Origin of the sequence: Gardnerella bivia (genome assembly GCF_049262715.1) — a bacterium.
Classification (GTDB): domain Bacteria; phylum Actinomycetota; class Actinomycetes; order Actinomycetales; family Bifidobacteriaceae; genus Bifidobacterium; species Bifidobacterium vaginale_A.
Window position 1 is genome coordinate 1,268,773 of sequence record NZ_CP058399.1, and the last position, 57,671, is coordinate 1,326,443.

The 57,671-nt window shown below is 35.5% G+C and carries 52 protein-coding genes and 5 tRNA genes (2 of these 57 only partly in view); 23 read left to right on the forward strand and 34 right to left on the reverse strand.

Features of this window, described 5'->3' with window-relative positions:
* The 7 genes from HXT27_RS04980 to HXT27_RS05010 all read left to right on the forward strand — a co-directional run.
* Nucleotides 1-314, forward strand: partial view of an amino acid ABC transporter permease gene (locus HXT27_RS04980; protein ID WP_075523168.1) — the final stretch only. Its footprint begins 790 nt before the window's first position; only the last 314 of its 1,104 coding nucleotides appear in the window; its start codon lies beyond the left edge, outside the window; its stop codon occupies nucleotides 312-314.
* Nucleotides 315-687: 373 nt separating this feature from the next.
* On the forward strand, nucleotides 688-2,115 hold the full coding sequence (locus HXT27_RS04985) for a UTP--glucose-1-phosphate uridylyltransferase (protein ID WP_103043032.1): 1,428 nt from the start codon (nucleotides 688-690) through the stop codon (nucleotides 2,113-2,115).
* Between the two features lie 435 nt (nucleotides 2,116-2,550).
* A complete protein-coding gene (locus HXT27_RS04990) occupies nucleotides 2,551-4,488 on the forward strand; it encodes a WYL domain-containing protein (protein WP_103043033.1) in 1,938 nt (645 codons plus the stop codon).
* Nucleotides 4,488-4,856: a hypothetical protein gene (locus tag HXT27_RS04995; RefSeq protein ID WP_103043034.1), complete on the forward strand. Its 369-nt coding sequence runs from the start codon at nucleotides 4,488-4,490 to the stop codon at nucleotides 4,854-4,856. Before HXT27_RS04990 ends, HXT27_RS04995 begins: the two co-directional genes overlap by 1 nt.
* Before the next feature lie 6 nt (nucleotides 4,857-4,862).
* Complete coding sequence (locus HXT27_RS05000) at nucleotides 4,863-7,538, forward strand: DEAD/DEAH box helicase (RefSeq protein WP_369803126.1); 2,676 nt, start codon at nucleotides 4,863-4,865, stop codon at nucleotides 7,536-7,538.
* 233 nt (nucleotides 7,539-7,771) lie between these two features.
* Entirely contained in the window at nucleotides 7,772-8,119 is a 348-nt protein-coding gene (locus tag HXT27_RS05005) for an RNA polymerase-binding protein RbpA (RefSeq protein WP_075523163.1), read from the forward strand.
* A gap of 33 nt (nucleotides 8,120-8,152) precedes the next feature.
* Complete coding sequence (locus HXT27_RS05010; protein ID WP_075523276.1) at nucleotides 8,153-8,857, forward strand: HAD hydrolase-like protein; 705 nt, start codon at nucleotides 8,153-8,155, stop codon at nucleotides 8,855-8,857.
* Nucleotides 8,858-8,962: 105 nt separating this feature from the next.
* On the opposite strand, the gene HXT27_RS05015 is transcribed toward HXT27_RS05010, so the two are convergent.
* The 18 genes from HXT27_RS05015 to HXT27_RS05100 all read right to left on the reverse strand — a co-directional run bounded on the left by HXT27_RS05015 (nucleotide 8,963) and on the right by HXT27_RS05100 (nucleotide 24,091).
* The gene (locus HXT27_RS05015; RefSeq protein ID WP_422113101.1) at nucleotides 8,963-9,406 is read right to left on the reverse strand and encodes a hypothetical protein; all 444 of its coding nucleotides are present in this window, start codon (nucleotides 9,404-9,406) and stop codon (nucleotides 8,963-8,965) included.
* Nucleotides 9,407-9,462: 56 nt separating this feature from the next.
* Nucleotides 9,463-9,987 carry a MerR family transcriptional regulator gene (locus HXT27_RS05020; protein ID WP_075523161.1) on the reverse strand — a complete coding sequence of 175 codons (525 nt, stop codon included), beginning with the start codon at nucleotides 9,985-9,987 and terminating at the stop codon, nucleotides 9,463-9,465.
* A 166-nt stretch (nucleotides 9,988-10,153) separates the two neighbouring features.
* Entirely contained in the window at nucleotides 10,154-10,591 is a 438-nt protein-coding gene (locus HXT27_RS05025; protein WP_075523160.1) for an FHA domain-containing protein, read from the reverse strand.
* 18 nt (nucleotides 10,592-10,609) lie between these two features.
* Nucleotides 10,610-11,437, reverse strand: coding sequence for a DUF881 domain-containing protein (locus HXT27_RS05030; protein ID WP_075523159.1), 828 nt, complete (start codon nucleotides 11,435-11,437; stop codon nucleotides 10,610-10,612).
* A 3-nt stretch (nucleotides 11,438-11,440) separates the two neighbouring features.
* Nucleotides 11,441-11,773, reverse strand: a complete 333-nt coding sequence (locus HXT27_RS05035; protein ID WP_075523158.1) for a small basic family protein — start codon at nucleotides 11,771-11,773, stop codon at nucleotides 11,441-11,443.
* A 5-nt stretch (nucleotides 11,774-11,778) separates the two neighbouring features.
* A complete protein-coding gene (locus tag HXT27_RS05040; protein ID WP_075523157.1) occupies nucleotides 11,779-12,810 on the reverse strand; it encodes a DUF881 domain-containing protein in 1,032 nt (343 codons plus the stop codon).
* A gap of 9 nt (nucleotides 12,811-12,819) precedes the next feature.
* Nucleotides 12,820-13,434 (reverse strand): CDP-alcohol phosphatidyltransferase family protein, encoded by a 615-nt coding sequence (locus tag HXT27_RS05045; RefSeq protein ID WP_103043036.1) that lies wholly within the window; start codon nucleotides 13,432-13,434, stop codon nucleotides 12,820-12,822.
* 170 nt (nucleotides 13,435-13,604) lie between these two features.
* Nucleotides 13,605-14,270, reverse strand: coding sequence for a ribulose-phosphate 3-epimerase (gene rpe, locus HXT27_RS05050; protein ID WP_075523155.1), 666 nt, complete (start codon nucleotides 14,268-14,270; stop codon nucleotides 13,605-13,607).
* A 48-nt stretch (nucleotides 14,271-14,318) separates the two neighbouring features.
* On the reverse strand, nucleotides 14,319-15,227 hold the full coding sequence (lgt, locus tag HXT27_RS05055) for a prolipoprotein diacylglyceryl transferase (protein WP_075523154.1): 909 nt from the start codon (nucleotides 15,225-15,227) through the stop codon (nucleotides 14,319-14,321).
* 114 nt (nucleotides 15,228-15,341) lie between these two features.
* Entirely contained in the window at nucleotides 15,342-16,409 is a 1,068-nt protein-coding gene (locus tag HXT27_RS05060) for a phosphatidate cytidylyltransferase (RefSeq protein WP_103043038.1), read from the reverse strand.
* Nucleotides 16,410-16,489: 80 nt separating this feature from the next.
* A complete protein-coding gene (gene frr / locus HXT27_RS05065) occupies nucleotides 16,490-17,044 on the reverse strand; it encodes a ribosome recycling factor (RefSeq protein WP_075523153.1) in 555 nt (184 codons plus the stop codon).
* Between the two features lie 77 nt (nucleotides 17,045-17,121).
* On the reverse strand, nucleotides 17,122-17,871 hold the full coding sequence (pyrH, locus tag HXT27_RS05070) for a UMP kinase (protein ID WP_103043039.1): 750 nt from the start codon (nucleotides 17,869-17,871) through the stop codon (nucleotides 17,122-17,124).
* Between the two features lie 269 nt (nucleotides 17,872-18,140).
* Nucleotides 18,141-18,992: a translation elongation factor Ts gene (gene tsf / locus HXT27_RS05075; RefSeq protein ID WP_103043040.1), complete on the reverse strand. Its 852-nt coding sequence runs from the start codon at nucleotides 18,990-18,992 to the stop codon at nucleotides 18,141-18,143.
* 97 nt (nucleotides 18,993-19,089) lie between these two features.
* On the reverse strand, nucleotides 19,090-19,926 hold the full coding sequence (gene rpsB / locus HXT27_RS05080; protein WP_103043041.1) for a 30S ribosomal protein S2: 837 nt from the start codon (nucleotides 19,924-19,926) through the stop codon (nucleotides 19,090-19,092).
* Nucleotides 19,927-20,164: 238 nt separating this feature from the next.
* Nucleotides 20,165-20,656 (reverse strand): peptide deformylase, encoded by a 492-nt coding sequence (gene def / locus HXT27_RS05085; protein ID WP_103043042.1) that lies wholly within the window; start codon nucleotides 20,654-20,656, stop codon nucleotides 20,165-20,167.
* 79 nt (nucleotides 20,657-20,735) lie between these two features.
* Complete coding sequence (locus tag HXT27_RS05090) at nucleotides 20,736-22,772, reverse strand: AMP-dependent synthetase/ligase (protein ID WP_103043043.1); 2,037 nt, start codon at nucleotides 22,770-22,772, stop codon at nucleotides 20,736-20,738.
* Nucleotides 22,773-22,900: 128 nt separating this feature from the next.
* On the reverse strand, nucleotides 22,901-23,497 hold the full coding sequence (locus HXT27_RS05095) for a hypothetical protein (protein WP_103043044.1): 597 nt from the start codon (nucleotides 23,495-23,497) through the stop codon (nucleotides 22,901-22,903).
* Nucleotides 23,498-24,015: 518 nt separating this feature from the next.
* Nucleotides 24,016-24,091 (reverse strand) — tRNA-Gly (locus HXT27_RS05100).
* A 306-nt stretch (nucleotides 24,092-24,397) separates the two neighbouring features.
* On the opposite strand from HXT27_RS05100, the gene adhP reads away from it, so the two are divergent.
* Nucleotides 24,398-25,408, forward strand: a complete 1,011-nt coding sequence (gene adhP / locus HXT27_RS05105) for an alcohol dehydrogenase AdhP (RefSeq protein ID WP_422113102.1) — start codon at nucleotides 24,398-24,400, stop codon at nucleotides 25,406-25,408.
* Between the two features lie 548 nt (nucleotides 25,409-25,956).
* Here the strand turns inward: adhP and HXT27_RS05110 are convergent.
* From HXT27_RS05110 to HXT27_RS05125, 4 genes are all read right to left on the reverse strand, one after another.
* Nucleotides 25,957-26,029 (reverse strand) — tRNA-Val (locus HXT27_RS05110).
* A gap of 40 nt (nucleotides 26,030-26,069) precedes the next feature.
* Nucleotides 26,070-26,141, reverse strand: a tRNA-Val gene (locus tag HXT27_RS05115).
* 35 nt (nucleotides 26,142-26,176) lie between these two features.
* A tRNA-Cys gene (locus tag HXT27_RS05120) sits at nucleotides 26,177-26,247 on the reverse strand.
* 28 nt (nucleotides 26,248-26,275) lie between these two features.
* Nucleotides 26,276-26,348 (reverse strand) — tRNA-Gly (locus HXT27_RS05125).
* A gap of 361 nt (nucleotides 26,349-26,709) precedes the next feature.
* Here HXT27_RS05125 and HXT27_RS05130 point away from each other — a divergent pair.
* Nucleotides 26,710-26,997 (forward strand): hypothetical protein, encoded by a 288-nt coding sequence (locus HXT27_RS05130; protein ID WP_103043045.1) that lies wholly within the window; start codon nucleotides 26,710-26,712, stop codon nucleotides 26,995-26,997.
* Between the two features lie 298 nt (nucleotides 26,998-27,295).
* Here HXT27_RS05130 and HXT27_RS05135 read toward each other — a convergent pair whose 3' ends face one another.
* From HXT27_RS05135 to HXT27_RS05160, 6 genes are all read right to left on the reverse strand, one after another.
* The gene (locus HXT27_RS05135; RefSeq protein WP_103043046.1) at nucleotides 27,296-29,926 is read right to left on the reverse strand and encodes an ATP-dependent Clp protease ATP-binding subunit; all 2,631 of its coding nucleotides are present in this window, start codon (nucleotides 29,924-29,926) and stop codon (nucleotides 27,296-27,298) included.
* Nucleotides 29,927-30,056: 130 nt separating this feature from the next.
* Entirely contained in the window at nucleotides 30,057-31,148 is a 1,092-nt protein-coding gene (locus HXT27_RS05140; protein ID WP_103043047.1) for a DUF3027 domain-containing protein, read from the reverse strand.
* A 3-nt stretch (nucleotides 31,149-31,151) separates the two neighbouring features.
* Nucleotides 31,152-31,541 (reverse strand): cold-shock protein, encoded by a 390-nt coding sequence (locus tag HXT27_RS05145; protein ID WP_075523142.1) that lies wholly within the window; start codon nucleotides 31,539-31,541, stop codon nucleotides 31,152-31,154.
* Nucleotides 31,542-31,665: 124 nt separating this feature from the next.
* The gene (locus tag HXT27_RS05150) at nucleotides 31,666-33,690 is read right to left on the reverse strand and encodes a sensor histidine kinase (RefSeq protein ID WP_103043048.1); all 2,025 of its coding nucleotides are present in this window, start codon (nucleotides 33,688-33,690) and stop codon (nucleotides 31,666-31,668) included.
* Nucleotides 33,691-33,825: 135 nt separating this feature from the next.
* Entirely contained in the window at nucleotides 33,826-34,563 is a 738-nt protein-coding gene (locus tag HXT27_RS05155) for a response regulator transcription factor (RefSeq protein WP_075523141.1), read from the reverse strand.
* A 169-nt stretch (nucleotides 34,564-34,732) separates the two neighbouring features.
* Complete coding sequence (locus HXT27_RS05160; RefSeq protein WP_103043049.1) at nucleotides 34,733-35,449, reverse strand: TPM domain-containing protein; 717 nt, start codon at nucleotides 35,447-35,449, stop codon at nucleotides 34,733-34,735.
* 199 nt (nucleotides 35,450-35,648) lie between these two features.
* On the opposite strand from HXT27_RS05160, the gene HXT27_RS05165 reads away from it, so the two are divergent.
* Nucleotides 35,649-35,939: a WXG100 family type VII secretion target gene (locus tag HXT27_RS05165; RefSeq protein WP_075523139.1), complete on the forward strand. Its 291-nt coding sequence runs from the start codon at nucleotides 35,649-35,651 to the stop codon at nucleotides 35,937-35,939.
* Nucleotides 35,940-36,261: 322 nt separating this feature from the next.
* Here the strand turns inward: HXT27_RS05165 and groL are convergent, their stop codons facing one another.
* Both groL and HXT27_RS05175 read right to left on the reverse strand, forming a co-directional pair.
* Entirely contained in the window at nucleotides 36,262-37,887 is a 1,626-nt protein-coding gene (gene groL / locus HXT27_RS05170; protein WP_075523138.1) for a chaperonin GroEL, read from the reverse strand.
* A 322-nt stretch (nucleotides 37,888-38,209) separates the two neighbouring features.
* The gene (locus tag HXT27_RS05175) at nucleotides 38,210-38,917 is read right to left on the reverse strand and encodes a LytR C-terminal domain-containing protein (protein ID WP_075523137.1); all 708 of its coding nucleotides are present in this window, start codon (nucleotides 38,915-38,917) and stop codon (nucleotides 38,210-38,212) included.
* A gap of 133 nt (nucleotides 38,918-39,050) precedes the next feature.
* Here HXT27_RS05175 and HXT27_RS05180 point away from each other — a divergent pair, with 133 nt between their 5' ends.
* From HXT27_RS05180 to HXT27_RS05235, 12 genes are all read left to right on the forward strand, one after another.
* Complete coding sequence (locus tag HXT27_RS05180; protein WP_103043050.1) at nucleotides 39,051-39,755, forward strand: uracil-DNA glycosylase; 705 nt, start codon at nucleotides 39,051-39,053, stop codon at nucleotides 39,753-39,755.
* A 138-nt stretch (nucleotides 39,756-39,893) separates the two neighbouring features.
* Complete coding sequence (locus HXT27_RS05185) at nucleotides 39,894-40,994, forward strand: AAA family ATPase (RefSeq protein WP_075523135.1); 1,101 nt, start codon at nucleotides 39,894-39,896, stop codon at nucleotides 40,992-40,994.
* Nucleotides 40,991-41,980: a DUF58 domain-containing protein gene (locus HXT27_RS05190; RefSeq protein ID WP_082266217.1), complete on the forward strand. Its 990-nt coding sequence runs from the start codon at nucleotides 40,991-40,993 to the stop codon at nucleotides 41,978-41,980. The genes HXT27_RS05185 and HXT27_RS05190 overlap by 4 nt, the downstream gene beginning before the upstream one ends.
* Entirely contained in the window at nucleotides 41,977-42,534 is a 558-nt protein-coding gene (locus HXT27_RS05195; protein WP_103043052.1) for a hypothetical protein, read from the forward strand. The genes HXT27_RS05190 and HXT27_RS05195 overlap by 4 nt, the downstream gene beginning before the upstream one ends.
* Nucleotides 42,535-42,616: 82 nt before the next feature.
* On the forward strand, nucleotides 42,617-43,804 hold the full coding sequence (locus HXT27_RS05200) for a VWA domain-containing protein (RefSeq protein ID WP_103043053.1): 1,188 nt from the start codon (nucleotides 42,617-42,619) through the stop codon (nucleotides 43,802-43,804).
* Nucleotides 43,738-45,063 (forward strand): vWA domain-containing protein, encoded by a 1,326-nt coding sequence (locus HXT27_RS05205; RefSeq protein ID WP_233186096.1) that lies wholly within the window; start codon nucleotides 43,738-43,740, stop codon nucleotides 45,061-45,063. The genes HXT27_RS05200 and HXT27_RS05205 overlap by 67 nt, the downstream gene beginning before the upstream one ends.
* On the forward strand, nucleotides 45,060-45,695 hold the full coding sequence (locus tag HXT27_RS05210; RefSeq protein WP_103043054.1) for a DUF6466 family protein: 636 nt from the start codon (nucleotides 45,060-45,062) through the stop codon (nucleotides 45,693-45,695). The genes HXT27_RS05205 and HXT27_RS05210 overlap by 4 nt, the downstream gene beginning before the upstream one ends.
* Nucleotides 45,696-45,778: 83 nt before the next feature.
* Nucleotides 45,779-45,973: a hypothetical protein gene (locus tag HXT27_RS05215; protein ID WP_075523131.1), complete on the forward strand. Its 195-nt coding sequence runs from the start codon at nucleotides 45,779-45,781 to the stop codon at nucleotides 45,971-45,973.
* A complete protein-coding gene (locus tag HXT27_RS05220; RefSeq protein ID WP_369803127.1) occupies nucleotides 45,970-47,565 on the forward strand; it encodes an esterase/lipase family protein in 1,596 nt (531 codons plus the stop codon). The genes HXT27_RS05215 and HXT27_RS05220 overlap by 4 nt, the downstream gene beginning before the upstream one ends.
* A 125-nt stretch (nucleotides 47,566-47,690) precedes the next feature.
* The gene (gene purB / locus HXT27_RS05225) at nucleotides 47,691-49,133 is read left to right on the forward strand and encodes an adenylosuccinate lyase (protein WP_075523324.1); all 1,443 of its coding nucleotides are present in this window, start codon (nucleotides 47,691-47,693) and stop codon (nucleotides 49,131-49,133) included.
* 121 nt (nucleotides 49,134-49,254) lie between these two features.
* Nucleotides 49,255-51,705: a lysylphosphatidylglycerol synthase transmembrane domain-containing protein gene (locus tag HXT27_RS05230; RefSeq protein ID WP_103043055.1), complete on the forward strand. Its 2,451-nt coding sequence runs from the start codon at nucleotides 49,255-49,257 to the stop codon at nucleotides 51,703-51,705.
* Between the two features lie 184 nt (nucleotides 51,706-51,889).
* Complete coding sequence (locus HXT27_RS05235; protein WP_004119480.1) at nucleotides 51,890-52,171, forward strand: HU family DNA-binding protein; 282 nt, start codon at nucleotides 51,890-51,892, stop codon at nucleotides 52,169-52,171.
* An 81-nt stretch (nucleotides 52,172-52,252) separates the two neighbouring features.
* Here HXT27_RS05235 and HXT27_RS05240 read toward each other — a convergent pair whose 3' ends face one another.
* Nucleotides 52,253-53,089, reverse strand: a complete 837-nt coding sequence (locus HXT27_RS05240; RefSeq protein WP_082266235.1) for an inositol monophosphatase family protein — start codon at nucleotides 53,087-53,089, stop codon at nucleotides 52,253-52,255.
* Between the two features lie 293 nt (nucleotides 53,090-53,382).
* On the opposite strand from HXT27_RS05240, the gene serB reads away from it, so the two are divergent.
* Nucleotides 53,383-54,054, forward strand: a complete 672-nt coding sequence (serB, locus tag HXT27_RS05245; protein WP_103043056.1) for a phosphoserine phosphatase SerB — start codon at nucleotides 53,383-53,385, stop codon at nucleotides 54,052-54,054.
* 4 nt (nucleotides 54,055-54,058) lie between these two features.
* Here serB and fmt read toward each other — a convergent pair whose 3' ends face one another.
* From fmt to hrcA, 3 genes are all read right to left on the reverse strand, one after another.
* Nucleotides 54,059-55,039, reverse strand: a complete 981-nt coding sequence (gene fmt / locus HXT27_RS05250; RefSeq protein ID WP_103043057.1) for a methionyl-tRNA formyltransferase — start codon at nucleotides 55,037-55,039, stop codon at nucleotides 54,059-54,061.
* 60 nt (nucleotides 55,040-55,099) lie between these two features.
* Nucleotides 55,100-56,236: a molecular chaperone DnaJ gene (gene dnaJ / locus HXT27_RS05255; RefSeq protein ID WP_103043058.1), complete on the reverse strand. Its 1,137-nt coding sequence runs from the start codon at nucleotides 56,234-56,236 to the stop codon at nucleotides 55,100-55,102.
* 346 nt (nucleotides 56,237-56,582) lie between these two features.
* Nucleotides 56,583-57,671 carry the 3' portion of a heat-inducible transcriptional repressor HrcA gene (gene hrcA / locus HXT27_RS05260; protein ID WP_103043059.1) on the reverse strand. The gene runs 252 nt beyond the window's last position, so the window shows 1,089 of its 1,341 coding nt (coding positions 253-1,341); its start codon lies off the right edge, out of view; the stop codon is at nucleotides 56,583-56,585.

Sequence of the window (57,671 nt, forward strand, 5' to 3'; positions counted from 1 at the left end):
AATGGTTACCATCTCATATTAAGAATAGAACTGCAGCTCCAACTGAAGCAGAGCCTGTTGCTCCTATTGCAATTATGGATCCTTCTAACGTTAATCAGATTGCTGTAGCTGAAGAAGTTGAGGAATTGCCTCATGGTGGAACTCCTAGAAAGTATCACGTGCATCATCGCGGAACTAATGCTTCTATTCATCATTGGCGTCAAACTCGTTATTTGCAAGGATATGACGAGCATCATTATGGCATGAATGATGATAAAGAGGTTGATAAAGATAGTGCTAGAGATACTAATAAAGAGGTTGATAAAGATATGTAGTAGTAAGCACAGATAGATTGGGTGCTAGAGAGATATAAGAAACTAGAGAGATATAAGAAAAAGGTTACTAAATATAGGTATAAGATAGTGATAAAGATAGATAGTATTTAATGCAATATGCATTACGAATTTAACTAGATTAGTTATAGAATAAAACGATTGTGGATGTTAGCTTGTAAAAATTCTGCAATCGTTTTATTTTTGTTTTAATACAAAATGTCGTGTTATTTCCCAAAAAGTTTTTTGTTGTTTTATGCTTTTTAGTTGCAGTTTTAGTTGTTATTTATTGTGTGTTATGTTTTATGTTTGCGTGAGTTTATATAAAAAGATAAACTATTAAAAGTCATATTTGTAAATGGGGAGGCTAGTTGCTATGGATGAAACATTTGAGTTGTCTGCTTCAAAGATGCGCGATGCTGGAATGAGCGATACTGCAATAGCACAGTTTTCACATTTATATGAAGTATGGCGTAATAACGAAAAAGGATCTTTTATTCGCGAACATGATGTTGAGCCGATTAAAACAGTTCCTAGTTTTCACGAGATTTATGAAACTATCGATCACGATAAAGCAGTTAAGGCGTTTGCAAAAACAGCTTTTATAAAGCTGAACGGTGGTTTAGGAACTTCAATGGGGCTTTCTTGTGCGAAATCCTTGCTTCCTGTGCGGCGGCACAAAGCGCGTCAAATGCGTTTTATAGATATTATAATTGGTCAAGTTCTTACAGCTCGTCAACGTTTAGGCGTGGATTTGCCTTTGATTCTTATGAATTCTTTCCGTACTTCTAAAGACACTTTGCAAGTATTGAAAAGAAATCGTAAATTTGTTCAAAACGATATTCCTGTTGAGATTATTCAACATCAAGAACCAAAAATTTTAGCACAAACTGGTGAGCCAGTTTCTTATCCAGAAGATCCGACTTTAGAATGGTGTCCTCCTGGACATGGCGATTTGTATTCAACTATTTGGGAATCAGGCATATTAGACAAATTGTCAGAGTGTGGCTTTTCTTATTTATTCATTTCAAATTCAGACAATTTGGGTGCTCGTCCGTCTAGAACTCTTGCGCAATATTTCGAAAATACTCACGCTCCTTTTATGATTGAAGTTGCTAAACGCACTCAAGCAGATAGAAAAGGCGGACATATTGTTCGAGATATTGAAACTGGACGTATGTTATTACGCGAAATGAGTCAAGTTAATCCTGAAGATAAACGATCTGCTCAAAGTATAAATAAGCATCCGTATTTTAATACAAATAATATTTGGATTCGCATTGATGCGTTGAAGAAAATGTTAAAGAAATATAACGGCGTATTGCCTCTACCTGTTATTTGCAATAATAAAACAGTAGATCCAACTAATCCTGAAAGCGCTAAAGTTGTTCAATTAGAAACAGCTATGGGTGCTGCTGTGTCGCTTTTTGATGATGCAATTTGTGTTGAAGTTGATCGAATGCGTTTTCTGCCTGTAAAGACCACGAATGATTTGTTTATTATGCGATCTGATAGATTCCATTTGACTGATTCATATGAAATGGAGGATGGGAATTACATATTTCCAGATATAGATTTAGATCCGCGTTATTACAGAAATATAGATGATTTTAATGAAAGATTCCCGTATTCTGTTCCTGCTTTAGCTGCTGCGAAGTCTGTTACTATTAAAGGAGATTGGACTTTTGGTAATCAAGTATCTATGTTTGCGGATGCTGTTTTACAAGATTCAGGTGAGCCTAATTATGTTCCTAACGGTGGTTTTGTTGGACCTCAAGGGATTGAGCCGGATTCGTGGGTGTAATTTTTAGTTAGCGTATTTTATTCCCGATTTTTGCTGTTGTTTATTGTGTTTTATTAAATAAATAAGCAATTTTACGTTTGGATTTCAATATTTTATTTGAATAAACTGTTGAAAATAAACGCTAAAAGTCATTTTTATAATAAAATTTATAGTTATTGTTTATTATTTAGGTTTGGGCGTGTCGCAAAAAAAGGGCTTTATATCAACGTTTTTAGCCTGTTTTATTAAAAATATTCAAGAAAAATATAATGATTTTCAAAAATGTCCACACGTATAGAAAAAGACTATTAAAATAGAGAAGGCATGCTTATGAAGAAAAACCATAAAAAGCTAGTGAAGTTCAGTTTTCTTCTTCCGTGTTAGAGCTTTTTATAGTAGTTTTTTGTTAAGCATGTAGAATATAAAAAGATATCAAGCAACGAGACGTGAGGAATAATGGCAGAAGGAACTAACGGAAGGCGACGTTTTTCCGATAAATGGGGTAAGCATGAGTTAGATGTGCTTGCTGTATTATCTTCCGCGTTTCCGCAATGGCTTACTTCAAGGCAAATAGCTCAACGAGTCAAAGCATACGCTGACTCTTATGGAGAGCTTGCAGATCAAGCTGCTAAAGCTGCATTTGCAAAGCAGTTCCAAAGAGATCGCGCTAAGCTTGCTGCAATGGGAATCGCTATTGAATCTCGTCAACCTGAATATTCTTCTAAATCAGAAGGTCAGGATTTTGCTTCATACCGTTTGCAACTCGGTGATGAGCCTCGTGTGCGTCTTCGTTTTAAGCAAGAGGAGCTTCCTGTTCTTGCTGCAGCTAATTATTTAGCTCGCTCAATGTCGATTTCTTCGTCTGAATCTAATCAACACGAGCAGCAACATACTTCTAGAACAGCTCCTAGAGTTCCACAAGCGCCTATTCCTGGATTAGGTTTAGATTCAATTGCACCCGGATTAGGTACTCAAGTTATTCCAGACGATTTAGTTAAAGTTATTGATTCTAGAAGATTTGCTGCAACTGTTGATGTTGATGGTGAGCATTTGAATGTTGCTTATACTGATTCTGATGATTTAGCTATGTTTGTGCTTGAGCATCCTGGATCTTCTGTTGTAAGCCCTCAAGAAGCTGTAGATGCTTTTAATAGACGTCTTCATGCTGCTTTGAAATTCGAGTCATGCGATGATGAATCTGTTGTAGAGCAAGATGAAGAAAGCTCTATGAATAATTGCGAAGATTCATTATCTGAGTGCGAAAACGATAAGCCACGCGCTAAAAAATCCTCTTCTTTCCAAACTGGAAGCGAAGTTGATCGTCGTTTGAGATTGATGTTATTCCTTTCTGCTCATTTAGGCGAAGAATTCCCACTTGATGAGCTTGCTGTTCGTTTTATTGGTAATCCTAAAAATGAAGAAGAGTTACGTCGTTTTGTAGCTATTTTGCAAAAAGATGTGAGCACTCTTCTTACTGTTTCTGACGATGGAGAAATGGCTGGAAGTCAGTTCTTTGAAATTGACTGGTCGCTTTTAGAGGATGAGGGAATAGTTTCTGCAACTAATTCATTGGGACTTGAACGCTTAGCTGGAATATCACAGCAATATATGAGTATGCTTACTGCATCTGTAAATTATCTTGCATATTCTCCATTATTGCCTGATGCTCAAAGAGCTATTGCAGAGTCACTTTATATGCGTTTACGCAAGCACGTTCGTCCTGGTGAAACTCCTTGGTTAAGTCTTACAGGTTATGAGATTGAGCCGCGTAATTGCTCTATTGTTCGTAGCGCTATATCATCTAAATCATTGCTTGATATGGAGTACACTGACGGAGCTGGAAGAATTCGTCGTAAAGTTGTAGCTCCTTCTAAAGTCTTTGTTGATGAAGGTGTTTATTACGTTGCTGTATGGACTGACGTTTTAGAGCAAACTCCTGAAGAAAAGCGTTCTTTGGTTGTTAAAGATACTTCAATTAACAAAGCTAACGGTTTGCCTCGAATTTGGCAAGTTTTGCGTGTAGCTAGAATTGAGCATGCTGAAGTATTGAAGCCGCTTTCTGAAGTTGATATACCTGATGTTCCTGTTAGTGAATTGCGTACTTGGAGCTTTGATAACGGTACTGAAACTTCGTTTATAACTGATGAAACAGAGTTGAACTTTGTTAAAAATCTTTCTGGTGCAAGAGTTGAACAGTATGGCGATGGATTGAAAGTTCATTTGGTAGTTTCATCTGATTCTTGGTTCGTTGCTTTTTGTATTGCTCATGCTCGTCATATTAAGGCTGTTTGCCCTGAAACATTGCGTACTATGATTCTTGCTAGAACTAAGCGCGAACTAAGTATTCAACAGGGTAGTGATGAATCTTTTGAAGAAGGTTCGGAGGTATATTGATGCCTTGGTGGATTTGGCTAATTTTAGCTATATTTTTCGTATCAATGTTTTTAATAGGTTCTGTTTATGCATTCATTAAGTTGAATAAAGGTCTTGTTGTTGTATCTGAAAGTGCAGATAAAATATCGGATATTTACGATAGATTCGATACTTTAGATAATAAAACAGTAGATGATAAGCCGTTATTTACTCAGCCGATTGCTGTTGCTGCTCGTAGGTATGAAGAGGCACATAAACGAGTTATTTTGCGTGATGAGCGTAAAAAAGAAATACACAAATTGGTTTGGCAACATTGGAGCAATAAGTCTTTGCGAGAAGAAGATCTTAATTCTAGCGATTCTTCTAATTTACACGATTTACACGATTGATTTTTAATGAGTAGTGATTCATATAATTTATCTAAGTCTTATAATTCATCTATGACATGTGAAAATAGTCTTTCTCCTTCAGCGCGATATGCATCTTTCCGCAAAAATCAGCAATATAAGAAAACAATGGCATCGAAATTTGAAGAAACATTGCCATTTGAACTTGATGATTTTCAAAAAGAAGCGAATGAAGCATTAGAAAATGGTAATAATGTATTAGTCGCAGCTCCTACAGGTGCAGGTAAAACTGTTATAGCTGATTTTGCTGTTTTTCTTGGTGTTAATAGGGGAGTGAAAACCTTTTATACTACGCCTATTAAAGCTTTAAGCAATCAGAAATATCACGATTTATCTGAAATATATGGTTGTGACAAAGTAGGTTTGCTTACAGGAGATACATCAGTTAATCCTGAAGCAGATATTGTAGTTATGACTACTGAAGTTTTACGCAATATGCTTTATGAGCGTTCTATTACATTACAGTCACTTGGTTATGTAGTTCTTGATGAAATTCATTTCTTAGCAGACAAATTCAGGGGAGCTGTTTGGGAAGAAGTAATAATTCATTTACCTAAATATGTTACTATTATTGGTCTTTCTGCTACTGTTTCTAATGTAGAAGATTTTTCTGCTTGGATTTCTTCTGTGAGAGGAAAAACGCATTTAATTGTAGATGAGCATCGTCCAGTTCCGTTAGAGCGTCATGTAATTATTCAAAAAAACTCTAAAAGTGAACCTGAAATATTTGATCTTTACGATAAGAAAAAATCTGATAACAATCATGTTAATCCTGCTTTGATTCGTGCTATTTGCGATTTGGAAAATCGTGCTAGCAGAGTAAAACTAAAAAGTTCTAAGAATTTTCGTTCGTCTAAAAAAGTAAATAGTCGTTTATTAAAGAGGCAATATCGGACGCGAAAAAATGATGAAGAATCTAAAAGTTTAGCTTTACGTTATACTCCTAAGCGTTGGGCTGTAATTGATGAGTTAGATTATCTTGGAATGCTTCCAGGAATTTATTTTATTTTTTCAAGAGCTGGATGCGATCAAGCTGTGCGTCAATGCATAAACGCTGGTTTAACTCTTACGAGCGACGATGAAATGTATGAAATACGCAAAATAGTTGATCCAATTGTTTCTAATCAATTGAGTAAAGATGATTTGCGCGCGCTTAATTTTGAGTCTTTCAGATATGCATTAGAGCAAGGTTTTGCACCTCATCATGCAGGTATGATTGCATTATTTAGGCATATTGTTGAAACTCTTTTTGAGCGTGGTCTTATTAAAGTTGTTTTTGCGACTGAAACTCTTGCTTTAGGTTTGAATATGCCAGCTAGAAGTGTAGTTGTAGAAAAACTAGTTAAATTTGATGGTACTGGTCATGTTCCTTTAACTCCTGGAGAATTTACTCAATTAACTGGTCGTGCTGGAAGACGTGGAATTGATACGATTGGTCATGCAATTTTAGTAGATTATTCTGATTTTAATCCTTCTAAAGCTGCGTCATTATCAAGTAAGCGTGTCTATCCTTTGCATTCTAGCTTTGTACCTACGTTTAATATGGCTGTTAATTTGTTGAATAATAGTGATGCAGCTACAGCTAGAATAACTTTAGATTCATCATTTGCTCAATGGGAAGCTAATGAGCATGCACAAAGACTTCATTCTAGAATGATTGAATTAACTCAAGCTCTTAAAGCTTATGAAAAGGCTTTTTATTGCTCTCACGGCGATTTTGCAGAATTTATGTCTTTAAGAATGGAACTTAAAAATGCTCAGTTGATTGGGCGTAAAAAGCTTAAGCATACGATTTTTGAAACTGAAAAAGAAAGGTCTTTAGCGTTTCAAAATTTAGATAATACTATTGCTAAATTGCGCGAGAAAGAAAGAGAGCATCCATGCGCTGGTTGTAAAGATATACAAGATCATTTGCGTTGGGGATATCATTGGGCACGAGAGAAAAAAGAATTACAACAAGTTCAACAACGTTATGAGTCTAGAACTGGTTCTGTAGCTCGTTGTTTCGATAATATTTGTGATGTTCTATATGCCTTAGGCTATTTATCTTCTGGTGACAAAACTAAAGAATCATATTTTGCTGTTAATGAAAAGAACATTGAAAATAGTTCAAATACTAGCATTAGTTTAACTAATAAAGGTCAATTATTGCGTAGATTATATAACGAGCGCGATGTTGTTTTTGCTCAAGCTATTTGTGAAGGATTATTTAACAATCTTTCTGCAATAGAATTAGCGTCATGTTTATCTTCATTAGTTTATGAGCCTAGAGGTATTTCTTCTTCAGAGCCTAGAAGATATCCAGGTGGACAAAATGGAGCTGTTTTTAGAACTATTGGAAAACTTAAAGCTTTATTTATGGAAGTAAATAATTTATGTGTTAAGTGTAATTTAGATCCTTTAATGCCTCTTGAATGTGGAGCTTTAGACATGATGTACGATTGGGCGCAAGGTGCAGATTTGTCTATAATTCTGCAAAATTCAGACATTACTGGAGGTGATTTTGTACGTCAAGCTAAGCGTTTAATAGATATTCTTATGCAATTGTATTCTGCTGAAGATTATCTTAACTCTATTGAAAGCGTAGATAAATCACTAGCTAGCAAAGCTCGTCAAGCAGCTGAATTATTAAATAGAGGAGTAGTTGCATATTCTGACTTGTAGATAAGTATCATAAGTGTTATAAGTGTTATATTTATTATATTTATTATATTTATTATATTTATTATATTTATCTTATTTTATGAATTGCAAAAATATGTGCTAATTATATAGAGTTTTTGATAATAAAAAAGTATTGTATATTAGTCTATAGTTGACTTAGATAACTCGTCCGGCGTAACATTACTCTAGTTTGTATCAGAGTAATTTGTAGATTATAGATTATAAGGAGAAAAATGGCAGAGCGCAGTTTAAGAGGCATGAGTATTGGAGCAAAGTCTTTGGAATCAGATGACAATGTTGATTTTGCTGCTCGTGTTGATATTGCATATGTATGCCCTAAAGGTCATAGAACTATTCTTCCTTTTGCTAAAGGAGCTGATGTTCCTGAAGAGTGGGAATGCAGATGTGGAAATATTGCGCATCGCGAGGGTGATGAAGATAATCAAGATGATGAATTTAATAAGCCATCTAGAACACATTGGGATATGCTTTTAGAACGTAGAAGCGAAGAAGAATTGAAGGCTCTTCTTGAGAAGCGTTTGAAGATGCATAAAGAAGGTTGGATTCCAGATTACGAGTGATTGCTTTCGCAATTTGATTTCAAACTATTGATTATGAGAGTAGTATTATTAGATTTAGACGGGACTATTACTCAGTCTCATCAAGGTATTATTGCATGTGCTAAGAAAGCTATGGAAGAGCTTAACATGCCTATTCCAGATGATGCTGAAATGCGAAGATTTATTGGTCCATCGATTCTTGAGTCTTTTCAGCGAAATCATATGCCTGAAGATTTGCAAGATTTAGGAGTTCAGTTATATCGTAAGTATTATTCTCAAGTACCTACTTTTGAAGATCCGAATAATTCAGGTAAGCTTATTACAGGTAATTTTTTAAATCGTCTTTATGATGGAATTGATGAGCAGCTTAATATTCTTCGTGAATCTGGTTTTTATTTGGCGATTGCATCTTGTAAGCCTGAATATCAAATTGAGCCTATAGCTAAGCGTTTTGGTATTGATAAAATGGTTGATGCAATTTACGGTGCTAGTCGTGATATGTCGCGAATTAAAAAAGCTCAAGTTATTCGTTACGCGTTTGAAAATATGAAGTTTGAGCTTAATGAAGATAAAGCTTTGATGGTTGGTGATCGTTGGACTGACGTGGACGGCGCTAAAGAATGCGGAATTGATTGTTTAGGATGCGGATGGGGTTATGCTGAGCAAAATGAGCTTCATTTACATGGAGCATACCGCATTATAAATAATGTGAATGAACTTGCTCATGCAGTTATTGAATATTTTGATGAATGCAAGTAAATATATTGTTATTTGTTTTGCTTGATTCTATTAGATATTTCCGATAATGTACGTTATGTCAAATTGGATTATAAAATAGCTTTTAATTTTTAACTTTAATTTTGTTTATTTGTTTATTCGTTTGTAAATCAGATCCTCTTGCTTTGTAGCAAACGACAAATGGATTATTATAACAGCAATACTAATAATCCATAAAATAATAAAAATGATTACTGAATAAATAAAAATAAATTCTATTGTTTGTGCAATTTTTGAAGGTGCGACAACACAGCTTTGAAGTATTCTATAAACCATCCCATATGCCATTGCAAATGGCAATGCAAAACAATGAGCTATAACACTAGTCCAGCTAAGCTTTTTTACTTTAACGTCTTCTTTAACGTGTACTTTTGTATGTTCATTTATGTTTTCTTTGACGTCTTTATTTGTATATTGCTTAAGATTTTTAATATTGAATAATAAAAATAAAGATTCTAAAGAACTAGCGATAAGCAATACTATAGAAATAAGCCACATTACGCTTGGGATAGCATATAGTAAAACGCTCATATCTTACCTTTATCACCTCTTACCTCTTACCTTTATCTACCTTCTGACGTTAAATTTTACTGATTTAATTCATTAAATGGAGTAAATATTTCAGATTGTAAGTCAGATTCCACGCGTTTACATATCCTACCAACATCAATTGCAAAAACTGCTGAACCAGCTTCAAGCATATCTAAAATATTATTTTTATCACTATCGTATTCTTTTACTGTATTCCCATCGCAAATAATAGTCATTTTATTAAGTGATTCTTCACAATGGCAATAAAGAAAAACAATTGCATTAGTTACATTTTGCAAATTTACGCCAGCATCTAGTAATTTTTTTGCAACTGACATGATTGATATATCTTTGAACGAATACAATCTTCTAGAACCAGATCCATGAGAAGGTGTAATAGAAGGCTCAATAATATGTTTTCTTGCCCAATAATCGAGCTGTCTATACGTTATTCCTGCAATTTTCATAGCAACAGTGCCACGATACCCCCTATCGCTATTTACATTTGTAGAAAAGCTAAATAAAACACCTTGAATAGAAGATTGAGCGGAATATTGTGGATAGTATGTTTCATCTACCATATAATCCCCCAATCGCAAAGATATTTTTACACGAGCGTATATTTTTACACAAGCGTATATTTAAAAATGTAATCTGTTAGCAATAATCATCATGAAGTTTGAATTATGCTTAATATATGAATAAAGAATTCATGCGCTAAATAGAATAATTCAATATTTTCGCTATCTATTTAGAAATAGAATCACTTCCAAAGAAAACTAAACGAAACTTTCCAATCATGATTTCATCACCATTATGTAAGACTGTTTCATCAACACGCTCTCTATTAACATAAGTGCCATTCAAACTACCAGAATCTGCGATAGTAAACACATTTCCATTTCTACGAAAAACAGCATGCGCTCTAGAAACAGTAGAATCATCTAAGAGAATATCTGCTCGAGAATCACGGCCTACAGAAATAACGTCTTCATCTAAAAGGTATCGTGATCCTGAAACTGCTCCCCTAGTAGAAATTAGTAATGCTGTTCCAGGAACTAATTTAGAAATAGTGTCTAAATCATCTTTTCTTAAAGGACGATCTTCAGTTGCAGTAATAGGGATATGAATTGCTGGCATACCAATAATGGTTGTTTCTCCAGCTGTAGGAATCGGTTCTGTCATAATTTTTATTGTACATTGTTACTCGACTTGATGAGCATATTGATATTGTTTTGGTTCGCGTGTCGCTTTAATTTCCACTTCGTCTGGTGTCATAACATGAACAAGAGCACCAAATTTAACTTTCAATCTAGATCCTACGCCACCAGCAATAGTAACAGCATTTTGTAAGTTTTGAGGATCTCCTATTGCTTTAACAATATAAGGCGGATCCATTTCTATACCGTCACAAATTAAGCCATGCTTAGAGTCAGAAATATAACTTGATGTAATAATTCGAATATCGTTAATAGAAATAACTTCAACTCCAGCATTGCGTAATTCTTCAATAAGCCCAAACATTGTGGAGGAATCTATTCGTTCTTTTTCTCCAGCAGTAATATGAATTATTATTCCTTTTCCTATTGCTGGTAGTCTTCCAGATAACAATCCGTTAGTTTCAGCGTTTTGACGAGCGATACGTCTTGCTTCCTCTTGCTTATTAACAGATGCACGCAAAGAGTCTAATTGACCGCTTAATTCACTTTTACGTTGCTCAAGATTTTGTATCTGTGAATTAGTTTCTGTTATAAGTCTAGTTAATTCGTCTTCGCTTAAAGTTTCATATAAAGAAGAGCTGCGATTTACTTGAATCATATAAGCAAATCCCAATAATGCGCACATAAGCATAATAAGAAATCCTGTAAAAATGCGCGCTCTTGTGATTTGAGAGCTTAAAGAATGTTTCGAACGCTTAGGTACAACAGGAAAAGAACCAGTTTGTGTTTGATCGCTTTCGCGATCTTTTGCATGCTGTTGATGTAATTTTCCAATAATATTCTCATCATTTTGCTTATTAGGAAACGCCATAGACTAACTCCTAAATATGAAGCGTCTAATAGCAGACACATTAGAGAATATTCGTATTCCGAGCACTACTATAACTGCAGTTTGAAGTTGAGCACCAACACCAAGCTGATTCCCCAACAAGACTAAAAGAGTAGCTGCTATAACATTAGAGAAGAACGATATAACGAAAACTTTATCCGAAAAGTTTCGTTCAAAATAAGCTCTTGCAGCGCCTAGAAGTGCATCAAGAGCAGCAACAACCATAATAGGAAGATACGGCTGAAGAACTATAGGTATATCTGGATGAACAACAATACCTATTAGCACGCCCAAAATTAAACCGAGAATAGCTGTCATATTTTTTATTCACCTATCTTTCTTCTTTGAGCGAACTGAATATCTCCAGTGCTTGCTACAGATAATTTTAATACATTAGAAGATGAAACTTGCGGATTGATACCAGCGTTTGTAAGAGATGAATACCATGAAGAATATTTTTGATCGGAAATTTTTTTATATAATTTCCCACTATCTCCAATAGCTTCAATAGTATACGGGCTTTGAGTTTGATTTACTCCAATAAGTATTGATTGACCTGCAGTTCTTATAGAAGTTTGAACTCCTAAGCGATGACCATTTACAGCAATAGCTTCAGCTCCACCTTCCCATAAAATTGAAACAAATCGTTGAATATCTCTATCAGTAATTACTCGCATGCGAGCACCAGATGATTCTCTCGGCAGGTTTCCTTCAGAAGAACCGGCTCCTGCAGAAAAAGGATTAGCTAAAGTTATAACTATTCCTGGTCCTTCTACAGGATTGATTCCGTTAGTCATATCATCGTTTTTTGTAACTTGATTTTCTTCAGGAGTTGTAATACGTTTTGATTCGCGATCAACGCTGTTGTGTAATTTTGTTACTTCTTTTAGAAGAGAGTTGAATTTAGTAGTATGACCAGATAATTCATTTGCTAATGACATTCGTATTGTTTTACGCGAGTCAACGTGTAATTTGCGAACAAATTGAGTTCCAATAGTGCCTACAGCTATGCAAACAATAAAAACAACTACTCTAGTAGTCCATAAGCTTAGTGGACTAACTTTTTGAGTATTTAATCTAGAATCCATAAATAAAGGATCAACAGGACGATTGATTAAATCATCAATCAAACGTAGAGAATAATCATCAACATAGCGTCTTCTATCGTGATGTCTAACTAAGCGATTGCGATTATTAGAAGCATGGTGAGAAGCGATATTAAAAATAGATTTAGAGAATGTAGCTCTTCTTCGAATCAATTGAGAACCATCTAAAGCAGGGAAAGATGGCGCTTGATTGATTATACTCTCATCAAGTGCCTTAATATCGTTAGAATCAATCCCGCCACGTGACATGCAAATAACTTATTCTCTCTCGCTAATAACATTACTATTGCTAAGCAACATGCATGCTTGTTTCACATACAAAAAGCCTGCAATCCAATATAGTACTATTCCCCATATTCCACATGCTATTGCGAAAGCATAAATTATTTGAGTATGCATAAAAGATGTGGAATAAATCATTAAAAGTACTATGAAAAGCATCAATAATGCTGTACCAGTTTTACCCATAAAGTTAACAGGTAAAGGCCCGTAATCGTATTGCGCAAGAATAACAATAAGAATAGCCATAATAACATCTCTAGCTAGAACTAGGAATAAAGTCCACCAAGGTATTATTGATGTAAAAGTTAACGCTAGAGTGCTACAAACAATTAACAAACGATCTGCAATAGGATCTAATATTTGTCCGAGTTTGCTGACTTGATTAAATCTACGAGCTATATATCCGTCAACACAATCTGAAAGAGCTGAGATAGCAAGAACTAAAAGAGCTAAAACCATATTATGTTTTGCAATAAGCCAAGCTAAATATGGTATAGAGCAGATGCGAAGAAAACTTATAAGATTAGGTACAGTGAAAACTCGATTAAGCGCAGCAGGACTATATTCCCTACTAGAAGCAAACTTAACCATTTCATACTTCCCTTAATTTTAATAAAAGTTAATAAAATCAAAATTATATTCGCTGTTTTAAAAATATAAATCGCAACCGAGTTAGCATTAAAACTAAAAAATTTACAAGACTATGAGATTGCGAACAATATAATAAATGTGGGGATCAGACCACCACATTTATTAAAATATCAATCTTTCCAAGCAGCTTGTGCTATTTTACGTATTGATTCAATAGCTTCACTTGGGCTTTCTGCTCCATAAACAGCAGAGCCTGCAACTAAAACATCCGCTCCAGCTTCAGAAACTGTAGCTGCTGTAGAAGGACTCACTCCTCCATCTACTTGAATATGCGTTTTTAAGCCACGTCTTGTGATTTCATCTCTTAAGCGACGTACTTTACCCATTTGATTACTTAGGAACTTCTGTCCGCCAAATCCTGGCTCAACTGTCATAATTAAAACCATATCGAATTCATCGAGAATATCAAAAATAGGTTCTACAGGTTCTGCAGGACGTACAGCGAAACAAGCTTTGCAACCCATACTACGAAGCTGACGAGCAAGGCGTACAGGAGCATGTGTTGCTCCCATGTGGAAGCTAACTGAGCAAGCCCCGAGCTTTGCATATTCTGGAGCCCAACGATCAGGATCTTCAATCATTAAATGAACATCTACTGGAAGATTTGTTACTTCACAAATACGCTTAACGATCGGTTCGCCTAAAGTAAGATTAGGAACAAAATGATGATCCATCACATCTACGTGAACAAGATCGGCGTTGGAAATTGCAACAAGATCACGCTCGAGATTGCAAAAATCTGCTGAAAGTATGCTAGGTGCTATCTGTATATTCATGATTCCCATTCTAAGAAAAGCAAAAGACTACTAATTGAAATTGTACTTTTATTTGGATTTTATACTATTCTTCTCATTCTCATAAGACGTAGTATCTAAAAGTTTTTCGCTTAGCGAATCAGTAAAATCACTGTGTCTTTGAAGAAGTATAAAAGCAATCGCAGCGCACATAAATACTCCTATAGAAACCCACACGTTGATTCGAATTCCACAAAAAACATGTGAAAAATCAATACGTAAACATTCAATCCAAGTTCGTCCTAGCGTATACCACATAACATAAATGATAAAAATTGATCCAGCTTTACACTTTTTGAGAATTTTCTTAGAAAGAATAATAATTAAAGCTGCACCAATAAAATTCCATATCATTTCATATAAGAATGTTGGGTGGAATAACGTTCCTTCAGGGCATGAAAGACCATCGTAACAACTCTCTTTATTTCCAATTGCTCCACCCATATTATTTAGTTTAAGACCCCATGGAAGTGTTGTAGGAGCACCGTAAAGTTCTTGGTTAAACCAATTTCCTAATCTGCCAATTCCTTGAGCTATAAGTAAAGCTGGAGCTGCTGCATCTGCAAGTAATGCTGTAGGATAATGACGATGCTTGCATACTGCCCATGCTGCAAGCGATCCTAAAACCACTCCTCCCCATATGCCGAGTCCGCCATTCCATATTCTAAACATCTCGACCCAATCACCTGAGTGTGAGAAGAATTTTTCAGGAGTTGTAATAACGTGATAAAGACGCGCTCCAATAATTCCGCATGGAATGCTTATTAAAGCTATGTCTAATATTTGATCAAAATTTCCGCCTCTACGTTTCCAAGTACGAGTAATCATGTACATTGCTAGTAAGATTCCTATGAGAATGAAAATAGCGTAAAAACGTATAATAAAAGGACCAAATTTGATATAAGAAATAGTTGGTGATGGAATATAAGCTACAGTCATGGGATTGATACTACACTTAGACCATGATTCTTAAGTTTTCAAAGAAGAATAATTCAATGCGCAAATTGTAATTAGGAAATTGTAACTAGAGAATTATAATTAGAAATTTATATGTCAAATTCCCATGAATTTCATAATTGCCATAAGAACTGGTCCACACAATAAGATTGAGTCAACTCTATCCATAATGCCTCCGTGTCCTTTAAGAAGGTGACCCATATCTTTAATTCCAATATCTCGTTTAAGCATTGAAGCACATAAATCTCCAAATGTTCCAACTATTCCAGAAACTATGCCCATAATCGCTGGAAGCCACCAGAAATCAAGAAACTTCATTCCATAGAAACTAATAACAATTATGTATGCTCCAATTACAGCTAAGAGCATTGATCCTATTAAGCCTTCAACGGATTTTTTCGGCGAAATTCTTGGAGATAATTTATGTTTTCCTAGCCATGCTCCAGCGAATAATCCACCAGTATCACTTAAAGCAGGCAAAAATACTAATAGCATAGCGTGAGCAAAAGCATATTTACTTCCTGCTATAGATAGAACAATGCAAGAAGCTAAAAGAGGTATATAAAGTATTACAAACATTGATGCAGCAGTATTAGTAAAAGTACTACTGTTAATTGTTGATTGCGAAGATTTTTGTAATTTCTTTTCAACAGCTTGAAGAGTGCGAGCAGAAATAGTGCTATTAAATGTTGCAAATACAACAGTAAGAATAAGCGATGCTGTGATTCCGCTAGCCATAGCAATAGCATGCCATTTTGAATAATATGTAGCTAAAATTGTTACAACAGAGCATATTGATAGAACTACAAATGGTATTCTTAATCCAATTGTTGCGAAATCAACGTGCAATTCCCATAATGCTCCAACCATAAATAATGCAATCAATATAATAAAAGCATCTCTACTTATTATTAAACATGCAATAATAACAACTACAAGCAAAGCAGCAGTAGCAATAGCTTGTGGCATATTACGTCCTGTGCGTCTGTTTATATCTGTTAAAGTTTCATGCGAGCTATTATTGGAATTATTCTGGGTGTTGCTATTATTATCACAAGAGGATTCATTATTTGACGATGAAGAAGATACTACTTTTTCATCTATACTTCCTTGAGCTATATTGCTTTTAGAAGATTCAACTATCCCATCACTCTGCTGTTCCATGCAACACCCATCTTCAGAATATATCTAAATTATTAGATGAACTCTATAGTTTATTCTTTATTTTATTCTTAGATAAAGAATCAAACCTCCATGATTTCTTTTTGCTTTCCTTCAAGTAAAACATCAAGAGAATCTGTTACTTGCTTTGTAAGTTTATCTAATTCCTTTTGTAAACGATCGCCTTCATCTTCGCCTAATTCACCATCTTTAACTGACTTATCAATGGATTCTTTAGCTTTACGGCGAATGTTACGGACTGCAACTTTTCCTTCTTCTGCTTTTGTTTTAGCAAGTTTGACGTATTCTTTACGGCGTTCCTCAGTAAGTTCAGGCATTGTAACACGAATAACATTACCATCGCGATTAGGGCTTACGCCTAAATCAGAATCACGTATTGCTTTTTCAACAGCATTTGCTTGTGAAGCGTCAAAAGGAGTAACTGCTAAAGTGCGAGGTTCTGGAACGCCAATTGATGCAACAGCTTTAATAGGAGTAGGCGCACCATAATAATCAACCATAATTCCATTTAGTAAAGCAGGGTTTGCTCTTCCTGTTCTAATGCCCATAAAGTTTTCTTTAGTAGCTTCAACAGATTTATTCATTTGCTCTTGAGCTTGATCAATAATTGCAGACATGAATTCTCCTTTGTAAATCTCATGCTAATTGTTTTTTAAAAGTATTTTAACTGTTTAGTAAACATTGTGTTTTAATTTTATTCAGCAAATTTTGCATCTGCGTCAGAAACAAGTGTTCCTATTTCTTCACCAATCAATGCACGTGTCACATTTCCTTTGCCTTCTAAGCCGAAGACTCGGATTTTCTGCTTATTATCTCTAGCCATAGAAAGTGCAGATGCATCCATAACAGCTAGACCATCAACAAGTGCGCGTTGATAACTAAGAGTTATGAATTTTTTGGCATTAGAATCTTTACGAGGATCAGCACTATAAACTCCATCAACACCGTTCTTGCCCATTAACACTTCATCACAATGTATCTCTAATGAACGCTGAATAGACACAGTATCAGTCGAGAAATATGGCATACCTGCACCTGCTCCGAAGATAACAACGCGACCTTTTTCAAGATGTCGGATAGCTTTTAATGGAATATAAGGTTCTGCAACTTGACCCATAGTAATAGCTGTTTGAACACGAGTAGCTTGTCCGGATTGCTCAAGGAAATCTTGAAGAGCTAAGCAATTCATAACAGTACCAAGCATGCCCATGTAATCTCCACGACTACGATCAATGCCAGCTTGTTGAAGTTCAGCTCCTCTAAAGAAGTTTCCTCCTCCAACAACAATTGCGACTTGCACACCACTACGTACTGCAGTCATAATTTCTTCTGCAATCCTACGAATAATGTGAGTATCAATACCAACGGCACCGCCGCCAAATGCTTCGCCTGAAAGTTTCAAGAGAACTCTACGAGCACCATTATTCTCTTGTTTGATAGTCATACTATTCCTCCTGCTCTATCAGCGAATGCAAGCATATCTTTGTCAGTCTATCTATAAATCGCGACACTGAAAAACTTAAGCTTAAATACTTAAATTAAAGTGCATATAATCGCACATATGCGCTATTTATTAAAAAAGTAATATATAACGAAATGTGCAAAGTAGGATTATATAGTTATTTGTATAAAAGTTCGATGATAAAAACAAAATAGGCTGCGCACATTTAAGTACGCAACCTATAAATAATATGATTTTATTGTAAGTAATGCTTATTCAGCTGCACCCTTACCAACTTCAAGACGAGCAAAAGCTAAAGCAGTTCCGCCAACTTCCTTGAATAAGTCACCAACTGTTTTAGAAGGATCTTTCACATATGATTGCTCAAGAAGAACTGTTTCTTTGAAGAAAGCGTTCATACGACCTTCAACAATCTTTGGAACAATCTTCTCTGGCTTTCCTTCGGCTAATGACTTTTCAGTAGCAACACGGCGCTCAGATTCCAAAACTTCTTCTGGAACGTCTTCGCGGCGAAGCCACTGAGCACCCATAGCAGAAATTTGCAAAGCTGCTTCATGAGCAACCTTTGCGCCAGCTTCATCAGTAGCAATCATAGAAACGATGCTTGGAGGCAATTCAACAGACTTCTTATGAGCATAAATTTCAACATGTGGTCCGCTTACAGTTGCAACCTGACCAATTTTTACATGCTCTCCGAACAAAGCTGCTGCTTCTTCAACTGCTTCTTTAACAGTTGCGTCATTAGCTTTAGATGCAAGAACTTCTTCAGTAGTAGATGCTGATGCTTCAATAGCATATCCAAGTACAGTTTCAGAAAACTCAACGAACTTTGGTGTTTTTGCAACAAAGTCTGTTTCAGAATTCAATTCGACTGCGTAGCCAGTTTCGCCTTCGCTAGACTTAACTACCTTAGAAGCAATCGTGCCTTCCTGAGCTTTACGACCTTCACGCTTACCAGCTGCTTGGATACCCTTCGCACGAATAATTTCCTTAGCGCGGGCAACATCGCCTTCAGCCTCAGTAAGAGCTTTTTTAACGTCCATCATGCCGGCGCCAGTTTCTTCGCGCACCTGCTTAATCAACGCTGCAGTAATTGCTGCCATTTTGTTCTCCTCATATTATGTACGGCTTTGTGGTATAAGCAAAAACCTATACCACAAAACGCCTTACTATTAAATTTATAGAGTTAAGCTCTATTTGTCACTCAGACTTTTCAGATTCTTCTGATTCTTCCGCTTTTTCTGCTTCAGCAGATTTATCGGAAGTTTCGCCTTCATTAGTAAGTAATTCCTTTTCCCAAGCTGCCATTGGCTGAGCGTCAGCACCTTCGGACTTAGAATTCTTACCTGCATGCTCAAGCAAACCCTCAGCTACAGCGTCAGCAATCAAGCTTGTAAGCAATTCGACACCGCGGATAGCATCATCGTTTGCTGGGATTGGATACTCGACAGAATCTGGATCTGTATTAGTATCTACGATTGCAACAACTGGAATACCGAGCTTGTGAGCTTCTTCAACAGCGAGAGCTTCTTTGTTTACGTCAACAACGAACATAGCAGAAGGAGTACGATTCATGTTGCGAATACCGCCAAGCTGCTTTGCAAGCTTGTCTTTTTCGCGCTCTAAAAGAAGGAGTTCCTTCTTAGTTAAGCCAGAGCCACGAACATCGCTGAAGTCCATTTCTTCTAGTTCCTTCAAACGCTTAACGCGAGTAGAAACAGTTTGGAAATTGGTCAGCATACCGCCAAGCCAGCGTTCGCAAACATAAGGCATGTTTACGCGAGTAGCTTGATTTTGCACTGCTTCTTGAGCTTGCTTCTTAGTTCCTACGAAAAGAACAGTGCCGTTGTGAGCAACAGTCTGCTTGATGAAATCATAAGCCTTATCGATCATGTCGAGAGACTTGAACAAATTGATGATATGAATACCATTGCGCTGAGTAAGAATGAACTGCTTCATCTTTGGATTCCAGCGACGAGTCTGATGGCCAAAATGTAAGCCAGCCTTCAGCATTTCGCTCATGGTAATTTGCGACATATCTTTTACCTTTCTTGTCGGTTCTTGCCTGGCCATGTCTATTCGCATGCAACTTGAAGATTTTAAAAATCTAAATCAAGCCGACCGACACGAATGGACGCGTACATGGCGCGTATTTGCTTGTCCGGTAGACAATAAAAACGAGCAATCATATAACGCGACATTACTCATGCTCATAATGGACACGCGAAACAGGATTATAACAGAAGAGCGATACTAAATAAAAGAAAAATATAGATTATTTTATGTTTATATTATCTCTAAGTTCTTTTAGTGCTTTCGCGCGAACATCTTTTTCCAAACGATCTAAATAAATGTGTCCGTCTAAATGATCACATTCATGTTGCAACATTCTAGCCATCAAACCTTCACCTTCGAGTACTAAGGTTTTACCATTAAGATCAATACCTTTAACTCGAGCATATTGCGCGCGGCGAGTCTTGTACCATAATCCTGGAACAGATAAACAACCTTCATCGTCGTATTGCTCTCCACGAGTTTCTTCAATAACAGGATTAAGAATGTAACCGATACGACCATTTATATTATATGAGAAAGCTCTAAGACTTACTCCAATCTGATTAGCAGATAATCCAGCTCTACCAGGGTCATTTACTGTTTCCAATAAATCTTCAACAAGATTATGAATTGAAGGTGTAATCTCACGAATTTCATCGCATGGAGTGCGTAAAACAGGATCTGGCACTACACGAATTTTACGAATAGTCACAATTCTCCTTAATTGCTGTTATTTATTCTAATATTTATTACGTTATATATTGTTTTATTGCGTTATATATTGTATGTTTCTACTCTTCGGCAGACGAATTTGAATTAGACTCATCTTGCAAGTTAGCGCGAGTTACATCGTGCTTTTCTAACGAAGATTCATCACCAAAATGCATTATTTGACTAGCTGCTTGATCAATTGCTTGACGAACTCTTGGCGTTACAGCTTCTTGAGCTTGACGCATTGTTTCAGTAGTTCTATCAAGGATTTTTACAGTAGCTGGGAATGGTTTTGTATTTGGTTTAGGAGCATACAATTGGGAGTCTATGATATTTGCATAGCGTTTCAATACTTTTGGGCGCACAACTTTCATACTTGGAGTAAGAGTTCCAGCATCTTGGGTAAATTCGTCCTCTAAGATAACGAATTTACGTACAGATTCAGCTCTTGAAACAGTGCTGTTAGCTTGATCAATGAATTGTTGTACAACAGAACGAACTGCTTCATTGCTTGAAACTTGGCTCATAGGCATATCTTCAGGCAATCCTTGAGTTTTAAGCCACGAGCGGACCATATCAGGTTCAAGTTCTATAAGCGCGGAAATAAATGGCTTACCATCTCCAACTACAACGGCATGAGAAACAAGAGGGCATTTTGCAATAATACCTTCTAATGGAGCTGGGCTTATATTTTTTCCGCCTGCTGTAATAATAATGTCTTTTTTACGACCAGTGATAGATAGGAATCCTTCATCGTCAATTTCGCCAATATCTCCAGAATGAAGCCATCCTTCATCGTCAATTACTTCCGATGTAAGTTCTGGTTTATTGTAATAACCAATAAATACGTTTGGTCCTTTAACAAGAACTTCATTATCTTCAGCAAGGCGAATAGAAATTCCTGGTCCAGGTCTACCTACAGAACCTACTTGATTTGCATGCTCAAAATTAACTACACACGGCGCAGCTGTTTCAGTCATGCCATATCCCTGAATAAAAGTTATGCCATCAAGTCCATTGAAGAAATGAGCTAAATCTGCACTAATAGGAGCACCTCCGCATGCTAACCAAGCGAGATTAGGTCCTAAAGCAGAGCGAATAGATGAACCAACTGTGTTCATATAGAAATTGTGTTGCATTCTAGCAGATAACGAATGAGCCTTCCCATCTACTTCATCACGCGACCACTCAATAAAATGTCTTACTGCTTTAGCAAAAATTCGACCTCGTATACCTGCTCCAGCTTTTTGAGATGCAGCATTATAAACTTTCTCAAATACTCTAGGTACGCCAAGCAAATATGAAGGTTTGAAACTTCGCAAATCAGCCAATAAGTGTTTAGCGTTAGGAACGTATCCAACTACTCCATTAGATCCAATAGCAACGTATTGTATATAACGAGCAAAGCAATGCGCTAATGGCAAGAATAGCAACAGTCTGCTTGGTTGATACAACATCTCGTTCAAGACATCGTATCCTGCAAAAACTATATGTGTAAAGTTGCGATTTGAAAGCATCGCACCTTTAGGTTTTCCAGTAGAACCAGAAGTATATACAATCGTAGCTAGATCATCTGCTTTAACTTTTTTAACGGCTTCATCTAGCTCATTAGTGTCAACAGATTTACCAAAGTCAATAACAGCTCCTAATCCTCCAGCTTTAAAGTTGAATGTCTTGAAAGCTATTTTATTATTATCATTGCGAACTATTTCTAGTTTTTGCGCATGTTCATCGTCACCTGCAAAAGCGATAACAGGTTTTACTTCCGAAATAATATCATTCGCTTGTAGAGCCGAATCTGTTTCATAAATCGGAACAGACACAGCGCCAATTGACGCACATGCAAAGTCAACTATGCCCCATTCGTAGCATGTTGCTGAATAAATAACTACCTTTGAGCCGTGTTTTACACCAAGTGCAAGCAAGCCTTTAGCGGTAGCGCGTACCTTGGAAAGCATGTCGACAGCAGTAACGTCATGCCATTGGCGCGTATCTTCGTCTTGCCATTGAGCAACAACACTTTGAGGTGCGCGCAATGCTCTATTAGCAAGAAGTGAGTAAATTGTGTCACCGTCTTGAGTTGGGTGAATGGCTTCTACAGTAAATTCTCGGAGCATACTTGTAATTGTACTTTATTGTTTCGTTCAACACGAACGAGTTTCCTACAAAAAATATATTTTTATATTGGAAACTTCTACAAAAGAAAATACCACTTACAGAATTTTCGTATGCTCACAGAATTTATTTACCCAATATCAACATATGTGCAAATCCATTTACCGAATTTGTATTTCAAAGTCAACGATGTCCAATATTGCTCAGAGCCAGTATTCATCCTTATAACACATTCTAATTGTGTTGGTTTAACCATAACTCCGTTAACTAGGTGAGGATTCGCTGGAAGTCTGCATATTTCGAAATTGAGTACAGGATTATTTATTGCTTGAAGACGCTCTCCTACCATAACCCACATGTTATGTAATTTATCTATGCATTCTTTTGAAATCATCCTACTAGTCGATGGCAAAATAGGATGACCTCTTGCAACATCTAATGCAGCACAAGCAACTCTGCAAGCATGCATTGCAATATGGAACATTTTCTTATCAGAATTTGGATCTTTATAAACAAGGCTTATACGATAAGGAACTTTTCTATTTGAAGATCCAACTAAAAATACCCCATTGTATACGGATAAATTATCTTGATCCTCGTTTACAGGTGGTGGAGCTGTATTATTTTTAGACGAATCATTGTTTTGTGTGTCATTACAATTCTCGTTAGATTCTACATACTCAGAATCATCGAAAGGATCAGAGTCCGCAAAACAAATTTTATTCATTTTTATTCCTCTCTCTATGTGTTCTTTTTATATTTGTTTATGTTTCTAATTTCATTTTTATTTATAATTCCATATTTATTTTTTGTTATTAAATCATATTAAGTTTTTTGAATAGGTATAGCATACACCTAAATGAACAAATAGTAGAGTAAAAAGTAAAATGTGGATAACTAATTACATAGATTTTGTTTTTCCTTGAAATTTCAACGTTTTAGACAAATCACTTATGCACATTTCTATTTTAGTAGCTAATTTTAATAAAATTTTAGCGAATTTTATGACAATTTTATCTTATAACTGTTTTTTATTTTGTATTATGCACAAAAAATAAATATAATTACTTATAAATCAAATTTTTTTAATTAAAATATTCAGTAAGCATTAAAATATTATAATAATTGGAACATGTAATTATTATATATTTTTTGCTTATTACATGCATTTTTTAAGTCAATTAAACTAATCTGAAAAAAATAATAACAAAATTAAAGTAAAAAACACAAAAATTTCTAAATAAATGGAGCGGACAACGGGACTCGAACCCGCGGTCTCGACCTTGGCAAGGTCGCGCTTTACCAACTAAGCTATGTCCGCAAACAAATGAAAATTATAGCTTTATTTTTACTACTACGCAAGTTTTACGTAAAAATTTTTCAAACTTTTTTAATTTCTGCATCATATGAGCGATTTTACGCCAAACTTGTTGTTGTATTTCTATCAATAATTTATGAATATAATAATTATTATCATTATTATAAACTTTTTTATAAAATTTTTTAAATAAAATATCTAATTTTTAACTAAAAAGAATAAAATCATGTAGAATAAAAAATAGCTTTTGCTCAACGTAGGAGCGAAAGGCACTAAAAACATTGTTAAATATAGAACGAGGAGGTATCTATGAAGGCAATTGTTGCTACTAAAGATAAGAAGGCTCAAGTTATTGAGAAAGAATTACGACCACTAGAGTTTGGTGAAGCACTACTTGATATGGAGTGTTGCGGTGTTTGCCACACTGATTTACATGTAAAGAATCAAGATTTTGGAGATAAAACAGGTGTTATCCTTGGACACGAAGGAATTGGTATTGTTCGCGAAGTAGGTCCAGGCGTAACTACATTAAAGCCTGGAGATCGTGCTTCTGTGGCATGGTTCTTCAAAGGATGCGGACATTGCGAATTCTGCACAACTGGTCGTGAAACTTTGTGCCGTAGCGTTTTAAACGCAGGATATACTGCAGATGGTGGTATGTCTGAGCAGTGCATCGTTGCTGCAGACTATGCTGTAAAAGTTCCAGAAGGCTTAGACCCTGCACCAGCAAGCTCTATCACTTGCGCAGGCGTTACAACATATAAAGCAATTAAAGAGTCTGGCGTACATCCTGGTGAATGGCTCATCCTCTTCGGTCTTGGTGGCTTAGGCAATCTTGCTTTGCAATATGCTAAGAATGTTTTTGGCGCTCACGTTATTGCTGTTGATGTGAACGAAGGACAGCTTGAATTTGCTGAAAAGTATGGCGCGGACTTGTGCGTTAATCCATTAAAAGAAGACGTTGCTGAATTTGCAATGAAGAAGGTTGGCGGTGCCCACGGCGCTGTGGTTACCGCTGTAAATAAAGCAGCATTTAATGCAGCTGTCGATTCTGTTCGTGCTGGCGGAACTATTGCAGCTGTTGGTCTTCCACCAGAGGATATGGAATTAAGCATTCCTCGTTTGGTTCTTGATGGAATTCGATTGGTCGGTTCTCTTGTAGGTACACGCAAAGACTTGGAAGAAGCATTCCAATTTGGTGCTGAAGGAAAGGTTTTGCCACAGTGCCATATGCGCAAAATGGAAGATATTAACGACATCTTCGATGAAATGCTTGCAGGCAAGATTCGTGGACGTATGGTAATAGATCTTTCTCACTGAATAATTTAATATTGCTTGAAATAGTGACCACTTCCCTACTATAAGGATTTGGTCACTATTTTTTTTTAATACTTTTAGAATAAATGTTATTTGAAGGTTATTTCGTAGGATTCTGTACGATTCTGTACGATTCATCAGTAGTTATTTGGGTTATTTACTAAATAAGCGTGAGTAACAAAATAAAGTGTTATTTGAGGGTTAGATGAATGTTATTTGAAGGTTATTTCACAAAATAAACATGAAGACTAGTTCAATATAAGCATTACGATGACTTCTAAATAGATTGAGTGAACGGGTAGCATATCTACACTTTTAACTTTTAGCACTCGCTAAGCCTTGCTACTCAAAGCCTTAAAACTAAAGCAACTAGACTGTACGAATAGTATCGTCATCAAAACGCTATTTTTAAACACTAACGATTTGTAAAGGAGTGCTACTGATTCTGTATGGATAGGAAGCACAATCAAGAATAAAGAAATCACAGAAAGACAAATGAAAAAAGGAATTAAAAAACAAAAAACGCAGAACTGGTGATTCTGCGTAGCGCGTGGGTGATATAGGAATCGAACCTATGACCCCTTCCGTGTGAAGGAAGTGCGCTAGCCGCTGCGCCAATCACCCGAAATTTTTTTAATTATGCGTGAAAGGCAAACCTCTCGAGTGGGCGATACAAGGTTCGAACTTGTGACCCCTTCCGTGTCAGGGAAGTGCGCTACCACTGCGCCAACCGCCCGGTTGTGATGATAGAAGGAAAACCTTCTAACTTCGAGGTGGGTACGAGAGTCGAACTCATCTATACGGCTTTGCAGGCCGCTGCCTAACCGCTTGGCTAACCCACCGTAAGGTCGAATAACTCATCGGACCTAGAGCGGACAACGGGACTCGAACCCGCGGTCTCGACCTTGGCAAGGTCGCGCTTTACCAACTAAGCTATGTCCGCGATGCTTTTTACTGAAAACTCAGCTCACAAGCACGAGTAACTACTATACTCGAAATATTTGCAAATGCAAGTTATTTCATGTTCTGGCGTGTCGCTATATGTATTTTTCTGCTGATATATCCATATCTAGTTTAAGTATTGCAGTTCACTACTTCTTGTGATTACTCCAATATGATTATCATTCACTACTTCCTATGATTACTTATGCACTAATAATTGTTAAAACACTCTAAGAGAAAGACTATAAAAATCATTGTTTTCGGATTTTTAAAGTGAATATAATGATATAGAAACGAAAAAGAAGAAGAGAAAGCCGCGAAAATAAACACTCGTAAATGTTAAGAAGAGAGGATAAAAAATAATGGACATAATGAAACTTTGTTATGAAATGGCTGAGAAACTTCGTCCATATGGTGAGCCATATATGAGTGAATTTTCCAAAGACTTTGTTAATAGTGCTATTCGAGCAGGCGAACCGTCAGTTGCAATTGATGCTTATTTAGTAGAAGCATGGCTACACAAGAGCGCACCTAAAGAGCTGCTAATAGAAGCCTATAACCTGCTAGAGCCTTATGAGTGCGGCGATATACATGACGATATAGCGGACGATTTAGGTGTACCGCGTAAAGTTCATTCCCCAGATGAATAAATAAATTTTGGTCTATAACACAGTAACACTTAAATTTTATATTAAAAATAGGTGATATAGACCAAAATAGGGTTATTTCAGGTTATTCCGGGTTATTTCCCTAGAAAATAGTCTTAAACGAAAATTGCGAGGGACCCCTCGACTAACAATCTGACGTAAACGACAGCTGCGAGGCCCTCGCGTTAATTTTATAATAACTCGTACTATATATAAATAAAAAAATAAAAGATAACTCTTTACATCGAAATTGGATGAATAAAGAGTTATCTTAAATTTTTAATTAAATGAATTTATTTATTTAATCGTTTGATTTATCAGTAGAAGAATCCTCATTACTATAAGATTCTGGATGCGTTTCGCCACTAGACTCACTAGAATCATCAAGTTCACTCGAAGAATCATTAGAGTGAATATCACAATCCTTCTTCACATCATCAAGCTTAGACTCATCGTCGCTGAAAGGCACTCCTTTAAGAGTAAACTCCCCCAGCAATCCTTCACCTTCAGAATCAACCATAATGCGCTCGCCATCAACAAGATTTCCGCGAAGAATCTGTTCGGAAATTGAATCTTCAATTTCTCTTTGAATAACTCTACGCAAAGGACGAGCACCTAAAAGCGGATCAAATCCTTTTTGTGTAAGCAAAGTTTTAGCGTTATCAGTAAGTTCAATCGACATATGATGATCGAATAATCTATCATTGAGATTATTCAAATCCAAATCAACAATTTGTCGCACTTCAGATTCTGTAAGCTGACGGAATACAATAGTATCGTCCAAGCGATTAAGAAACTCTGGACGGAAGTGTTTCTTCAACTCAGAATTAACCTGAAGCTTCATACGTTGATATGTAGAATCATCGTTATTGCCCAAAGTAAAGCCAGTTGTAGCAGCTTTAGCAATATCTCTAGTACCGAGATTTGTTGTTAGGATAATAATCGTATTTTTGAAATCTACTTTACGACCTTGTCCATCAGTTAAATGACCATCGTCTAATACTTGTAACAAAGTATTGAAAATATCCGGATGAGCTTTTTCAATCTCATCAAAAAGTACTACTGAGAACGGCTTCCTACGAACTTTTTCAGTTAATTCTCCACCTTCTTCGTATCCTACGTATCCTGGAGGAGCACCGAAAAGACGTGAAGCTGCGTACTTTTCAGCAAATTCAGACATATCAACACGAATTAAAGCATTCTCATCATCAAACAAGAACTGTGCTAAAGTTTTAGCCAATTCAGTTTTGCCAACACCAGTAGGACCTGCAAAAATAAACGAACCAGCTGGTCGTTGAGGATCTTTCAATCCAACTCGAGCACGTCTAATAGATCGTGATAATGCAGAAATCGCTTCGTCTTGTCCAATAATACGCTTATGAAGTTCATCTTCCATATTAAGCAGTTTCTTAGATTCAGCTTGAGTCAACTTAACAACAGGAATACCAGTTGTACTAGATACAACAGATGCAATAACATCTTCATCAACAACCATATTCACGCGTGATTCACCTTCACGCCAAGCTTTTTCTTTAGACTTTCGATCTTCTTCAAGCTTTTCTTGCTCATCTCGCAAATCAGCAGCATGTTCAAAGTCTTGATTTTTAATTGCTTCATCTTTCTTTTTAGAAAGTTTAGAAATCTTATTATCAAGTTCTTTCAACTCAGGAGGCTCAGTTAAACGCTTAATACGCAAACGTGCTCCAGCTTCATCGATAAGATCAATAGCTTTATCTGGTAGATGACGATCTTGAATATATCGTGCAGACATTTCTGCTGCAGATTGCAAAGCATTATCAGTAATAGTCACATGATGATGATTCTCGTAACGATCCCGCAAACCTTTAAGAATCTCAATCGTTTCAGCAATAGTAGGCTCATGAACCTGAATAGGCTGGAAACGACGCTCTAAAGCAGCATCTTTTTCAATGTACTTTCTATATTCATCTGTAGTAGTAGCACCAATTGTTTGAAGTTCACCACGTGCAAGCATAGGCTTTAGCATATCGGATGCGCCTAATGCGCCATCTGCAGAACCAGCTCCAACGATAGTGTGAATTTCATCAATAAAAAGAACAATATCTCCACGAGTTTTGATTTCTTTCAAAACTTTTTTCAATCGTTCCTCAAAATCGCCTCTGTATCTAGAACCTGCAATCATTGACCCTAAATCAAGTGAATAAACTTGTTTATTTTTTAGAGTTTCAGGAACATCTCCAGCAACGATTTTTTGCGCTAAACCTTCTACAACTGCTGTTTTACCAACACCAGGATCTCCAATAAGAACTGGATTATTCTTAGTTCGTCTAGATAGAACTACCATAACACGTTCAATTTCTCTAGAACGACCAATAACAGGATCGAGTTTAGATTCGCGAGCTTCAACTGTGAGATTTCTACCAAATTGATCTAATAATGCGGATCCGGATTGATTTGCTTTATCTTGCACTCCTCCAGCGTTAGCCAAATCTTTATCGTTTTCAGAAGGAATGCCAGAATTGCCACGAATCATGTCCATGCATGTTCCGCGAAGATCATTGATATCGACTTCCATCTTAATAAGAACTTGAGTTCCTATTCCTTCGCCTTCGCGAATAAGCCCGAGTAAAATATGTTCAGTGCCAATATAGCTATGACCTAATTGCAAAGCTTCTCGTAAACTTAATTCTAATACTTGTTTAGCATGAGGAGTGAAAGGTATATGGCCATTCGGGGATACTGTACCCTTGCCAATCATTTCTTCAACCTGTTTACGAGTACTATCTAACTCTACGCCTTTAGCACTTAAAGCTTTAGCTGCGATTCCTTCGCCTTCGCGAATAAGCCCGAGTAAAATATGTTCAGTACCAATGTAATTATGCTGAAGTGCGCGAGCTTCTTCTTGCGCTAACACAATTACGCGTCTAGCGCGGTCAGTGAACCTTTCAAACATAATTGCCTTTCGTTGTTATCGTTCGTTCTATCGTAACGACTTGCCATGACTCATTATTAACATTTTACAGTTTTGTATGAGTAAGATGACTTTTTATATTGACGTTTTAACAATGATTATCATCGTATCATCAATGTTTTGATGATGTTTTACGTCTTATGCGTTTATTTTCCTTACTATCTTCAATAGCTTCTTCTATTAACTCTACGTCTGCACGTTCTTCTCGTTCAGATTGCTCAATAACATCAATATGGTAGTCGTCATAAGCAGGATCAGATTGAATCCAAAGCTGAGACGGTTCAGGAGGTTCTATATCTGAGTGTTCGCCACACCCGTGATTAAGAGCAACTACTTTGCCATCGTCAGGACTCCATGCATTTGCACAAACACCAAACATATTTCCTAATGCTCCTGCAAGAGGAATCATAAATCCACATGTAGAGCATGCGCTACCGTCTGCAATTCTAGTAGATAATGACTTCGGACCGTGCTGACCTGAATACCATCGTTTAGCTGTTTGCGCTATTGCTTCAGGAGTCATAACTTTTCGTCTAGAAAGATGGAAAGTTTTTATTGCGTCTTCTATATCTTCTAATGAAGTAACACTTTTTTCACAAGCATTAGAGTTTTCACTATTATCGATATTTTCACTGCCGCTATTTTCAGAAGATTCACTATTCTCACTAGAAGATTCATCACTATGATTATCTTCAGCATTATCTTCAGAATTGACTCCACGACTCTCTACGTTTTCGCAATTACTATCAATACTTGAAATATTGCTATTATCTGAATCATTTTCAGATTTACTTTCAATATTGTATTCTCTTTTAAACTCATCGTTAGATTCAATATCTTCTATCGATAAGCCATTTTCAAGACGAGAATCATCTTCAGGTGTTCCAATTGAATCTGTAACAGATAAATCAGATGGCTGTAATCTATCTTTCCATGGAATCCATTTAGGCGGCAAAAGTGAATCATCTGTAGGAATAAGAGTTGACTCATTCACAGTCCATTTATCTAATTCCTCATCGTGATACAAAGTAACAGACCATTGCCAACCTTCGTAACCGCGCATAGTACTTTCAAAGCGAAAATCAGTAACATTATCGCCCAAATCTATAGCGCTTACAAAATTCCCAACAGCATTTGCACACTCTGAAGATTCAAGTGCAACTTTATAAGCCAACTCTTTAGGATCCAAAACGTCAACCGACATAAACTAATCCTGAACGTCAAAATTGTCTGCTACAGCTCTTAGTAATGTAGCAAGTTTCTTACTTTCCGCAGTTGAAGGGTAATGCTTTCTACGTAAGCCATTACTTGCAGAATCGAGAAGCTTAATAAGATCTTCTACAATAGCTGCCATATCTTCTGCTTTAGGGCGTGTTGCTTTTACTAATGATGGCGCAGATGCTAATACAGTTAAGCCCATTGCTTGAGGTCCTTTACGACCTTCAACTACTGAAAACTCAACTCGAGTTCCCTTACGTAGATTCTTAACATCATCTGGCACAGCTGCAGAAGGCAAGAAAACATCTTTGCCATCGTCATCTGCAATAAAGCCGTAGCCCTTTTTTGCATCGTACCAACGAATACGCCCATTGGGCATAACACACCTCACTCAATCAATAAATCAATCAATGAAAAAGTTCATGTACATATCTGTAAGATTATACACACTTGTTCTATTGTAGCGCATCATAAAATTATGAGCACGCACAATAATAAATTTATTAGTTTTCTTCTAAAGTTTGTATGGGTAACACAATAGTAAGAGTTAATCCATGAGCACCAGATAAATCTAATTTAGCAGTGCCATTCATTGTATCATCAATATTTGTGTCACTCGTGTCCACTGCTCCACTTTTAGCAGTAGGCGAAATTCCTGGAGCAGATGTAGTCGCGCAAATAAATCCATTATGAGCTTTTACTACAGATTGCACTATAGCCATTCCTAAGCCTGTTCCACCTTTTTCTCTTGCTCTAGAAGGATCAGCACTATAGAATCTCTCAAAAATATGAGGCAATGATTCTTCAGGAACACCTTTACCATGGTCTATAACTCTAATAACAGCATAAGGTATACCGCTTCCAGTTGTCTGGCTCACTTCTATTGCCTCTAAGAATTCTTTTAGAGATTTAGATACAGAATCCATATTAGCTACTTTTTCAGGTTCAATTGAAGCCTTCATTATGCTTATTCCTACTTCGACAGGCGAATCGATAGGAGTATAACGATGAATATTACCTACAATATTCGTCATAACTTGTCTTAGGCGAGCACCATCAGCTAAAAGTACGACTTTTGGCATATTGCCAGGCTTAAAAATAAGCTTATGCTCACATTGACCAGTATTTGAATCTCTAGTTTTCCAATCATCTGGAAGAGTTAGATTACCTAATTGCACAATTCGAACAGGATCTAAAGCATGCAAATCATTTGCTGCATCGCTTACAATAGAAGAAAGATTAACATTTTGAGATATATCAATACCTCTTCCCTCGTCTAATCGCGCTAACGACAATAAGTCTTCTACAAGTTCTGTCATTCTTTCAGTAGAAGACTTAATGTGTGATATAGCATCATCTACTTTATCTTCAGAACCTGGAATCTTCCTCCACATTTCATAAAGCTCTACATAGCCATGGATAATTGCTAAAGGAGTGCGTAATTCATGGCTAGCATCTGAAACAAATCTCTTCATCTTCTCCGTCATAAGCTCTTGCTCATTAAAGCTTCTTTCAATACGAGAAAGCATAGAGTTCAGTGATGCTGCAAGAGAGCCTATTTCTGTATTTTCTGGAGCTGACTGTACACGTTTACTTAAATCACCTGACGCAATTTTTGAAGCAGTTTTTTCAATTCTTTTTAATGGTATAAGAGTTGATTGAATTATTAGTATTGAAATAAATATTCCGAATAAAATAACAGCAATGCTCACCATAAGGCAATATTGTGTAAGAGTATTGATCGTATCTAATTGATCACTTAAAGATAGAGCTATATACACATAACCTTGAGTATTAACACTAGATGAGTTATCTCTATTTTTTTGACCCCAAGTAAGAACAAGCACGCGCCATGGAGCTGAAGCTATTTTTGCAGTTGCGTCATCGATGTTGCTTAAATTTCCATGTACTTGCGCAGGAGTAGTAAAAGGTTTATTCGGCGAAACATTACCTAAGCTACCGTCTTCAGGAAGAGTAGGAACTGAAGTTACGTTACCTTTTAATGGTGGAACAAGAGGAGTTGCAAGAATCCTATTGTTTATATCTCGAACTTGTAGAAAGTAATCATTAGGACCAACAGTTGATTGTCTTGCATCTCTACTACGTAAGAAATCAATATTGTCATAAACAAGTTGTGCTTGATCAGTAAGCTGAGCATCTGTTTTTTCTAGTAGATAATTTCCTACAAGCTGACGAATAGACAGAGATATACAAAAAGCAGCTACAGTAAGAACAACTAAAGTGCATGCTACTAACTTAGTACTCAAAGGAATTGAATCTACATGTTTGCGTATAAATCGAGTGATGAATCCAGACTTTTTATTATCTTGAGATTTATTTGTAGCAGATGAATATTGAACAATCTGTTTTGAGATTTCATTATTGCGTGCAGATTCAGATTTTATTGTTTTCTTAGAAGATTTACTTACATTTGCGGATTCTAATGAAAGCTCATGAGAAGATTCATTAGAAGGCTCATTAGGAGGCTCGTTTGAATCATGTGGATTTTTTGAATTTTTAACTTCCATAGATACACACCTCAATTTTTCGTACAACAAACCAACATAATCGCATCAATGCAATGCATAACATTCACTAGTTGAAATTATAGATTATATAAAGAGAATCTAAATAATATTCTTTTGCGCTGATTTGTTTTAGTTTTAAGCTGCTTTAGGCTCTCGAATCATATATCCAATACCGCGCTTTGTTTCAATGAGCGGAACTACTTTAGTGAGATTGCCAGATATGTCTTCAGCTTCAATGCCGTCAATCTTCTTTCGCAAATATGAAATATATGATTCAACGATTGCAGCGTCACCGCCCCAATCGTATTGCCATACGTGATTAAGAATTTGATTCTTTGAAAGAACTCGTCCTTCATTTTCCATTAGATAGTGTAAAAGCTTATATTCTGTAGGACTTAATTCAATAGGAGTTCCAGCTCTAGAAACATCATGAGAATCCTCATCTATTTCCAAATCTGCTACACGCAAAATATGTTTATTATCTTCTTCATGATTATTTGTTCTTCGCAAAATAGCGCGAATGCGAGCAACTACTTCTTCAAGACTAAATGGCTTCGTAACATAATCGTCACCGCCAACTGTTAATCCCATAATCTTATCTTGCATATCATCTCTAGCAGTAAGGAATAGCACTGGAACTGTAATTCCATTCTGCCTAATTCTACGTGTTACAGTAAAACCATCAATGTCTGGTAGCATAACGTCCATAACAATAAGATCAGGTTTAACTTGTTCAATAACTTTAACTGCTTCAGAGCCTGATGCAGCTGTGCTTACATCAAAACCAGAGAAATGCAATGATGCTACAAGAAGTTCACGAATCGAAGGTTCGTCATCGACAACAACAATAGATGCTTCTACATTCTTACTCATAATTTCAAGCTTTACTTATTTAAAATGTTTCTCGAATATTTCTGAAAGACAAGCATAATAGAAAACACAATTATCCACAACTTAAATACGTATAATTCTATTTATATTAAATTAAAATAATAAAAAATATAATAAAAATTAAAGTTAAACGATAATTTTATATTATTCGTTACTTCGCATGTCTTCTTCTAGGTTTACGTTTTCCAGATGCCAATTCTTTGATAACTTTATTTTTATGAACAAGAATTAGCGTAACAACAATAGCTATTGCAATAAGTATTGCAATCATAACAATAGTTGAAACAATACTTGTGAAAGTTGTTGTTGAAGTTTTCTTAGACATATTTATTTGCTTCATCATAGCTAAAGCAGACTCAGCCCATTTAGGATTTGAAGGATCCATTAAAGCTTTTGACGCAGCATCAGATATTGCGTCTACTGTTGATTTGCGTTTAAGCCATTCATCTGAGTTAGACGATACTGCTACAACTAATCTTCCATCTTGACTTGCAACAGCTAATAGCAAAGTATTAGGAGCAGGATTTGTACTTGTAAGTAATTCGCTTGCCCATTTAGAAGGGTCATTAGTGTTTCCAAATGTAGATATATATAGCAATCGAACAGAAACGCCTGTTTGCTTTTTAGTTTGATCAATTGCATCTGAAACACGATTTACACTATCGCCTAACAAATTTTCTGTATCAGTTATTGAATCAGTAGCAATAATATTATTTGATGAATGTTTAGATTTCGTTACTTCTTGTGCAAATGCATTAGGTGCAGAACATGAAAAATTACAAGAAGAAATTAAAAAAACACATGCAAACACAGCTATTATTACAAAAGCAAGCGAATTGCATGAAATTTTCTTCTTTTTCATCCACATAATTTAACCCACCTAAAATACGTTCGCATAGATTTTTCTCATTAGAAAACTTCTGACCACAATGGAGAAAAACATTATGATTTTTTCCAAATATGCCATATATTTCATAATACCGTGTGAATACGCCATGTACAGATATTAAAAGTTTATAAGAATATTTACACGGACTAAAACAAAAATACATAATATTGGGGGTAAAATGGCACATTTTCAAGTTGATTGCGAATCTTTAGCGCAATCTGCGTCTGCTGTTGGCGCATCAATCAATGCAATTCGTGATGCTGTGAATGGAATGTACGCTAATTTGCAACAATTGCAAAGCGTTTGGACTGGTCCTGCATCTGTTCAATTTGCTTCTACTGCTCAACAATGGAGAGCTGCTCAACAACAAATGGAACAATCATTGCAAGCAATTCAACTTGCAATGCAACAAGCATCTAATGTTTATCTTGATGCTGAAACTCAAGCTGCAGCATTATTCCATAACTAAGAAAAGATTTAATTGAAAAACATATTAAAAGATGTGAAAACATAAAATTAAATAACCTGTTAAAAATTAAATAAACTGTTACGAATAAAATGCTAAATATAGCTATATATAAAATTTTGCATTAAATAAACTAAATAAACTAAATAAATTAAATAAGCTAAATAAATTTGAATAACATTTATAGAATTAAATAAGAATAAATGACGGCACTAGAATAATTTGATTAAAAACCAAATACTCTAGTGTCGTCATTTAATAGAATAGATTAAAACTTTAAGAATAAGTTATACTCTATTATTTTCAATACTACTTTCTATTTTTTTTAATAGCCCATGTCAGCGCCGGCTTGTGGTGCAGCAGCTGGCTTTTCTGGCTTATTTGCAACTACAGCTTCAGTAGTTAAGAACAAGCCAGCAATAGAAGCAGCATTCTGAAGAGCAGAACGAGTTACTTTAACTGGATCAGTAACGCCAGCAGCCATCAAATCTTCATAAGTATTTGTTGCAGCATTGAAACCTTGACCTTCTGGAAGTTCACGTACTTTGTTAAGTACTACATCTCCAGAAACGCCGCTATTTTGTGCAATTTGCTTAATTGGAGCTTCAACAGCACGGAACACAATCGCAGCGCCAGTTGCTTCTTCACCTTTAAGGCTTGTAATCTCAGAAGTCTTCTCAATCTTTGCAGCAGCTTGTACAAGAGCTACGCCGCCGCCAGGCAACAAGCCTTCTTCAATAGCAGCTTTAGCATTACGAACTGCATCTTCGATGCGATGCTTGCGTTCTTTAGCTTCAACTTCAGTAGCAGCGCCAACCTTAATAACAGCAACGCCGCCAGCAAGCTTAGCAAGACGTTCTTGCAACTTTTCGCGATCGTAATCAGAATCAGTATTCTCAATTTCGCCACGAATCTGAGCTACGCGAGCTTCAACATCTTCCTTAGAACCAGCACCAGAAACGATAGTGGTTTCATCCTTAGAAACGATCACTTTAGCTGCATGACCGAATACTGAAGCGTCAATAGAATCAAGCTTCAAGCCAAGGTCATCAGAAACAACCTGAGCACCAGTCAAAATAGCCATATCTTGCAACATAGCTTTACGGCGATCACCAAATCCTGGAGCTTTAACAGCTACAGTATTGAAAGTTCCACGAATCTTGTTTAGCACGAGTGTTGGTAATGCTTCGCCATCAACATCTTCTGCAATGATGAGCAATGGCTTACCTGACTTCATAACAAGTTCCGCAACATGAACAATATCTTGCTGGCTTGAAACTTTACCAGATGTAAGCAAAATGTATGGATCTTCAAGAACAGCAGTTTGATCTTCTGCGTTAGTGACGAAGTAAGGGGAAATATAACCCTTATCAAAACGCATGCCCTCAGTGAATTCCAAATCAAGACCAAACTTATTGTTGTCCTCAACAGTAACAACACCATCTTGTCCAACTTTATCCAAAGCTTCAGCAATCTTTTCGCCAACCTCAGGATCTGCTGCAGAAATAGTAGCAGTTGCAGCAATTTGTTCCTTGGTTTCAACATCCTTAGCAGATGCTAACAATTCTTTAACAATTGCTTCAGATGCTTTTTCAATACCTCTGCGCAAAGCAATAGGATTGCTACCTGCAACAACATTCTTCAATCCTTCATGAACTAAAGATTGAGCCAATACTGTTGCTGTAGTAGTGCCATCGCCTGCGACATCATCAGTCTTCTTTGCTACTTCTTTTACTAATTCAGCACCGATACGCTCATAAGGATCTTCAAGATCGATTTCTTTAGCGATTGAAACGCCATCATTTGTAATAGTTGGAGCGCCGTAAGTCTTATCTAAAACAACATTACGACCCTTTGGTCCAAGTGTAACTTTCACAGTGTCTGCAAGCTTATCCAAACCGGCGAGCATACCTTGACGGGCGTCTTCTTGGTAGGCAATAATCTTTGCCATAATTCCTCCAGATCTTTACTATTGAATACTCACTTATAGCGTGGGATATCTAATCGTCAGCTGTTAGTTATCACTCACAACCTTTAAGTGCTAATCTGAAGATTAGCACTCTCGAGGCATGAGTGCCAACTTTTATGAAAAAATTCTTCATAAATACACTTATTTAGGCGATTCTTCCAATAAATTACATTTCTTGGCAATTTTTAAAAGTAATAAAATTATTTTTTACATTACAAATAATTTGAGCGCCGATTTTATTCGACGCTCAATACTTAAAAATAACTACTCTAAAAATATGCACACAAAAATGCGCACGTTAAAATTATTTGCAAAGAACAACAACTATAGGAGATTTAATACCTTGCTCTGATTCTACAGAACTAATTCCTAAAATCTTTGCAATATCTTCTGCACTAGCTTTATCTTCATCGTTTTTATACCAAACAACAGAGTTACTTGGAACACTTCCAGAAGGATTTGATGAAGTCACATTTGCATATCCTGCTTGCTTGAGCTTAGACGCATTAGATGCTGCATATCCATTTATTTTTGTTGCATTAACAACTTTTACAGCTACATTCTTGTTTACAGATGCTTGAGGTGCAGAATCATTTGACGAGTTAGAATCATTCTTACCGTCTTTAGAATCTGAAGAAGACTTACTATCTTTAGAATCTTTTGAATCCTTTGAATCTTTATCTGTAGAAGAATTACCTGCGCCAAAATCATCATCACTATCATCTTTACTTGCAGAATCACTATTACTCTTGTTTGAAGTATCAGTAGTATTCTTACTTGCAGATGTATGTGTTTGACTTGAATCAAAAGATGAGATCATATGAGAAAGATTTCCTGAAACAGATGCCCACACACCTAAGCCAAATACAACAGCGATAACAAGTACCAAGAAGTAAGGGAACAAGACTGCATACCAAGCGCGATTACCGCGATGTACTCCTACAGGACCTTCTGGTGGCTCATCAAAAGCATCTGGTGTGTATGACGCGTAATTCTGGCTTTTTCGTGCCATAATGGCATCCCTCCAAGAAATATATTCACAACAATATGAACCTATATTACATAATGGCGCTCCCAAATAAATTTAATAAAGAATTTTAAGTAGAATATTTAGCGTTTTGACAATTTTGTCATAGAGTGTTCGTATGAGTGTTACAAAAATAAAACCTTTAGACGAACTTATGGAAACTAACTGGGCTTTAAGCATGAAATCAAAAGAGACATGCATTCGCGCTATGGGTGATTTTTTGCGAGCGCAAATTAGACAAGGACATCATATTCTTCCAGATGCGCATAATATTTTGCGAGCATTTACTATTCCTCTTAATAGCATAAAAGTTCTTATAGTAGGTCAAGACCCATACCCTACTCCAGGTCATCCTGTTGGATTGAGTTTTAGTACAGAAAAAAATGTGCATCCGTTACCTAAAAGTTTAATAAATATTTATAAGGAATTAGTTAATGATGTTCATGTTCCAATGCCTACAAATGGAGATTTGACTCCTTGGACTAAACAAGGCGTCATGCTTCTTAACAGATGTCTTACTGTTGAAGCAGGTTTACCTAATAGTCATCAAGGAAAAGGATGGGAAGAAATTACAGAGGAAGCTGTTAAAGTTCTAAATAATAGAGTTGACGAAAACGGTAATTATTTACCTTTGGTTGCAATATTATGGGGAAGAAACGCTCAAAGCCTTGCTCCACTACTTACTCATGCAACTCTGATTGAATCTGCGCATCCAAGTCCTCTTTCTGCATCGCGAGGATTTTTCGGATCGCATCCATTTTCAAGAACTAATGAAGCATTGATGGCTATTGGCGCAACTCCTATTGATTGGTCTTTAACGTAAGAAGAATGACGAAAATATTGACAAAAATAGATAAAATTTAAATTTACACAAATAACATATAAAATACAGAACATACAGAAGATGCGTAACATACAGAAAATACAGAACACATATATGTCATAAGTTATCATAGAAATTATGGCATTATTCCCACCAGAACCACGTAAAAAAGTATCGCCACTAAATGTAAACAATGGCGATGATATAAAAATATCTAATACAGATGTAAAGTCCACAATAAAATCTGGCGTTACTATAGAAGATCTTAGAAGATCACAGCAAATTGTGAATGTTTTGCGCTCTCGCTTTAAGAATACACTTGTTGGACAAGATTCTCTTCGTGAATCTTTGATTTTAACGCTTATAGCAGGCGGACATATTCTTATAGAATCTGTACCTGGATTAGCAAAAACGACTGCTGCACAAACTCTTGCAACTGCTATGTCTGGAACTTTTCGAAGAGTACAATGCACTCCAGATTTAATGCCATCTGATTTAGTAGGAACTCAAGTTTTTGACTTTTCAACTAAACGTTTTACTACTCAAATTGGTCCTATACATGCAAATGTTGTTTTATTAGATGAAATAAATCGTTCTAACGCTAAAACTCAATCAGCTCTTCTTGAAGCTATGGCAGAAAACGCAACAACAATTGGAGGAGAACGAATTGCGCTGCCAAATCCGTTTATGGTCATAGCTACACAAAATCCTATTGAAGAAGAAGGAACTTTTAATCTTCCTGAAGCGCAAATGGATCGCTTTATGATGAAGTCAATCTTAACTTATCCTACTTTCGATGAAGAAATTAAGATGTTAGATATGCTTAGCGATCGTGGATCTGATGTCATAAATGTAGAATCGCTAAAGAAGCAACAAATAAGCTTAAATGACGTATTATTCTTACGTTCATCTTCAAGGAGTATTCATGTTTCTAAATCAATAATGCAATACGTTGTTGATTTAGTTGCAACTACTAGAGGAGCTGGATCAAACCCATTATCAACACTTCCTTCACTAGTTAGAATCGGAGCAAGCCCTCGTGCGTCTATTGCATTGGTTCGTATTGCTCAAGCTCACGCTCTTATTTCTGGTCGAGATTACGTCATACCTGAAGATGTTAAAAAGTTTGCTCATGAAGTTTTACGTCATCGCATTCTTCTAACTTTTGAAGCTTTAGCTAATTCTATTACGAGCGATCAAATCATTGATGCGATTGTTGAAACGGTTCCTGTACCATGATCGATTCATTTGTGAATCGTAATGCGAATAACGATCCCAAAATCAGAAATACTATGCCTTTGATTAGCGTAAAACAAAATAACAATCGTATTTATTTATCTAAGAAATCTCGTCTTGTTCGCAAAAAAATAGAGATTCTTGATTATAAGATGACTCTCCCATCTGCTCGCACAACATTAGGATTATTAGAAGGCGAGCATTCATCCAGAGCACGCTATGGAAATGGTGATATTGTCGATATTCATCAATGGCAGCCTGGCGATGAAGCTCGTATGATGAATTGGTCTGCAAGCGCTAGAGTTGGTCAACCTATGGTTTGCGCACGCGAGCGTTTGATTGCATCTTCTACGTGGATTATTTGCGATGCAAGTATCTCGATGAACTCTTCCTGTAAATCTGGAGAATACGCATATGAAGTCGCAGCTAATGCAATATGCTTATTCGCTTCATTAAGCATGAAACGTAATGATACAGTAAAATTAGTTATGGCTGATGGCGATTGCGTAAAACAAATGCCTGAAGTGTCAAATATGCCAGATTGCGAACGAATTATTGATACATCATTGTTAAAGTTTCGTTGTAACAGTAAAAATATTGATTCAATATTGGATTTTATAAGAAATATTCAATCTAAAAACGATCTTATAGTTCTTATTGCAAATAGCGAAATGTTTTCTTCTTCTAAATTGGATGAGTTGCAAGAAATCATTTTTAAGCACAAGCTAATCGTTGTATCTATTAACACTATAAATTCTTGCGACTCTTCTTTGAAATCACAGATTTTTGACGGTATTACTTTACGACAAATACCAGCTTTTCTAATGGAAGACACGATCAAAAAAGAAATTGATTCAAGACGTTCTTCTACACTAAATCTTCTTGATGAAACAATCACAAATATGAGCGCTAGCATCATTCACGCTGATTCAAGCGAATCTATGCTTCGTGATGCATTTAAAACTATGTCTAGAAAGGTGTTGCAATGAATTTATCCAATATTCAGCCACATCTTGATAATCATATGCTCTACGCAATCGTTATTTGTATTATTGCAATTACAATTTGTTTTTCAATTTGCATATTTTATTTATCTTTTAGAACTAAAAAAATTGCAAAATTAGTCGATTCTTCCTCACCATCTCATAAAGTCGACTCTAATAAAAGTCAATGGAGAAAAAGTATAGATTCTATTGTTGATGACTATAACAATAACCTTATTTCTCATGACGAAGCTTGCGCAAAACTCGCATCAATAGCAAGAAAATACGTATCTTTACTAACTGGTAAAGATATAACTACATTTACTCTAAAAGAATTAAGTTCTTTACGTAATAAGTGGAATAATAAAATTGGTGCAGATAAATTACGTCAAACTATTACAGCTCTTTATCCATGCGAATTTGCAGATAGGAATATAAATAATCAAGCTCAACAAACAAGCGTTGAACAAGCAGCTCATTGGGTTCTTATACTACTTGAAAGTTGGTCTAGTAACGATAGAAACAGCAAAAGAAAAAGCAAAAGAAACAGCAAAATTTGAGCAAAAACAAAAAATAAGAATTTAAAATAGCGTATTTGCGAAAAGACTTACACAAAAGTTAAATCATAAGGGGCTGAAATTTATGAATGGAAGCTGGGAAATATTATTCCAATGGAAACTGAAATGGCCAATTGTTATAGTACTTGGCCTGCTCTTATGCATATTAACTATTTCATGCGTTCTACTTATTAACTTAGTTTTGCAAAAAAATCGCAAAAAATCTTGGGAATCATTGATGCTTAAAGCAGATAATGATTTGTTAAAAAAGCTTGAAAACAGTGAAAGTAACAGTAGCATCAGAAATAACAACGCTCTATACACTTTTAATCTTGACAACGATTTGCAAGGAACTATAACAAGTAGAGCTTTAAGAAAGTGGATTATTCTAAAAAGAATTTCTACAATATTATTAATTTTTTCATTTATTATAGCTACCTTTTTAATTGCAAGACCTTCAAAAATTTATGACGCTAAAGAACAAGCTAGCACTAGGGATATTGTGTTGTGTTTAGATGTTTCTGGATCTGCATTGCCATACGATCAAGAAGTATTGCAATCGTATTTAACTTTTGTACAACATTTCCAAGGTGAAAGAATAGGATTGAGTATTTTTAACTCAACATCTAGAACTGTGTTCCCTTTAACTGACGATTATTCTCTTGTTAAAAAACAACTTTCATACGCATCTAAACTTCTTAATGGAGTGCAAACACAAAGTAGCATAGATAAAATGCAACAGCGACAATATCAGCAAATATCTGATTGGCTTGAAGGAACTCAAAATCGCAAAGAAGCTACTTCTTTAATAGGCGATGGATTAGTAAGCTGTGCTGCTATGATTCCTGGATTTATTTATGGAAGTTCAAATAATGGAAAACAAAAAGCAAATAGATTACGCAGAAATGCTTCTATTGTTTTAGCAACCGATAACGTTGTTTCTGGAAAACCTGCTTATACTTTGAAACAAGCATTAGATTTAACTAAACAAGCTCATATTAGTGTTGATGGACTGTATTCAGGTGCTAAAGAAAACGAAAATAACGATAGTACTTTGCAAATGAAAAATCTTATTGAAAATCATGGAGGAACATTCCTGACTAGAAATAATGATTCAGTATTAACTCTTGTTAGAAAAATTGAGCAATCTCGAGGAACACTTACGAGAAATAATACGCAATCTGCTTTAAGCGATGATCCAGACATATGGATTTTGCTATTGATAATATGCTTTATTTCATGGCTTACAATAGCTTGGAGAATGAAGAGATGAAACTAATATACTTTGATGCATTTGATAATATTTTCGCTAAAATAACTTTTTCATCATATGAATACAACAATTTTTCAGAAGGTCAAATAATACTTAAACCTGTTTTTGGATGGATTTTTGCAACTGTTTTGCTTTTAGTAATAATAGCTTTTGCTTTTAAAGAGCTTAAGTTTTTTATAAAAAAATTATCTGAAAAAAAGTCAATTAAAAAATCTGATAAGTCGATAACAGAGCAAACAAATGAAAAATCAACTGATAGCATTTTATCCTCTAATCAATCGATTAGCAAAGAAGTAACAGATGAAACAATATCAATGAGCATAAGAAGGCTAATAATGTGCATCTTAATATCAATATGCATATTATGCCCTTGCGTTATGCGAAACACTACACATCGTTCTATAAGTGCTACGAACGTAATATTTGTTCTAGACGTAACAGGATCTATGAAAGTGAAAGATGCAAATTATGCAAGTAGCAAAAACATAGAAAGAATTCGCGCTGCAAAACTAATAATAAACGATGTCGCAAAATCCTATAATAACGCAAGCTTTACTGGAATACGATTTGGTACTTCAACATCTATTGACGTTCCTTTAACTCCGGATGCTAATGCAATAGAAAATTGGGCTAATACTATTCAAACAGAACCGACTGGAATTTCGTCAGGAACAAGTCTAGATGCTCCAATTGATCAAACTTTACTAGTTTCAAAAGCAATACATGATTCACATCCTGAAGATATTAACGTTTTGTACTTAATTAGCGATGGAGAAGAAACAACTAATCGCAAACGGCGTACATTTTCTTCTCTAAGAGCTTATATTAACAATGCATTTGTTATTACAGTAGGATCTAAAGAAGGCGGAAAAATACCTTTATCTAAAAATGCTTTAGATAGCGATGAAAATAACGATGAAGATAAAAATGCAAATTCACAAGATGATGAAGATAAAAATGAAAATTCAAATTCTTGGGTTATTGATCCTTCAACAGGTAAACCTGGAATTTCAAAGGCAGACGATAAAAATATGAAAAATATCGCTGACGAGTTAAGCGGATCTTTTATACATGCAAAATATGAAGATCGCATCGGAAGTGAAGCTAAAAATATTATGTCTAAAAAATGGAGAGATAATAAAACATTTAAAGCGCGTTTAAGACCAGAACCTATAGTATGGCCTTTTGCTTTAATGCTATCTTTAGTAATGTTATATGAACTAGCAGTATGGGTTTTAACGTCAGGTAAGTTGTTATGAAAACAATAGAGAATAAAAAATCAACGAAAGTTAAAATTCACACTTCTATTTTCCGTATTCTTATACAAATATTTGCAATTCTTCTTACAATTTTTTCTCTGGTATTACTTTACTTAACGATTTTAAATATTCATTCTGAAGTTTCATATAATGAAGCTACTGATAAGTTAATCAGCAATGCTAAATCTTATAGTAAAAGTGATGCAGATATACATATTTTGCATACTCAACAACAACAAACAGATTCTCAATTTGAAGACGCTTACTCAAATAATGCATTTTTATTACCTGATATTAAGAAAAAAATTGAAATCAACGCAAAATTATCTCGCGATTTTACTAAAAAATTAGAAAAACTAATTGTTAAAGAAAATTCCATGAACAAACCAAACAATTCCAATAAAAATTCATCTAGCAATTCTAATAATTCTAGTAATATTACCGAAAATAACAAAAAAGATTCTAATTCAGAAAATAATACTGATGGAAATAATACTCAACTTAGTAATGATCAAAAGCAAAAAATTGAAAATCTTCTAAATAACAATAATCACTCAGAGCATCAATATGACAGTGATAAAACTGTTCATAATTCTAAAACGCAAAATGATTCGAACAATAAGCCTTGGTAATTTTTGAATACACATTATCAACTTCTAACCACATTCATTAAAAATACGTGACTTTTAAACATATTTTGTGTGTAATAACAAATATGTTTAACGATAATTATGATGAATTCGCGTGGCTTAAACGCAATACGTATTACAGTGCAATGGATTTACTCGCACTAGTTCGCTCGTATGAATTAAGCGATTGGACTGGTAAAGCTGCAACTCTATATAAAAATGACTTGCAAAATTTAGCAAATAAAGCATGCTCAATTTCATATACTTATGGAGGTGCATGATGCCTTGGAAAGTTCAATCAACAATAATAGGTGGAAAAGCATTATCTGCTTCTAAAGAACAAGAATACTTATATTGCTCTAATCAATTGAAAAATCTTTCATATGATTTTAATTATTTAAGTGAAAATTGGCTTCAAGCTTATATGAGAATTATGAGCATAACTTTAGCTAAAAATTCCTGCGATGGTCCATTTTGCAATATAAGCGATTCTATAAATACTTCACTTAGCTATGAAGAATGTAGAATCAATTCACAAGAATGTAAACTTATTTCAGAAAAATTATTAGATTTAAGCGAGCTTATCGCTAGAGCAAATAGTTTATATTCTAATGCAGAATTATCAACACGTAATTTTTTCGACAATACAGTATCTTTATGCTTTACTTTAATTCCTTCTCTATCTATACCAATGCTAGTTTCTGCTGGAATTTCGTTAAATTCAGACAAAAACAACAGTATGACTAATTTTGCTAAATGGTCTAATGCAACTGCTCCTTTGCAACAAGGTTTTATAAGGGGAATATCAAATAATATTCTTATTAACCCTATTACTGGATTCACAATTCATGGCTTGAATTTTATGAAAAAAGCTAAATTATTATTCAATAATGGCAAACAAGATAAAAGTATTATTTTCAATAATTTTTCAAGATCTTCTTTATCTGAAGTTTCTGCTGGATTAAGCTCAATAACTTCTCGCATAAACAATTATTCTCAAGGGAATAAATTAACAGTTAGCAAAATAAATATTCCAAATAAATCTAAAACAATATTGCCAAAAAATGGACAAAGCATTAAAGAAGCTTTAACAAATATTACAGAATTAAGCAGCGGAAATATTGGAGTTCATCCTCCACTTGTTAATAGTGAAGCTGCAACAATAGCTATACAATGTTTCAAAAAGAAAGATGGATCTAAATCGTGGTTAGTTACAATACCTGGAACAGACGGTAAACCTCATTCCCCTTTCGGATGGGAACAAAACGCAGAAGTTATGAGCGCATATAAGTCAGATAGAGTAAAAGCAGATAGCGCTCGCATGGTAATAAGTGCAATGAAGAAAGCTGGAATTCAAAAAAATGATCCTGTTGCGCTTATAGGTCATTCACAAGGTGGGATTGTTGCTGCAGCAATAGCTAGCGATTACTCTAAAGAATACAATATTCAACATGTTGTAACAGCAGGATCTCCTATAGCTAATCATAATATTCCAGAAAAAACTTGGGTAACAAGCATAGAAATGGAAGATGAACTTGTAGCAAATCTTGACGGCAAATCAAATCCTTTAAGAAGTAATTGGGTAACGATTCGCGCAAAAGCAACACACTTTGATAGAAAAAATATTAAGAATTCTAAAAAATCTAAGGAAAATAATGAAAATAATGAAAAGTATGATATTTCAGGTGTAACAGTTAAAGGAATTGACGAAAAAGGAACTTTAACACATGATTTACATTATCACCAAGCTGCATATGAAGATGCTTCAACACTAGGATCTAGCGCAATCCTAAATCAAGAGAATCATTTCAAGAATATTGTTGATGGAAAATTAGAAAGTACAACACTATGGCAAGGCGTTATGAACAAATAATCATCTGTCAACAAACGCATAGTTTTATTTACAGTGTATACTTCCCAATTAGTTTAGGCAGAGATTTAACTTATAGCAAACTAAAACTTGTTAGTCTAATTCCTAGTTTGATGTAAGGTAAAACTATGAAGCTTACTGATATTTCTCCTGCTATTGCTCTTACTCCACTCGATGGACGCTATCATACACAAACTTCTCCTCTAGTTGAATACTTAAGCGAACCTGCATTAAATCGCGAACGCATGCGAGTAGAAGTAGAATGGATGATTCTTTTAGCAAATGGTTATAAAGCAAATAACTTTATGCCAATCGTTAAAGGCGTTGAACGTTTAAGCGATGAAGAATGTGAATATTTGCGTTCTATTCCAGAAAATTTTGATAAAGAAGGAATTGCACGTCATGCAGCTCATGAAGCTATTACTCATCACGATGTAAAAGCTGTTGAATACTACATTGATGACGCTTTAGACGAAGCAGAAGAAAAGTTAAAGCATAAAACTCAACTTTCTTCGCTTAAAACTCTTGTTCATTTTGCTTGCACAAGTGAAGATATAAATAATCTTTCTATTGCTCGATGCGTAAAAAACGCTGTGAAAAATGTTTATAGAAAGCAATTAGACCAAATAGTGGATTATCTAGTTAAAAAAGCACGAGAATATCGCGATATGCCTCTCCTTTCGCTTACTCATGGTCAGCCTGCAACTCCAACTACTTTAGGAAAAGAACTTGCTGTATATGCCTATCGCTTGCAAAGACAGCAAAAGCATTTAGATAATCAAGATTATCTTGGGAAAATAAATGGTGCTACTGGAACTTTTGGAGCGCATGTAGTAGCATTCCCGGAAGTCGATTGGATTAGCGTTTCAAAAGAATTTGTAACAAATCGCATGAATCTTGATTTCAATCCTTTAACTACTCAAATAGAAAGTCACGATTGGCAAGCTGAATTATATAGCACTGTTAGCCACATCAACCATATTTTACATAATCTTGCTGTTGATATATGGATGTACATTTCTAGAGGAGTATTTGTACAAGTTCCAGTTAAAGGCGCAACAGGATCTTCTACTATGCCTCATAAAGTAAATCCTATTCGTTTTGAGAATGCTGAAGCAAATCTCGAAATTTCTTGCTCCTTACTCGACACTCTTTGTGCAACTCTTACTGAGAGCAGATGGCAAAGAGATTTAACAGATTCAACAACGCAAAGAAATATTGGTTCAGCGTTTGGATATGCAATACTTGCTCTTAACAATCTATTTGGAGGATTACAATCAATTCATCCTAATAGTGATTTTATGAAACAAGAATTGAATAACAATTGGGAAGTTTTAGGCGAACCAATACAAACTGCTATGCGAGCTGAAGAGATTGCTGGAGTTGAGGGTATGGAACGCCCTTATGAACAAGTTAAAGAACTAATGCGAGGAAACAAGATTAACCAAGAAGACGTTGAATCCTTCATTTCTTCTAGAAACTTTGATTCTGAAACATCTAAACGTTTAACTTCTTTAAAGCCAGAAACTTATACAGGATTGGCTTCAAAATTAGTTGATTTTCTTGAATAAGGAATATTATTAAGAATCATGTAAACTATGCATAGTGTGTTATACAATAGCACGCTATGCATTCCTGTTCTAATTTGAGCAGAATAACATTAAACACGCATACAATTGATGGTACGTTCAAATGCAAACGCAAGTAGTTTCACATACAGATGTTGTTATCAATGACACTCAGCCTAGTAGAGTGAGAAATCTAGCAGATTTACTTTATGCGATTTTGTCATTGGTTTTAAGCTTTGTTGTAATTCTTTCAGCAATGTATCTTTCTGGTACTACTGCAGGCGTCGAGCACGATGCTAGAAATGCTGGCAAAATTATTGTGTGGATTATAACAGATGTTCCTTCATCTCTTATGCAACAAGGTTTAACTATTATAATCGTCACAGTTGTTCTTGCGAGTATGATTAGAGCAAAAAGATGGGTTGATATATCAATATCAACTATCACTTTGCTTTTAACATATTTAATTTCATGGGCAATTTCTTATATGCTTGCAAAATTAAATAGTCCTTCTCTTTTCGCATCCCTTACTTCAATTTCTAATTCTCAAGGTATAGAAGTATTTGAATTATTGCCAGATATGTATGCAGTACTAGTAGCTTTCCTTACTGTAAGTGGTCCTAGAAGAGATAATAGAATACTGAAAATATCTTGGAATACTTTGATTGTTACTGCTCCTATTTTGATCATGACATCATGGAATTCTTTAACTGGAGTACTAGCATCATGGTGTATTGGCAGAACTATTGGAACTTTAGTTAGATTTATTAAAGGAACTAAAAGCAAAGGTGCTTGGGGTGACGATATTGTTGACGCTTTAAGCAATATAGGAATCAATAATTTAGTGCAATTAACTAGAAGAAACCAACAAGCAGATCATTCTGGAATGCTTCGCTCTAGTTTAGATGACGACTTAATAGAAAATTCTCGTATGTATGATGCGACCGATATTCATGGCAATCGTTACGTAATTTCTGTTTTAGACAATCAAGTTCACTTACCAGGATACATAAATCAGCTTTGGCAATGGATTAGACTTATTGACGTTCCTGTTAGAAGAGACCCTTCAGCTCGTCATACAGTTCATCATCATCTTTCAATGCTACTTGCATTAAGAAATCTAAGATTAGCAACAGCTAATTTTTATGGAGTTACAGATTTTGAAAAGTCATCAATGATGGTTTTTAACTCTAATAACACTCCTAGCCCATGCAATCTTAATACTATGACTATTGATGATGCTGCTAGATTTATGAGATATCTTGATATTGCTAATAGTAGAGGTATTACTCATAGGAGAATTACTCCAGAAACTTTAGCTAGATTAGAAGATGGAACGCCAATTATAGCTGGATGGCATAATGGCGATGTTGCTAGTGATAAAAACAATATTGCTTTAGATAAAGTACAATTATTAACACTTATTGCAGCTTTAATTGGCATAGATAATGCGATTCAAGCAGCAATTGAATCATGGGGACGTAACACTTTAGCTGATTTGCTGCCTTTTATGCAAAAAGCTGCTATACCTGCATCTACAAGAGCATTGCCTTCAGTTAATAAGAAAATGCTTGAGGAATTAAATAATAAAATAAGCGCGAATGTTATAGAGCAAGTGAACGAAGAAGATGTAACAGCAATCCGTCTTTCTCGTTTCAATATTCGATTCTTTGTAAGTATAGTTTTAGCAATTATTGCTGGTGTAGTTATAATCACGCAATTACATTTACAAGAATTAGTTAAAGCTATAAGAATGGCGAACCCTCTACTAGTTTTAATATGCTTATTATGTAGCATTGCAGCATGGATTGGTTCAGCAATAACATTAAGCTCATTCATGGATGACGCTAAGCCTTCTGCTTGGGTTTTATTCTGCTCTCAAGTAGCATCAGGTTTTACAGCTGTTTCTATGCCAGCTGGAGTAGGACCAGCGTTTGTAAATCTTCAACTTCTAAAAAAGCAAGGCTACTCTCCTACTGCAGCTACAGCTATTACAAGTGCAACTTGGATGATCCAAGCTATTATGACAACGCTTGTTATGTTCGCAATCGGTATTTTTACTGGAAGAAATGTACTTTCAGGAATGATCCCAACGCATATGTTTATTACAGTAATTGGATTAGTTACATTGATTGTAAGCATATGCATGGCAATTGCTCCTATTCGTAAAAAAATAACAAAGCGCTATTTACCAATTCTTTTTGCTTATGGACAGCAAATTAAAGAAATGATTTCTAAGCCGATACAACTTTTTATCAGTATTTTTGGAGCAATCATATTAGTTATAGCAGTTGGATTAGGATATTGGATTTCACTTCTTGCTTTCGACTATTATGCAAATCCTTTAGAAACAATATTGCTATTCTTAGTTGCAAATGCTGCAGGCTCTGCTATACCAACTCCTGGAGGATTAGGAGCTGTAGAAGCATCATTGACATTCGCATTTACATCAGTTGGAGTTCCGCCGACAATTGCATTATCTGCAACACTTCTTTATAGATTGATGTTTTATTGGTTAAGAATACCTTTAGGAGCTATGTCTATGAGATGGCTTAGTAAAACTGGCAATATATAGAGAAAAACGCAATTTAGAACACTAAATAATAGTTTTGCTATTTACTAAAGACTCATTTTTGAAAAAAATATTAAAAAAGTTTAAGAAATCATCAAAAATGGCTACATTTGTAGGGAAAATGTACTAATATCAAGTATGAGTGTGGCCTTTGAAAGAGAAAGGCCCCTGACACAAAGGATGCTGCATGGCATACAACAAGTCTGATCTCGTTTCGAAGATCGCACAGAAGTCCAATTTGACCAAGGCACAGGCCGAAGCCGCCGTCAACGCATTCCAGGATGTGTTCGTTGAGGCTTTGCAGTCCGGCGAAGGTTTGAAGCTTACTGGTCTTTTCTCTGCAGAGCGTGTAAAGCGCGCTGAGCGCACTGGTCGTAACCCACGCACCGGTGAAACCATCAAGATTCCTGCATCCTACGGTGTGCGTATCTCTGCTGGTTCTTTGTTGAAAAAGGCTGTAACTGCCTGAATCACACTTTTACACTAAAAGCGTAAAATAAAAAATATTGAAGGGACATTTCGCTGTGTTGCTATGTCCCTTCAATTTTTTCTAATGTAAGTATTGTTGTAATTCTTTAATAACTAAACCATTAGAGGCAACTACATCATTTTCTCTACGCCAATGTATAGAACTTCCATCCCATTGGCATACAGTTCCTTGTGCTTCTTTTACAACAACTGCACCTGCAGAAACACCAGGAATATCCCAATAATGAAGATGCGGCTCGAAATATGCATCGTATGTACCGTCTGCAACTTTACACAAATCAAGAGATGCAGGGCCTATACGTTTAATATCTGCAGGTCCACCTTCTAATGAAGACACAACATCTAAAGCTCTCTTAGATTCTTCTGGAATATACGACATTCCGTAACACACAACAGATCCTTGTAAGGTTGATGTTGTAGAAGGAGTAATTTTTTCGCGTTTTTCACCATTAGGAGTACGACGTATTCGAATAGCACCTTGACCTTTAGCTGCTAAATATGTAAGACCTAGAGCAGGAGCGTGAACAACACCTAAAACAGGTTGAGCTGAGCTTTCTTCATTAAATTCAAACAAAGAAACAGTAAGAGTCCACTCTGCCATATCTCTATTAAAATTGATTGCTCCATCAATACTACCAACGCACCAAAAGCGCTCCCCAGGCTTACAATGCTCATGACGATTGCGCCAAAAACCTTGGAATGCGTTAATGTATGTTAAACGATTCTCAATAAAACGAATAAGTTTATCGCCAAACTCTGATGATGATTGCGTTGGATCCCCAAGAGCTAAAGAGCTCATATCTCTAGGACTTAATTGATCTTGATAAGCGTGTTTCCCAACATCCTCTAAAATTCTAGCTACTTCTAATGCTGCTTCTCTTAAATTTATTTCTGACATATTCTCACCTCTCTATCGTCTACATCTCATCTGTATCCACATATTCTCTTAAAATCTTGCATCTATTTTACTCAAGTTTTAGCATGTTACAAAGCGTATACACATTATATTTCAAACACTCCAATAAAATTTCACAATTATCACAATAAAAACATATAAAACATATAAAACATATAAAACTAAGTTTTACTACAAGTAAGACTTACATCCATTCATAAAACTCATAAGAATAAACATATAACAATCAAAGATTCTTATTTGATTTGTTGTACATCATATATACAGTATCAGATATGGATGAATATAAAAAGTGCCAAACTCAAGCTTTTAGACACGGGCTTTTAGTTATGGACGTTGATGCAACTCTTATTGACGAAGAAGTAATTGATTTGCTTGCACAAGAGTCTGGAGTAGCAAAAGAAGTAGAAGATATAACACATAAAGCTATGCAAGGAGAAATCGATTTTAATACTTCACTAGTTAAAAGAGTTTCAATGTTTAAAGATACAGATTCATCAATATTAACTAAAATACGCGAAAAAATACATGTAACTTATGGAGCTAAAGAATTGATTGAGATTCTTCATTCATATGGATGGAAAATTGGAGCTGTTTCTGGTGGATTTCATGAAGTTATAGATGATATATTATCTTCTATTTCTATAGACTTTTGGGCAGCAAATCATTTAGAAATTGTAAATGGGAAATTAAGTGGACGCGTGGCGGGGCAAATCGTAAACAAAGATTATAAATCTTATATGCTGAAAAAATGGGCTTATGAAAATAACATAAGCATAGAAAACACTGTTGCAATTGGAGATGGAGCTAACGATATTAAAATGCTAACTTGTGCAGGAACAGGAATCGCATTTTGTGCTAAAGAAATAGTTAAAAACAAAATTCCAAACATCATAGATAAGCGAGATCTACGTGAAGTTTTGAAGTTTATTAGCAAAAAAATATAGCTTATTATTCACAATGTGCTTGATCGCTTAAATGCGCTCCTCTAGCCCAATCTGCAGCGTTCATAGACTTTTTCCCTTGTGCTTTTACTTCTAGCAACTCTAAAACTCCATTAGAAGTACCAACCCAAACATGATGCTTATCTATAAATAATCTTCCAGGTAAAAGATTTACAACTCCCCTTTTTTGTAAATCATTGTTATCAGCTAAAGCACACTTAATAATATGCAACTTTAATTCTGATTCATTATGTGTTGTATCAACTAAATTACACCAAGCACCAGGATTTGGAGTGCAAGCACGAATTTGACGATCGAGAGCAAAAGCTGGAATATCAAAACGAATATGAGCATCTTCAACTGTGATTTTTTGAGCTACTTCATACGATCCTAAAGGTTGCTCTATTGGAATAATAGTTCCAGATTCAACTCCTTTAAGAGAAGTGCAAAGCAAAGGAGCGCAATCTAAACTTAGTCGTTTTAACAAATCTCCAGAAGTTTCATGAGATCCGATTTTAGTAGTGTATTGAGAAAGAATAGGACCCGAATCCATGCCTTTAGTAATACGAAATACTGTAGCTCCTGTAACATCATCTCCAGCCCAAATGGATCTTTGAACAGGTGCAGCTCCACGCCATTGAGGCAAAAGTGAAAAATGAAGATTATACCATCCTAAAGGCAAAGCATTTAATACAGGTTCGCGTAAAATCTTTCCATATGCTACTACTGCAGCAGCTTTAATACCGGAATCCTTTAATTGCTTAATAAATAACTCTTCTTCACTAGGATCTGATTGCCATACAGGTAAACCTAATTCTAAAGCTGCTTGTTTTACAGGACTTTGTACTAATTTTCTTCCTCTTCCAGTTGGCGCATCAGGGCGCGTAAGAACAGCGCGCACATCAAAATGTTCATGATCTTCAGCTAATAGGCGAAGAGATGGCACTGCAACTTCAGGGGTACCAGCGAATAACAATGGTAATACCATAAACACTCCACTAAAAAAACCAACTAAAACTAATATAAAACCAATATAAACTAGCTAAAGCTAATCTATAAATGCATCTTTAAGCTTACTAAAGAAACCTTTACGATTTAAATTCTCTTTTACTGAAGTTTGCTTTATACCTTTAACTTCTAAATCGTGAATCTTTGCAAATTGCTCAATTAGCTCACGTTCTTTAGAACTCAATTTAGTAGGAATATTAACGTTTACATGAACAAGTAAGTTGCCACGTTCTTTATTTTCAGAACGCATTATTCTAGATCCTAATCCTTGTAAAGTAATAACATCTTCATTTTGGCAGCCTTGAGGAATAGCAACTTCTTTATCTCCGTCAAAAGTGTGAATTGTTGTATTGTGTCCTAATACAGCCCAGCTCATAGGAACTTCAATCCAGCAATGTAAATCATCACCTTCTCTAGTAAATTGTTTATCATTTCGGATTAAAACATCAATGTACAAATCTCCGGCAGGTCCGCCACACTCGCCTACTTCGCCTTGAGATGCTAAACGAAGTCTAGATTGATTGTTAATTCCAGCTGGAATATTTACTCCAACTTCACGAACAGTGCGAACGCGACCAGTTCCGCGGCATTGAGAACAAACGTTTTTAATAATAGTTCCATGACCTTCACACATTCCACAAGGCATAGAAGTCATCATTTGACCTAACAAAGTATGAATAACTTTTTGAGTTGAACCAGTTCCATGACATTGTGGGCATGTAACAGGAGAATTTCCATCGCTAGAGCCATTTCCATTGCAATCTTTACATAATCCAAAAGTGGATACTTTAATCTTTACAGTTCCACCGAAAACTGCAGTCTTTAAGTCGATATTAGCTTCTGCTAACGAATCAGAACCTCTTTGAACTCTCGAAATTGGTGAACTAGTAGTTCCACCAAAGAATTGCGAGAAAACACTACCCATATCCATATCAAATGGATTACCAGCAGAAGAACCTGAAGATGGATTATTAGGATCAACACCCATATCGTACATTCGACGTTTTTCAGGATTCGACAAAACTTCGTAAGCGTTATTTACTTCCTTAAACTTATCTTCAAATTCTGCACCTGCAAGATCAGGATGATACTTACGACTCATCTTCCTATAAGCTTTACGAATATCATCATCACTTGCATTACGATCAACGCCTAAAATCTCGTAATAATCAGTCACTATAATCCCTCATTTATTTCATCGAAAACACGCAATGAAACTTATTCTAACTTCCAACGTCATCTTATTGTGGCATTAGGCAAAGTCAACATTAGCATAGAAATCTTTAACTGATGTAAATTCTTTCAGCAATATTTTAGTTTTTCTTGTAGTTTTATTGAAGTTTTCCGTGAGCTTTGCTTGAAGTTTCACCAGTTTTTACATCAATTTTATTAGTTTTAACATTATATTTTTATTAGTTGTAAGATTATATTTAATTATATTTGATTAGCAAATCCTACTACTTTATTTTATTATTTTTCAGTTTTAGTAACTCAAATGAAGTTCAAATATAGCATATTATTTTTCAGCTATTATGAGATATGAAAGTATTAAGATAACGCGCAACTGCTCTAACAGCAGACATTGTAACAGCATAATCCATGTGTTGCGGCCCAATTGATCCTATAAAAGCAACTGGAACATTCGTATGAGAAGTGTTATTAAGCGAATTATCACTAATATCTTTATTATTAGAAGATTTCTTATAATCATCTGAACTTTTTAATGTGCTAATACAAATATTATCAATGCAATTTTTTGTATTCTCTTTCTTAACTAAGTAATCACAGCTTAACACTTTAGATTCATTAGATTCATTAAATCTATTAGAAGTTTTAGACCTATAAGTTGATGATGAAGAAGTCACATCTTCATTACTACTATCTTCATTACTACTATCTTTAATATTATCTTCGTTATATAAAGAAGATTCACTTTCATCGCACTCAATAGACGAATCATATCCATATCCGCTAGTTACAACAGAAGCGTTCAATAACTCAGGAGTATGAGTTTCAGATCCAATAGCAACACTTACTCCGTTTACGCAATCACTAGCTTCTTCGCTCAAAGAAGTCATCAAACGCATGATTACAGCTTGTTCTTCTAGAGCATCAAATAATTGTGCAAAATCATTAGCATGATGTTTATGTGCTAGTTGAGAAGCTCCAGCAACATACAAATCATGAGCATGCTCTCCAGCGTACATATCATCTATTGCCGCAGCCAAACTTGAAATAACAATTCGCATATTAGAATCGTCAATATGCAAAGACAAATCTCTTACATAGCGTGCAGCTAAATCAAAAGGAGCATTAACACACTTATTATTGATGACAGTTGTTAAAGATGAAAAATCGTCAACATGAATATTTCCAATAGGCAACATATGTTGTGCAACACTGCCGGTATCTGTGATAATAACAGCTAATAAAGTTGATTCCGAAACTTGCACTAATTCAATATGCCGAACTCGAGATTTAGATAAAGATGGAGATGCTACTAAAGCAATCTGACCAGTAATACTTGCTAGTAAACGAGCTGAACGCTGTAAAGTATCTTGCAAGCTTACAGATCCACTTAAAAAGTTGCGAATACCTCTACGCTGAGCTTC

What these genes read in the sequence shown, in the direction of transcription:
- HXT27_RS05015 (WP_422113101.1), bottom strand. Translation starts at nt 9,406, where the DNA reads ATGAGCGTTTTACTATATGCTATCCCAAGCGTAATGTGGCTTATTTCT.
- HXT27_RS05235 (WP_004119480.1), top strand. Translation starts at nt 51,890, where the DNA reads ATGGCATACAACAAGTCTGATCTCGTTTCGAAGATCGCACAGAAGTCC.
- HXT27_RS05230 (WP_103043055.1), top strand. Translation starts at nt 49,255, where the DNA reads ATGCAAACGCAAGTAGTTTCACATACAGATGTTGTTATCAATGACACT.
- HXT27_RS05135 (WP_103043046.1), bottom strand. Translation starts at nt 29,926, where the DNA reads ATGTTTGAAAGGTTCACTGACCGCGCTAGACGCGTAATTGTGTTAGCG.
- HXT27_RS05035 (WP_075523158.1), bottom strand. Translation starts at nt 11,773, where the DNA reads ATGACAGCTATTCTCGGTTTAATTTTGGGCGTGCTAATAGGTATTGTT.
- HXT27_RS05155 (WP_075523141.1), bottom strand. Translation starts at nt 34,563, where the DNA reads ATGAGTAAGAATGTAGAAGCATCTATTGTTGTTGTCGATGACGAACCT.
- HXT27_RS04985 (WP_103043032.1), top strand. Translation starts at nt 688, where the DNA reads ATGGATGAAACATTTGAGTTGTCTGCTTCAAAGATGCGCGATGCTGGA.
- serB (WP_103043056.1), top strand. Translation starts at nt 53,383, where the DNA reads ATGGATGAATATAAAAAGTGCCAAACTCAAGCTTTTAGACACGGGCTT.
- HXT27_RS05045 (WP_103043036.1), bottom strand. Translation starts at nt 13,434, where the DNA reads ATGGTTAAGTTTGCTTCTAGTAGGGAATATAGTCCTGCTGCGCTTAAT.
- HXT27_RS05005 (WP_075523163.1), top strand. Translation starts at nt 7,772, where the DNA reads ATGGCAGAGCGCAGTTTAAGAGGCATGAGTATTGGAGCAAAGTCTTTG.
- adhP (WP_422113102.1), top strand. Translation starts at nt 24,398, where the DNA reads ATGAAGGCAATTGTTGCTACTAAAGATAAGAAGGCTCAAGTTATTGAG.
- HXT27_RS05140 (WP_103043047.1), bottom strand. Translation starts at nt 31,148, where the DNA reads ATGTCGGTTGACGTTTTGGATCCTAAAGAGTTGGCTTATAAAGTTGCA.
- tsf (WP_103043040.1), bottom strand. Translation starts at nt 18,992, where the DNA reads ATGGCAGCAATTACTGCAGCGTTGATTAAGCAGGTGCGCGAAGAAACT.
- rpsB (WP_103043041.1), bottom strand. Translation starts at nt 19,926, where the DNA reads ATGTCGCAAATTACCATGAGCGAAATGCTGAAGGCTGGCTTACATTTT.
- HXT27_RS05165 (WP_075523139.1), top strand. Translation starts at nt 35,649, where the DNA reads ATGGCACATTTTCAAGTTGATTGCGAATCTTTAGCGCAATCTGCGTCT.
- HXT27_RS05180 (WP_103043050.1), top strand. Translation starts at nt 39,051, where the DNA reads ATGAGTGTTACAAAAATAAAACCTTTAGACGAACTTATGGAAACTAAC.
- HXT27_RS05040 (WP_075523157.1), bottom strand. Translation starts at nt 12,810, where the DNA reads ATGTCACGTGGCGGGATTGATTCTAACGATATTAAGGCACTTGATGAG.
- lgt (WP_075523154.1), bottom strand. Translation starts at nt 15,227, where the DNA reads ATGACTGTAGCTTATATTCCATCACCAACTATTTCTTATATCAAATTT.
- HXT27_RS05060 (WP_103043038.1), bottom strand. Translation starts at nt 16,409, where the DNA reads ATGGAACAGCAGAGTGATGGGATAGTTGAATCTTCTAAAAGCAATATA.
- HXT27_RS04995 (WP_103043034.1), top strand. Translation starts at nt 4,488, where the DNA reads ATGCCTTGGTGGATTTGGCTAATTTTAGCTATATTTTTCGTATCAATG.
- fmt (WP_103043057.1), bottom strand. Translation starts at nt 55,039, where the DNA reads ATGGTATTACCATTGTTATTCGCTGGTACCCCTGAAGTTGCAGTGCCA.
- HXT27_RS05010 (WP_075523276.1), top strand. Translation starts at nt 8,153, where the DNA reads ATGAGAGTAGTATTATTAGATTTAGACGGGACTATTACTCAGTCTCAT.
- HXT27_RS05095 (WP_103043044.1), bottom strand. Translation starts at nt 23,497, where the DNA reads ATGAATAAAATTTGTTTTGCGGACTCTGATCCTTTCGATGATTCTGAG.
- HXT27_RS05175 (WP_075523137.1), bottom strand. Translation starts at nt 38,917, where the DNA reads ATGGCACGAAAAAGCCAGAATTACGCGTCATACACACCAGATGCTTTT.
- HXT27_RS05210 (WP_103043054.1), top strand. Translation starts at nt 45,060, where the DNA reads ATGAAAACAATAGAGAATAAAAAATCAACGAAAGTTAAAATTCACACT.
- HXT27_RS05160 (WP_103043049.1), bottom strand. Translation starts at nt 35,449, where the DNA reads ATGTGGATGAAAAAGAAGAAAATTTCATGCAATTCGCTTGCTTTTGTA.
- HXT27_RS05145 (WP_075523142.1), bottom strand. Translation starts at nt 31,541, where the DNA reads ATGCCCAATGGGCGTATTCGTTGGTACGATGCAAAAAAGGGCTACGGC.
- HXT27_RS05030 (WP_075523159.1), bottom strand. Translation starts at nt 11,437, where the DNA reads ATGGCGTTTCCTAATAAGCAAAATGATGAGAATATTATTGGAAAATTA.
- HXT27_RS05020 (WP_075523161.1), bottom strand. Translation starts at nt 9,987, where the DNA reads ATGGTAGATGAAACATACTATCCACAATATTCCGCTCAATCTTCTATT.
- HXT27_RS05220 (WP_369803127.1), top strand. Translation starts at nt 45,970, where the DNA reads ATGATGCCTTGGAAAGTTCAATCAACAATAATAGGTGGAAAAGCATTA.
- frr (WP_075523153.1), bottom strand. Translation starts at nt 17,044, where the DNA reads ATGTCTGCAATTATTGATCAAGCTCAAGAGCAAATGAATAAATCTGTT.
- HXT27_RS05205 (WP_233186096.1), top strand. Translation starts at nt 43,738, where the DNA reads ATGGATTTTGCTATTGATAATATGCTTTATTTCATGGCTTACAATAGC.
- HXT27_RS05190 (WP_082266217.1), top strand. Translation starts at nt 40,991, where the DNA reads ATGATCGATTCATTTGTGAATCGTAATGCGAATAACGATCCCAAAATC.
- HXT27_RS04990 (WP_103043033.1), top strand. Translation starts at nt 2,551, where the DNA reads ATGGCAGAAGGAACTAACGGAAGGCGACGTTTTTCCGATAAATGGGGT.
- HXT27_RS05215 (WP_075523131.1), top strand. Translation starts at nt 45,779, where the DNA reads ATGTTTAACGATAATTATGATGAATTCGCGTGGCTTAAACGCAATACG.
- HXT27_RS05185 (WP_075523135.1), top strand. Translation starts at nt 39,894, where the DNA reads ATGGCATTATTCCCACCAGAACCACGTAAAAAAGTATCGCCACTAAAT.
- HXT27_RS05025 (WP_075523160.1), bottom strand. Translation starts at nt 10,591, where the DNA reads ATGACAGAACCGATTCCTACAGCTGGAGAAACAACCATTATTGGTATG.
- HXT27_RS05150 (WP_103043048.1), bottom strand. Translation starts at nt 33,690, where the DNA reads ATGGAAGTTAAAAATTCAAAAAATCCACATGATTCAAACGAGCCTCCT.
- HXT27_RS05000 (WP_369803126.1), top strand. Translation starts at nt 4,863, where the DNA reads ATGAGTAGTGATTCATATAATTTATCTAAGTCTTATAATTCATCTATG.
- groL (WP_075523138.1), bottom strand. Translation starts at nt 37,887, where the DNA reads ATGGCAAAGATTATTGCCTACCAAGAAGACGCCCGTCAAGGTATGCTC.
- pyrH (WP_103043039.1), bottom strand. Translation starts at nt 17,871, where the DNA reads ATGACTATCAAACAAGAGAATAATGGTGCTCGTAGAGTTCTCTTGAAA.
- rpe (WP_075523155.1), bottom strand. Translation starts at nt 14,270, where the DNA reads ATGAATATACAGATAGCACCTAGCATACTTTCAGCAGATTTTTGCAAT.
- HXT27_RS05090 (WP_103043043.1), bottom strand. Translation starts at nt 22,772, where the DNA reads ATGCTCCGAGAATTTACTGTAGAAGCCATTCACCCAACTCAAGACGGT.
- HXT27_RS05200 (WP_103043053.1), top strand. Translation starts at nt 42,617, where the DNA reads ATGAATGGAAGCTGGGAAATATTATTCCAATGGAAACTGAAATGGCCA.
- HXT27_RS05240 (WP_082266235.1), bottom strand. Translation starts at nt 53,089, where the DNA reads ATGTCAGAAATAAATTTAAGAGAAGCAGCATTAGAAGTAGCTAGAATT.
- HXT27_RS05195 (WP_103043052.1), top strand. Translation starts at nt 41,977, where the DNA reads ATGAATTTATCCAATATTCAGCCACATCTTGATAATCATATGCTCTAC.
- HXT27_RS05130 (WP_103043045.1), top strand. Translation starts at nt 26,710, where the DNA reads ATGGACATAATGAAACTTTGTTATGAAATGGCTGAGAAACTTCGTCCA.
- purB (WP_075523324.1), top strand. Translation starts at nt 47,691, where the DNA reads ATGAAGCTTACTGATATTTCTCCTGCTATTGCTCTTACTCCACTCGAT.